Raw genomic sequence first — 57,671 nt, 5'->3', positions numbered from 1 at the left:
TCAGTTCGTTGATGCCCCCACCTACCGTAAACGGAATGTTGATATTGGCAGCAATACGCTTCACCAGTTCGGCAAATGTCTTGCGACCTTCAAAACTGGCTGTAATATCAAGGAACACCAATTCATCGGCCCCCTGCTCACTATATGCACGCGCCAATTCAACCGGATCACCTGCCTGGCGCAGGTTCACGAAGTTGGTTCCTTTCACTGTTTGCCCGTCTTTAATATCAAGACAGGGAATAATTCTTTTTGCTAACACTTATTTTAATTATGAATTATGAGTGACTCTATTTCCTTCATTGTGATGCGTCCTTCATACAATGCCTTACCGAAGATAACAGCAGGTACGCCCGCATCTTCCAGTGCATGGACATCAGCTATGCCGCTCCACCCGCCACTGGCTATGAGATAAAGACCGGGGTGTTGTTCCAGCATCTCCCGATACAGTTCAATGGACGGTCCTTGCAACATGCCGTCGCAACTGATATCGGTACAGATCACTTTTTGAACACCTTTCTCTACATATTCTTTCAGAAAGGGGAACAATTCGCAAGCACTTTCATCTTTCCATCCATTCACTGCTATTTTGCGGTCTTTCACATCCGCACCGAGAATGATTTTCTCACTGCCGTAAATATCCAACCAATGACAGAAAAGTTCGGGGTTCTTCACGGCAATGCTACCGCCTGTTACCATCTGCGCTCCGTTTTCGAAAGCTATCTTCAAGTCTTCATCACTTTTCACACCACCACCGAAATCAACTATCAGGGAAGTCTGTGAAGTGATTCTGTTCAAAACACCATAATTGACTACATGATGAGAAGCCGCTCCATCCAAGTCTACCACATGCAGGCGACGAATGCCGTGTGCTTCTATCTCCTTGGCCACTTCCACCGGATTTTCGTTATACACCTTCTTACTGTCATAGTCACCTTGCGAAAGGCGTACACATTTTCCGTCGATAATATCTATTGCAGGAATCAGTTCTATCATTGATTACAGTTCTAAAAAGTTACGCAAAATACGTTCACCCACGCTCCCGCTCTTCTCCGGGTGGAACTGGGTGGCATAATAATTATCCTTATGCAGCGCTGCACTGAAAGGATGAATATAATCCGTTACAGCCGCCGTACATTCGTTTACCGGCACATAGAAGCTATGTACGAAATAGACAAACTCATCTTTAGTGAAGCCTTTGAACAAGGCACTATTCGTCTCAGTAAGAGTATTCCAGCCCATGTGAGGCACTTTATCCTCATGCTTCTGCGAAACAAAACGTTTCACCTCCGTATCAAAAATACCCAGACAATCCGCATTGCCTTCTTCCGAATGACGGCACATCAACTGCATACCCAGACAAATACCCAACAGGGGTTGCCGTAGCTCTTTTATCAACGCATCCATGCCATTGGCACGCAAAAACTTCATAGTTGTTCCCGCCTCGCCGACACCTGGGAAGATAACTTTGTCTGCCGCACGTAATACATCCTTATCCGCCGTAATTATCGCTTCAACGCCCAAACGCTTCAACGCATAGTCCACCGAATAGATGTTGCCTGCATTATATTTGATTACTGCAATCTTCATGAATCTATATTAACTAAATATCACTGTCTTATTCTTATATGCCAAAACTTTACGTTCAATGTGCTTCTGCACGGCACGAGAGAGAACGATTTTCTCCAGATCCTTGCCTTTATTGACAAGATCCTCCACCGTGTCTTTATGCGTGATGCGAACCACATCCTGCTCTATGATAGGACCTGCATCCAACTCCGTAGTCACGTAGTGGCTGGTGGCACCGATAATCTTCACACCACGTTCAAATGCTGCATGATAGGGTTTGGCACCTACAAATGCAGGCAGGAACGAGTGGTGAATATTGATAATCCGATTAGGGTATGCATCAATCATCTGTTCTGAAATGACCTGCATATAACGTGCCAGCACGATGAAGTTCACCTTATGTTTTGCCAGCAGTTCCATTTCCTTCTGCTCTTGCTCCGCCTTTGTCTCTTTAGTGATGGGGAACAGATAGAAAGGTATGCCGAAACGCTCGGCCACATGTTGCAGGTCGGGATGGTTGCTTATAATAAGAGGTATTTCCACATTCCATTCACCTGCGGTATAGCGTGCCAGCAAATCAAACAAACAATGTGACATCTTTGAAACAAAGATAGCCATACGCGGTTTTGCATCCGAGAAATAAAGACGGAAAAACATCTCATACTTCTGTGCATACAACGTTGCAAAATAATCTTCAATTTTCTCTTGTGGTATCAGGAAGTTCTTCAATTCCCACTCAATACGCATGAAAAAGATATTCTCCACATGATCGACGTATTGATCCAGATAGATAATATTTCCTTTGTTTACCGTTATAAAGTCCGTTACTTCTGCCAGGATTCCCGGTTTGTCGGGACAGTGAAGTAACAGTTTGGCAGTTTTCATCATCCTAAATTATCGTTTTTTATCGTTTGCAAATTACAACTTTCTCGTTTTGAGTTTGCAAAAATAACGATTTATTGCAAAACAACGAAGTTTTCGAGCAGGAAGTTTAAAACAAGCGATAGATTCTTTCGTTTTCACCACAAAAGCCTCATAACACCTCGCAACAAACGGCTTTCAAATCTTCTATTTTTTTTCATATTACAACATGCTCAAAATGAGGATATAAAAGAAAAAGTGATAAAAGAGAGCAAAAAAAAATCATTGCAGCTATTGCAGATTTCAAAGAAATGCCTACCTTTGCAACCGCAATCGAGAGAGATAGCAAACAAAAATGAAATTCTGGTGCGTTAGTTCAGTTGGTTAGAATACATGCCTGTCACGCATGGGGTCACGGGTTCGAGTCCCGTACGCACCGCGAAAATCGAGATTAAAGCTCTGAAGTTTAACGACTTCGGAGCTTTTTTTTTAGTAGTGTACACCTCCACACCCATCAACGTCTGTCACTCCCTGATGATATTCTTGATGCTGTAGTGGTGAAAAGTACCTTCTTTATATCATCGGACGGATAGAATGACCGAAACTGTTGAGTCAGATTCAACTTTAACCGATAGGACCTTCCTCCAATCTGTGCAAATGAGACCACAAGTTCCATACCTTCATAAAAAAGCCTGTAACCATCCCACTTACGAATAAATGTACCTCTAAAGTTATGCATATCGGGTAGGTAGAAGGTAAAGTCGCCTTTGCCTTCGGACGTATATTTAAAATAGAGAAGTCCTTTTTTCAATTGCTCGTGCTCTTTGAGGTCAGTATTGATTTTCTCTTGAGCCTCCACAGAGCCAACAAAATTCATGGCATAGTCCCCTTCATCTAAACGATAGTATTCATAGCGTCCTTTGGCTTCATCGGGTTTTGAGTACAGGCTCAGGGCAAGCAATGTTTTCCGCGCATTCCTGCGTGTCCGTAAATTCCAAAACTTTTTTGTGAACAGTTCGTCTAAGCTATAATTAAAACTACCCTTATTTATTATTTCTCCTGCACTTTCCTGAAACATAATCTCTTTGCCAAAGGGCTTTTTATCCGTACCCAATTCTATTCTTTTTTTATATACCGGATCGTAATTATACTTGGTAGCACCACTATAGGGCATCAGACTCATTCCTGGTTTCCGAAGAGGTTCTTGCCCCAATGGATAAGGGCTATCCGGCAGACTTGTGTCGAAATGGAACTGATCTTTATAAATAATGGGTTGTTCGGGAAGCTGATTAAAATTAGTACCTATTGACTGAATGGCATTCTTATTCAATTCTATTTCTTCAGAACTTTCTAATATCTTCTTCAAATTTAAGGAATCTTGAGCTGTCCACTGGGCACAACAATCCATTGCATACCAAAGACATGCCATAAACAATATAGCTACTTTAATAATCTTCTTCATACTTAATACCTACATAATTCGAAACAAAGATAGATAAGTGCACGCCTGTACACAATTAGTATCGACCAGCAGTTTCTATTAGTAGATAAAACAGTATGATTTAAGGCTCATAAGAGTTGTCTCGATTTCATCTCCAGATATTTATTAATCACATCAATCGAGAGGTTTTCAGGGGTAGTTAGCAAGGAATAAATGCCATGTTGTTTCAACGTGGATACTATCAATCGCTTCTCAAAGACAAATTTCTCAGCAATGACATGACGGTAATACCCTTCCGTATCCTTCGCAGGAGTGGTAATATAGTTTTTCAGGTCTGCATCTTCGAAAAAGACTACAAGCAGACGATGTTGACGATTTAATTGTTGCAAATATGCCAACTGGCGGTTCATGCTGCCCAGACTGGAGAAATTAGTATACAGTACCAGAAGACTACGTTTAGTAACATGCTTATTCAAATGTACACAAAGGGAAGAAAAGTCCGTTTCACCAAAAGTGGTCTGCTGGGCATAGAGATTTTCAAGTAACATCTGCATATGACCCGAACGCTTGGAAGCCGGGACGAATGTGTCGAAGTGTGCTTCGAAAGTCACAACGCCTGCCTTGTCTTCCCGGCGCATGGCAACGTACGAAAGAACCAGCGAAGCGTTTATCGCATAATCAAGCAAAGTCATTCCACTAAATGCCTGCTGCATCACCCGGCCTTTATCTATCACATTGTAAATCTGTTGAGAACGTTCATCCTGATAGATATTTACCATGAGTTCGTGGCGACGGGCACTTGCCTTCCAATTTATTGTACGGTAATCATCGCCTTTCACATATTCTTTGATCTGTTCAAACTCAGTATGATGCCCCACCCGGCGAATACGTTTGATGCCCATCTCTGTAAGGTTATCACTGATAGCCAGCAATTCATACCGATGCAACATCAGGTAAGAGGGGTATACTTGAATGTCAAGAGGCTCTCCACAAGTGTACCGACGGGAAAGCAAGCCGATTCTATGGGTGACGAACACACGAATCCGCCCAAAGCCGTATACTCCACGGCTGGTAGGACGCAGATTATAACTGATTGACTTTCCTTCATTTGCTTGAAGTTCGGTCCGGAAGTTAATATTCCGTTGCTGAAATACAAAAGGGATTTCATCGACAACTTCTACAGAAACGGGATGCGGATAACTGTTCTCTACGCGGATGCTCACCGCATTTTCATCTCCATTGGAGAAACGGGCAGCACACTGGCGGAATGCCCTGATACCGCGGACACGATAGAGCATATATCCATCTGACAACACCATCAGGACAAAGATAAAAAGTGCCCATTGCCCAATCACAAACAACGGGGCAAATACAGTTCCGCTACCCAGCAACAGGATAATCAGAATGAGGATAATATAGAAGCGACGAGTCAGAATCATTTCGGAACTTCCACCTTATCAATCAGGCGTTGCGTTACTTTCACCGGAGAATATCCTTCCATTTCAGCTTCCGCAGTCAGGATAAGACGATGTTGAAGGACACTTGGAGCAACAAACTTAATGTCTTCCGGTGTCACAAAATCACGGCCCTGCAATAATGCATAGGCTTTAGAAGCCTGCAACATGGCCACGGATGCACGCGGAGAAGCTCCCAAATACACCGCCTTACTTGTACGCGTCTGCTGCACAATCAAGGCAATATATTGAAGCAAAGTTCGGTCTACAAACACTTGGCTCATTACATTACGGAGAGATAAAAGTTCCGCTTTCGTAATGGCAGGAGTGACGTCTTCCAGCTTCACCAATGAGGCATTGGTATGATGGCGTTCCAAAATATTCACTTCCTCATCCAATGAAGGATAATCCATTGTTATTTTCATCAGGAAACGGTCGAGCTGCGCTTCAGGCAATTTATAAGTTCCCTCATGCTCCACCGGATTCTGGGTAGCCAGAATTGTGTAAAGCTCTCCCATCGGATACGTCGTCCCGTCAATGCTGACCTGACGCTCTTCCATCACTTCGAACAAGGCTGCCTGCGTTTTGGCTGGGGCACGATTGATTTCATCCACCAGTATGACATCGGCAAATACCGGCCCCTGATGGAAGTCAAAATCATTGGTTTTCATGTTGAAGACCGTAGTACCCAGCACATCACTCGGCATCAAGTCCGGCGTGAACTGTATGCGACTGAAATCAGCATCAACCAACCGGGCTACCAGCCGGGCCAGTAAAGTCTTTGCTACTCCCGGCACTCCCTCTATCAGCACATGACCATTCGCCAGAATAGCTGTCAGCACCAAGTCTACGGTTTGCTCCTGACCTACAATGACAGAAGCAATCCGATCTTTCAACTCTTGTATCTTCCCGGAAAAGAGGGTTAAATCCACCCGTTGTTCTGTATTCTCTTCCATAAGTTTCTTTTTATATATGACTAATTATTTCATTCATTTTATCAATATAACGCTTCATCTGCTCCACAGAGATGTCACATCCACCATAAATCACCGGTCTGACTGTACGGATGAATTCTCCTATCTCTTCCTCATTCATACCTGTTTTCCGGGCAATCCTGCTGAAAGAGTGTTCATCATCCGCCACTTCTTCTATATCCACCTGAATCTCCCTTCTCAGCTCTTCTGCAAAGTACATGTATTTTTTACAAACCAAATCGGCATGGTCTTTCTTCTGGAAATAAAGAGTACCTATCAGTTCCGTAAACTCCAGCGACTTGTTTTCCGGTTTACGGATAACCGGTATCGCACGCTGTCTTCTCCGCGCTGTAAACACCATGAAGAGTAATATTGCAAACATCGTCAGATACAAAGCCCAGCGAAGCGGCCTCTGCGAAAGGAAATAGCGGAAAGGGGACATCTGTACCTGTGCCGTTTGTTCCATATATGCTTCGGTGCGGACTATAGGGAGTTCTCCCATTTGCGATAGCAGGCGGAAAAGATAAGTGGCATTCTTTCCGTCCAGTACACCGTAATTGGTAAAGAGCAAAGGTGTGGAAGCCAGAATAACCTCCCCTTTTCCCCACTGATACGACATGGCAACCGGAACATGAATAACAGTATCTGAAAAAGCGGAATCCACATCAGCTTCATATCTGAATTCATTTACTGAAATATTCTTTACTGCCAACACCTTCGCCGGAAGCGAATCTGTGAGAAAATAAGATGAACACAGTTGAGGATAGAAATAGAAATTCTGTCGGGGATAAACCGCAGAATCCCCTATCCAACACAGACTATCCTTCATCAACAGTGAAGTAGCATACTTTTTCAAAGCTACCGGACTAAAATAAGAATAGCTACTCCTGAACTTCAATGTGTCTTCCAACTTATTACTGAACCAAGTACTTACCAACATTATCTTATTTCCGCGTTCCGCCATTTTCAGCAAGGCGTCCACATCCACATCCGATGGCAGCCGGTTGTTGGCAATAGCCAATATTCCCCGGCAAGACACGGTATCTTTCTGTTCCATCTGGTAAAAGGTTTCTCTGGACAATGAATACCCCATCGGTAACGAAGCGGACAACAAGCTGTCAAAAACAGCACACCCGAAAGGCTGCTTATCGTAATGGCTGAAAGTAGGATTCCACACGAATTTCTTCGGCAAGCGACATTCTATTGCAAACATCAACAGCAGAAAGATGACAATTCCGACGATGAACCAATGACTTCCTTTCATGCAGCCCCTCCTTTCTTCACATCTTCCTGCAAAGAATGCATGGTGTGAAACAACGCTTCGGTCGCTTCAAAATTTCCATAACGTACCCGCAGGAAATGATGGGTCAACTGCCGGAAAGCGGGCAACCGCACTTCATTAATGTACTGTGTAGGTGTTTTGTAAAGTTGCCAGTCGATGCGTCCCTCGTCACTGAGTTGCTTTAGCGTCTGCAAATATAATAACCGGACTGCTTCCCTGTAGTCATGACGTGAAAGTGCATCGGCAATCCCTTTCGTAAAATCCACCCCATAAATAGTATCTTCTTCCACCGTATAAAGCAAGGCATTCTTACGGGAATACGCGAATAATTCCGGATGCTTCCTGTAAACGAACCAGCCTATCAGAATAAGGATAAGAATAGCGATGCCTATCAGAATAAGTTCCGAATATTCTTCCGCAAAATTGCTGCCGAATATTTTCTGCATAACTTCTCCGAACCATCTGTTGAACCACTCGAATAAATTAATTTCGGGAGCGATCAACTCACGATTGTAGTCATACACCGCATCAGACTGCCATACGGCAACCTGCACGGTGTCACAAACCAATGTATCAACCGGAGAAGTTATCATTTACATTTTAGAGTTTATCGAAATTATCAATATCATTTTCTACCATGATACTGTCCACCTTTTCCGAGGCATGGCCATACTGATAAGCCAATCCCACAAATGAGAAAATCATGGCAAGGTAAGCACCAAACACCTGTACAATAGCCAACAGATAAAGCAAGAAGCTATATCCTACAGATACGGTTGCTTCGGTTCCCCCACCGCTTGTAATAAAGATGTACTTCACCACTGTTCCTATGTACCAAGGTATCATCGTCACTCCCTGCAAGATACCGGCAATGATTCCCATGACAAGAGATATCATAAAGATACCTCCCCAAGTGGTAAATCCCAAACGAAAAGTCTTTTTCAGAGAATCTACAATGCTAATGTCTTCAAGTAGATAGATAGGCGCCCAGAGACTAAACGGCACGGCTACGGCTATCATAAACGGGATTAACAGAATTATAACAATTGCGAACAAAGTCTCTGGGAATAAAGCAGCTATAACATTGATAACCAGACCGAGAAACATCGACAGGAGCAATCCGAAGAACACCAGTATAAACATCCTCTTCACATTATGGAGCAACATAGACCGCAGCATCCCCAACGTGACGCCTTGCAAACGCTCCTCCCGCTCATTATAAGTCCGGATCATTGCATAAACCAATGAAGTCAGCAAAACAATGCCTATTATCAACAGAAACATATACAGACCGTAGTAAGAAAAGAATGATAATATAGCAGAGTCAGGAAATCCACTCTCCAGAAAACCGAACAGGCCTAACGTATAAGTCATCAGCCCATTCAGACTTAATGCCTGGACAAGACAAAGTGGTAAAAGCAAATAGGTTGCATACTTCAGCATCAATTTCCAATTCTCTTTTATAAAATCGAAAGATGCATTAAATTTCTCACCAAAAGAACGTTTTACGTACAACGCAATTTTAGGTTTCTCTGTTTCCATGTCGTTTTCTATTAGGTAAATAAATATAGTAGAATAAAATAAATGCCAGGGAAGTAAGAATCAGACCAAGCCTCAATGAATCCGGCAATTCGGTGTGGCGGGTGATAAAGCCTTCAATGAATCCCGCCATAATAAATACGGGGATGGTGCCTATCACAATCTTCACCCCTCGTTTGGCCCCCCTCCGGAAAGACTCCAACCTTGAATAAGTTCCGGGGAACAACCAACCGTTTCCCAAAGCCAGTCCGGCAGCACCGGCCACAATGATAGCCCAGATTTCGAGAGTTCCGTGCAGCCATATGGCAAGCATGGATTCTCCAAGCAGACCATGCTGAAAAAAGAAAGTCTGGAAAGAGCCCAACATGATTCCATTGGCAAAGAGCATATATCCTGTACCAAAGCTGGTTAAGATTCCCATAGCAAAGCAATTGAAGGAAACCATGATATTGTTCAAAGTGATTCCCAGGAACATAGGGACTTCTGAAGAGCCGTTATACACTGCCATAGGTTCTCCGTTGGCTATGTTGTTCAATGTCATATCCACATAGTTATTTCCCAGAATCAGACGGACAAAATCGGGGTCACCCACAGTAGAAATCACCCCGACCGCTACACTGACAATGAAGATAAGGAATGAAACAAGCAGTTCACGACGTGCATCGTGCATGGTCTGCGGTATTTCCTGCGTCCAAAAAGTAATGACTCTCGACCACTTCTCACGCTTATTCCGATAGATTTTGTTATGCAACGCCGAGGCAAGATTATTCAGATAAATAGTGATACGGGAGGTTGGAAAATGCGTTTGTGCAAACGCCAAATCGGCAGTAAGGTCCGTATATGCGTCGGCAAGCCTGTCGGGAGACAAGCTTGTAGCTTGTTCCACCACCTTCTCGGCTTCTTTCCATCTTTCGATATTCCGACGAATGAACGTTACTTCTTTCATACTTTTCCTGAGGACTTCGGATGAGTTTTGTCTGAAATCGGTAACAAAAATAAGAGAATAATGATATATTTGCAACGAAATACTAAAAATGTTCAATCGGAAATGGCAGAATCTACTATTATCACCGGGCAATTTGTCCGTATCAGCCAAACACCCGCCAGCATTGGCGAACGATTTCTGGCATTAGTCATCGACTATATCCTGATAGGACTTTATGTATATTCCACCGCAACCCTGCTCTCCAAACTTCAGGTATCTTCGAATTTTACAATGATTGTTTTTTTTGCCATAATCTATCTGCCTGTATTATTCTATGCTTTTTTATGTGAAATGTTCAACCACGGGCAGAGCCTCGGAAAGAGACTCATGAATATCCGGGTGGTGAAAGCTGATGGTTCCACTCCGAGCATAGGTTCTTATTTGCTCCGCTGGCTGCTCTTCCCGATTGATGTTCCCGCCACCGGAGGACTCGGAGTATTAGTTATTTTACTGACCAAAAACAGTCAGCGGATGGGCGACCTTGCCGCAGGCACAATGGTTATCAAAGATAAGAATTACCGCAAGATACACGTCAGTCTTGACGAGTTCGATTATCTGACGAAAGATTACCATCCCATATTTCCGCAAGCCGCCGACTTATCACTGGAACAGGTAAATGTAATCACCCGGACTTTACAATCCGGGAAAAAAGACCGTGCACGGCGCATCGTGCAACTTGCCCAAAAAGTGCAGGAGATTCTTTCAATTACACCCCGGGATGGCGGACAGGAACAATTCCTGCAAACCATACTCCGGGATTACCAATACTACGCATTAGAAGAAATCTGACGAACTCAACTAATCTTCATAGCATAATAAATTCTTCATTTGCATGATGATATAGGACTTCCATTCCATAAGTATTCCTGTAAAATCTTCTTTCTCCCCCTCATTTGAGGACAGGGCAAGAAATAGCTTCCTTGCCAGAAAAGGAAAGGTCAACGCTCCATAAAGCGTAAAAAAGATAAAGTGCATAGGAACTTTCTTCAGTTTACCGGAATCCATCTCTTCCTGAAGGCTTGTAGCAATTTTGTGAAAATAGCGTTCCAGTTGCAATTCACGGGCCGTACTAATCAAATGTTCCACATCGCGTTCTATCTCCCTTACCATAAACATTGGAAGATAGGGATGCCGGAGGAAAACATTAAAATAAGCATCCACCAGTCTACCCACCCGTTCGGGAAGAGGTTTATCCTGCAACATGATATCTTGAATTTCAGGAGCTAGAGAAAGTATGATGTTCCCGAAAACCGCTTGAAACATTTTGTCTTTCGTCCTGAAATAATAATGCAGAACTGGTCTGTTTATCCCTACAGCCGTCGCGATATCACTCATGTTCGTTTCAACAAAACCATTTTTCATAAACAACTGCTGTGCAGCCTCTATTATTTTTCTTTCTAAATCATTGTCATTTGTCGCCATATCTCTCATTCTTTCAAGTTGTCAATAAAAAGTAACATCCGGTTCACTATGTTTACGTCGCTAACCCCACTATCAAAATCTAAAGATAATAGATTTATATCCGGAAAAAGAATTTTGATGCGTTTTTCTATTCCTTTCGCTACAATATGGTTTGCAATGCAGCCGAAAGGTTGTAAACTGATAACATTATTCACTCCCTGACGGGCATATGAAACGACTTCCGCAGGAAGCAACCAGCCCTCTCCGAACTGTGCACTGAGTGAAATAATATTCTTAGCTCCAGCAGCTTCTTCGAAAATATCATTGAAGGGAGCGAAGTAACGGAAGCGACCTGCAATCGCATTTATCTTATCCACTTGTTTCTTCACGAGCTTATATCCCCAATCAAAAGCATAATCAGAAGGCTGCTTGTCTTTAAGATAGGACTTCACATCCACTTTCCGGTTCACGAAACTTTGCATGAAAAAGTCAGTCAGAATCGGAGGAACCACCTCTATACCTCTTTCTATAAGCCAATCAATAGCATTTTTCTGTGCAAAAGGGTTGAACTTAAGAAATATTTCTCCGACAATCCCCACTTTCGGAGTATCACAATCCATACAAACACCATTAAAGTCATCGGCAGCAGCTTGCAATAAAACGGTCAACCGTCTTGTACTTCTTCGCAAGATGGCTTCAGAAGCGAGTCCCAGATATTTATCACGCAATTTAGCCGAAGCGCCCGTTTCTTTCTCACGGACTACGGAGGCATAATAGAATTTGGCAATGCAGTCGCTATACAGAACCGAGTAAAGGGCAATAGGAAGCACCTTCAGCCAATTCACCTTGAAAGCCGGCTGGTTATTCTCTATCATGCTGCCGAAAGAAACGGATATCACCGGTACATCCGTATATCCGGCATCTATCAGCGCCTTTTTTATCAAAGAGATATAGTTGCTGGCACGGCATTGCCCGCCTGTCTGGGTAATGGCAACAGTGGTTTTCGCAGGGTCATATCGCTTTGTCTTGAATGCTTTTATGATATCGCCCACTATCAACGTAGCTGGATAGCACACTTCATTATTGGCATATTTCAATCCCCATTCGCTTGATTCACCGTCGCTCAAAGACAGATTCTCCGCATCAAATCCGGCAACCCGTAGAAGAGCGGGAAGCAACGGGGAGATGAAAGGCGTAAAGAACGGAAGTAATATCTTACGGTCACGATATGCCTTATCATACACCGGGACTGTCACAAATTCTTTCGTATCCTGCTTTTTAGTTTCTTGTGTATTTGCCAATTTCAGGCTTTCTACCAAAGACCTTACTCTCAATTTCATCGAACCGATATTGCTTATATCGTCCAGTTTCAATAAAGTGAGAGATTTATTATGACGCATCAGTAAATCGCGCACTTCATCTACCAGAAAAGCATCCGGCCCACAACCGAATGAAGTCATCTCCACAAACTGCACATCTTTCTCTTGTTCGGCACACCATTTTGCCGCTTTCAGAATACGGTTCGTATAGGCCCACTGGGAAACGAAATGACTATCATCAAGGTTGATATTTTTGTCCCTGACCCAATCATCGGATATGACATTCACTCCCATATCAGCAATCATATCGGAAATTTTATGTTGTATCAACGGGTCGCTATGGTAGGGACGACCGGCAAGTATTACAGTGAGGGCACCCTCTTTGCGTGCACTCTGCAAAATTTCCTCGTTACAGGAAACCAGCATATTTTCAAAAGAATTCTGCTTACTCTCTGCTTTGTCAAAAGCAAACTGAACCATCGTTTCATCAACACCCAGTCCGCAGAGCAATTCCCTGCATTGTTTATACAGCAGTTTCCGGTCTTTAAAAGATATGACCGGAGAATCGATAGGTATGCCACAGGACTGCACACTTTTGACAACCTCCGAATATCCCGTCACAATAGGACAGTTATAACTGTTCTGCTCTTTCTCTTTTTTCTCAAAAATAACGAAAGGCATAAATATCCGGTCCACCTTTTTATGTATCAGGTTGGAGATATGGCTATGTACCAGTTTGGCAGGAAAGCAAATATTATCCGACATAACCATACGTGCATTATTCTCATAACTCAGAAAGTTGGAGACATCGGACAGGCGGACCTGTATGCCGCAGACTGTGAAGAGAGTGTGCCAGAAAGGGTATTCCTCATACACATTCAGACACCGAGGAATTCCCACAGTCAGCCAGGGATTGGTGCTCTCCACCTTACGATCGAACAATAGTTCATTCTTCCGGTGATAGATATTCTTCCCCTTATATTCACTACCCTCTCCATTTGTGAAGACTTTTTCGCACCTGTTGCCCGAATAATAACTTTTCCCGTTTTCAAAGTCATAGCGCATCAGCAAACATTGATTATCACATCCCTTACAATGAAGAAAACGCGATTTGTATTGTGCCTTTCCTATCATTTCTTCCAGACGGATAGTTGTGCCCTGATGCTTCTTTGCATAGAGAGCACAACCGAACGCTCCCATCAATTCCGGAGTGGTACATCTGGACACTTGGGTATCCGTGAGGAGCTCTATTGCACGTACGATGGCATCATTGCGCATCGTGCCACCCTGCACCACGATATTCTTACCCAAGACAGATACATCTTTTAGTTTCAACACTTTATAAAGGCAGTTCTTAACGACTGAATAGGCCAGTCCGGCAGCAATGTCGTCTACCGTAGCTCCATCACGCAGCACTTGCTTAACTTTTGAATTCATGAAAACCGTGCATCGTGTCCCCAAATCACATGGAGCTTTAGCACGACAAGCTGCTAAAGAGAAGTCATGCACCGTATATCCCAATGATTTAGCAAAGGTTTCCATAAACGAGCCGCATCCCGATGAACACGCTTCATTTATCTCAATCCGGTCTATTTCATCTTTATTTACGAATATGGCTTTCATATCCTGACCGCCAATATCCAGAATGAAAGACACGTCCTTGTCCAGATATTGCGCTGCCATATAGTGGGCTATGGTTTCGATAATGCCCGAATGAAGCTGGAAAGCGCACTTCATCAAATCTTCACCGTAACCGGTAGAGCAGCTTCCTTTTATATTAAGCACGACTCCACAGTCCGAACATTTGTCATACAGGTCTTTCAACCCTTCTTCAACGGTCTTAATGGCATTTCCACCGTTCGTATTATAATAGGAATACAGTAGTCTCGATTCCGCATCAATCACCACAATCTTGGTAGTCGTAGAGCCGGAATCGATACCCATGAAAACATCTTGTTCACCGGCAATCAGCCTGGACCTGACAATCCTGTTTCCGGCAATTCTTTCCTTCCAATTTTCGTATTCCGCCTCATTCTCAAAGATAGCTTGCAGACCTACAAACTTACCCGAAGAGGCATCTAACTTTTTATCAATAGCATCAATCAAGCCCGAAAGTCGGAAACTATGGTCTTTCTCCGTACAGGACAAGGCAGAGCCTAATGCCGGAAGCAGAGTTCCGTCAGTCGGTAAAATCACTTCTTTTTCGTCAAGGGACAGATAATCTATAAAGGCCTTGCGCAGTGCCGGAATAAAGGCTAAAGGACCGCCACAAAACAGCACTGGAACCTGCATATCATAGCCGCGCGCCAGAGTAGTCACAGTCTGCACCGCCACCGCACGAAAGATGGAAGCTGCAATATTTTCCCGGCTGACATTCTTAACTATAAGATTCTGAATATCCGTTTTGCAGAAAACACCGCAACGTGAAGCTATCGGATATACCCGGTCTGCATTCATGGCAAGGGCATTCAACTCGGAGACATTCACACCCAATATAATTGCCATTTGGTCAATGAAAGCTCCGGTACCTCCCGCACAGTTACCATTCATACGCAAATCCGTAGCTTCGCCATTCCTGAAGAAAACAACCTTTGCATCTTCACCGCCAATATCTACCATAGTGCCTACCTGAGGATGTCCTTTCTGTATTGCTTTCGCTGCGGCAACCACTTCCTGCACAAATAGCAGAGCACATTTCTCAGAGATTCCCATCCCAATGGAACCGGTGATTCTGACAATCACTTTTTCATCCCCTATCCGGGAAAGCAGTTCTTTCAGAAAAGCAACGACCACTTCCCTGACACGCGTATTATGTCTTTCATATTTTGAAAATACAACGCTCTCATTTTCATCAAGTACAACCAGCTTTGCTGTTGTAGAACCAACATCAAGACCTATCTTCAACATACCGCTTTTATAATATATCTTTTAATCAGACTTAAAAGTTTGACACATGTGTCAAACACAAACATAAGAAGAATTAATGATATACTACTACTCTATCATTCAAATTATTAACTTACTTTCAGGAGAGCGGGAAAGATTTGAGGTTCTTTAAGTTTTATCCCCCGTATTCTGCCGTTCTGAAGCATATTGGCTTGGGGAAACTTTATATTCGGCTACAAAACATTTCGAGAAATAAGACGGATTTGAATATCCCACCATATACATAACTTCTGAAACAGAAAACCTATTTTGCAACAATAACGCGGCTGCTTTCTTCATTCGTATCCGACGAATAAGCTCTACAGGAGTGACTCCTGCCAACTGCTTTACCTTCCGGTACAATTGTTTATTATCCATCTCCACTAATTGGCAAAGCATAGAAACATTGAATTCTGTATTTTCCATGTTTTCTTCCATGATGGAAACAAGCTTGATTATAAATGCTTCCCCTGTATCCATTTCTTTCTCCTGTATCTGTATAGGTTCCCCAATTGTTTCAATATTCAGTCGTTTCTCTAACCTGCGCCGGGTTTTAAACAACTGTTCCAACCGTAGCTTCAATTTATCAATATCAAACGGTTTAGATATAAACGCATCTACTTCTGCTTTCATGCTTTTGAGTTCAGTATCTTTATCATCTTTCGCTGTCAACATCACAATAGGTACTAAAGCTATTTGCAATTTTTTTCGTATCACCTTACAAAATTCGATTCCATCCATTTCCGGCATTATCTGATCTACAAGAATTATGTCCGGATGGTGTTCTGAGGCAATAGTTATCCCATCTTTTCCATTTAAAGCATACAAGCAACAGTATTCTTTAGAAAAAGCTTCCACTAGATAAGTTACCATTTCAACGTTATCATCAACAATCAATAATATGGGTTTTCCTGATAGCAAACTCAATTGCTGATCCGCCTGAGAACAATTCTGTATGGAAGATATACAATTTGCACCGGATAAAGGTAAGGTTATGGTAACTAAAGTTCCACAATTGTCACCAACACTGCTAATGCTGACATGACCATCATGTAGTTCTATAAACTTCTTAACTATATACAGACCAATACCACTTCCATCTTTACGTCTATCTTTATTTTTACTCTGAAAGTAGCGAATAAAGATATAAGGAAGGTCTTCACGCTTTATGCCACTGCCAGTATCCGAAATTTGTATAGTAACCATTTCTGCTGCCTGAATAATGGTAACTTCAATTTCCCCCCCTTCAGCAGGAATGAATTTAATAGCATTAGTGATTATATTCGATAGTACAGATTCCATTTTTATCATATCCAGATTCATCCATATTTGCTCTTTATCGGATATGAAGACTGTCCTGATATTTTTCGACACAAAAGTCGCAGAAAAAGTATCCAAAATATTCTTTGTAAAAGAACATAATTCGATATTAGAGCGAATCAAAGTATTCTCACTAGTATAATCAGCCTGCTTGAAATCAAGCACTTCATGAATTAATGAATTTAATTTTAACGCATGTCCATATACAGACTCCAACCGCTTTTTATGTTCCGGCTTCTTAATTTCTGTAATCAGAGTACTCAAAGGAGCTATGATTAGGCTTAAAGGAGTCTTGAGTTCATGAGAAATATGGATGAAGAAGTCTAATTTCAGATTTGATAATTCTAATGTTTTCTCTTTCTCTATACGCTCATATTTCAATTTGATATTCCTTCGGATGTATTTTATGATAATAAAAGCGATACTTGCCAATATAAGTGTATATATAATATACGCTATCACCGAAGCATACCATGGCGGAAGAATGGTAAAAACAAACTCTGTAACCGGGGATAGTTGAGGATTATCGGAGTTCCCATTCCGCATGAACAACTTATACGTGCCGGCATGTAAATTGGCAAAAGAAATATGATTCTGTCCCGGTTCTAATTTACTCCATTGTTTACTGTTTCCCAAACGATAATAAAATTCTGATTCTGAAGAATAAGCTAATGTGGAAAACTCAAATGTCAGATTCTTTTCCGCATGTGGCAATTCTATCTTATTCTGATATCGGATACTACTCCCTGCATAATCCACCATAGGCAATAGTTGCCTATCATTGCTCCGGACAGCTGTTACAATAACCGGGGCAGCTCCCTTTTCACTTTTTATGACATGAGTGGATACATAAGATATTCCATCATATCCTCCCCATAAGATGACATCATGTTGCCTGTCATAGAATCCGGCTTGGTAATATCTTCCTGAAAATGCCATATCGGTTCTCTGCGATGAGACAATATCCCATGCCATGACTCCTTCCGTACACGAAACCCAAATATTGGTATTTTCCAACACAAATGAGTGTACCTGGCTTCCCTTGGCTAATTCACCTATTTTCTCACTGGTATAAGTCAGGACATTAAGTTTATAAATCTCGTTGTTTGATGAATACCAGATAGATTGAATTCCATCATAAATCATCCGATTCGGATAAACGTCTAATATATGTATTTTACGGGCTTTGCAGTCTATCCGGGCTAAGCCTTTTTGAGTATTAACCCAGATGAAACCATATTTATCAGTCTCTATCTGATAAGCAATTTCACTTACTTTGGTTGAAATCAATGAATCAGACAAGTTCCATTCCGCCCGAAACAAAACCCGATCATCGTGTGCAAGCAATTCCCGCTTGTTAACGATAAATATTCCGCCCAGATAAGTCGCAATCCATAGGCTGCCATATTCATCCTCATAAACATCATACGCCCAATTTGCTTTCTTCCGATTCGACCTGTCCACTATGTTATAATGTACAAACTTCTCCCTCTCCCTATCATATCTTGCCACTCCGGCATCCGTAGCAATCCATACAATATGATCACGATCTTCATATATACATCTGATTTTGTTATGCCGAAGCAAGTTCTTCGGATTCTCAGTATTAAAGCATTTCACTTTACCATTCTTGTCAAACAGTAAAAGTCCGTTTGTTCCTCCTAACCAATACCCTCCTTTGCTATCCTTATATATATGGGTAAAATCATTGCCATTCCTCTCATCCGTCAATTCAGAAATATGAATAAACTGAAAAGCAGAATCATCAACAATCAATGATATACCATAGTCAGTCCCTAACCAAACATTATTATTTCTGTCAATATAGCTACAAGAAATTACATTATTACACAAAGACTGCTCGTTTCGCAAATCATGAAGTATATGATTCACTTTTCCCAAACCCCGGCTATAAATATACAGGCCATTATCCGTACCCATCACAATGTTATTCTTGTTATCAAATGCCAATGTTTTAAAAGTATTTGATGGTAATGCAAGAGGCGTTTCTACACGAGAGTCATTAAGGCAATAGCTGAGCAGATATCCTTCTGTCCCAATCCATAGACAATTCCGTTGTTCATCCCACAGCAATGAATTCACCATTAACTTCCGGAACTTTTCAGGCAATATGACTGTCTCTCTTACTTGTTTTACCGGGTCATAGCAACTTAATCCATCATAAGAACCTATATAAAGCTTACCATCGGCCGATTCAAACGAATAAACGATTGATTTACTTTTTTCGGAATCTAATGGCAAATGTAATATGGATTCATCCTGAAAATCATAGTACAGTAATCCTTCATCATTAGTTCCAATCCAAAGTTTATTATCCCAAACAGCCAAAGAGCGGACAGATTTGACCACTTGAGTGACCGGATACAGATTCTCAAACTGTTCAGTAAACAGATTAAGATATCGCAGCCCCTTGTTAGTCCCGATACAAAGATATTCTTTACTTACTTGTACAATCGCAGTGATATTGGCATACTCTATATCGGTTTCTCTTGCCAATTTATAAATCTGATATCCATTATAAGAGAATAGACCGCTTTGGGTACCGACCCACACCAATCCTGTATCATCTTGAAAGATTACATTTACAACATTAGACTCTATTGGGAAATATATATTCTTAAAACTTTTATACCGATAATTATACGGAAAAGCAGAAGACAGATTATCAGAGCTATACGCCTGCATGCCCCAAACTAAAATATAAACCAAAAGAAGTGTTTGCTTGCTAAGAATAATATTCTTTATAATCAGAAATCCTTTCATATATAGGGCCTATTCAGGCATTGATTAAAGCGAAGGTAATAATTTAATTCAATAAAGAGATATGCTGAGACCATTAAAACAAAAAAATGGAGCAAACTATTCAGTCATAGGCTGTCCGTTTGCTCCATCCCCATCAATTAGATTATTTTTTGGGACCGGAATAATTATTATACCAGTCTGTATATTTAGTACCCTTTGACTCTGCCCATTTCGAGAAATCAAGATATTCACTGTCAATACGGTGAGATTCTGTCACCGGCTTGAAGCCCAATACAGGAATATCAATGGCAAACGGATATTCCCCTTCACGATCAATGTAATAAGCATCTTGATTAGTGCCGATAAGGGACTGATTCGCTAAGGATGTGGCTTTATACTTAGGCAAATGCACCTCTGTCCTATCCTTTTGTCCCTCAGCATATTTTACAATGATATATGGATTATAAGCCTTCAAATCATCTTTCGTAAATGAAGCATTAAATTCCCTGGTTATTGTATAAGTCTTACCGATACTTTCCTTAGCATTAGGTGTCACTATAATGGACGACGTTTCACTTTCTACTTTTACACCCGTTGAGGTCACTTTACCAAATTGTCCGGGATCTATCTGATAAGCGAACGCATTTGAGAATGTAGCGCCATCGTGTACCGGAGTAAATATATCGGTTATCTTCGTTACCATATTCTTGGTATTAAAGGCAACTTCACGCCTGTATTCTACTATTACATCATTCATGTCATAATCACCGCCCGAAGGCCAGATATCTTCAAAGGCCAATGTACCTTTCAGAGGTTCCACCGGATCCGGTTCCGGATCGTCTTTACCGTCATCAGGTTTAATAATAGGTCTATCGGGATCATCAATACTTCCTTCCGGAGTGGCGTCTACATAGAATAAGAGGTCACAGTAGCTTTGGTTCGCTCCATCTTCAACTCCTATAATCGTTTTTCCGCTCTTCTCATCTTTCACAGAAACGAATCCATTCCAATTCTGAACAGCCTCATTAGAAGTACGGAGAGTGGTTGTTTTAATTTCATCTGTTCCAACATTATAATCATGTTTGTAGCCATTATATCCATCAGCATAGAGAAACCAGCCTACCATATATCCTTCCGGAAATTCTTCTGTGGCATTACCGGCATCATCATAATAGAGTAAACGTACTGTATTTCCACACTTTAGTATAGGTAATTGACCTCCAAACGCTGAGAAGGAAACATTTGGAAATACAATATATTTCTTCACACTGTTCACATTTACTCTATCTGATTTCTTATAAAAATAGTACCCAAACGTATTATCAAAAGAAGCATCCCGATCAAGGAATACCACATCCAATTTTGTTTTCTCTTTTATCTTTATATTAGTAACCTCGGGTGCTACAAACAATCCTGAGTTATCCCCTTTTGCATTATAAGAACTGAAGAATTTCTTCAGACGGTTTGTTACATCTGAAATATTCTCATCACCAATCTGATTCACAGACTTAATATAACCCTTATTAATGTAATCTTTATTTAAAGTACTGTTATTATAAATATAAGTAAGATTTCCTCCCTCTCCCCATTTACACAGTGAATAAAGATTCTTAGACTTATCAATAGTATACGGAGGCTTTGCTTCACTAAAGGAATAAGATCGCGTAGAAGGTCTTAACTGATTCACACTCATATCAAGGCTAACAGCATTGTCTTTAATTTCCATTTCCACACATCTTGGCAACCCCCAGGTTTCTGTACATAAATAAATTTTCTCCACCGAGGTCGGTATATTCATTTTCCCCTCATACTTTCCGTTGTTATCCGTATAAGTTTTGAATATAGCCTCCACTCCTTCTTTTTTCACCGACGTACCTTCTACTATCTCCATAGGATTCTCGTCATATACTTCTACAAGAGCAGTAAAACCCGGAACATCATAGTTCACCAGAAGTTTTACATCACCACGTGTTTCAAAACCGAAATATTCATCCGCATCAGGCAAAGGTTGTTTTCCTGCATCCGGATTATACACGTCTTTTTCCATGCATCCTGTCACCAAGCTGCCGAATACGATTGTGACAGCCACAATCATAATACCTTTTAAGTACTTTTGTCTCATAAATACATTCTTAAGATTACATAGTTAGTAATAAACTATGTGCAAAATTAGGCTATATCAACCGAGACAATAGCCACAAAATGGACAAAGAGTAACACAAAAAAGACAAGTTTAGTATTAAGAAGATAAAGCCATCTGATTATTAGTCAACTACAAAATTTTCCGACTTAAAGTTACTATAAAATCTACCGGAAATTACCGTAAATTTCAGGACACAATAGTCGGGATCGGTCACACCTTCCGGATAATACATGGTATCGCCGTCCTGCCATATCATTTCCTTACTGGCGCCGTCGGTCAGTACTTCCATTGTGCCTCGCAACATCACTCCCCGGAAGAATCTTGTATCACAAAAGTAAATACTTGCATGATTATTCTTCCGGTATTGTGCAACACGCATCGACGAAGTGTTCGTGGTCAGGTAGATAACTTTTATCCCTTCCCTTTTTCGGGGCTGCAACATAGCTTTGATATTCGGAAAACCTTCCGCATCTATCGAACCAATGAAAGCGGTTTTCAACTTATCAATCATGCCTCCTACTGTTTTCTCTGCATCTCTCATCATCTCATTTTTTTATAAGTTATTGTTGCGGCAAAGATAAACACGGCACAGAGAATCAATGTAATAAAAACAAAGGGAGAAATAGCACTTTTCACGGTTTATATAGTTTCCGGTAAGCTAATGGCGTCTCTCCCGTACACTGCCGGAAACAGCGGACGAAATAAGCTACAGTGGAGAAATGAAGTTCAAACGCCATGTCTGATATGGAATTATCGGTGTAGATAAGCTGCTTTTTGGCCTCATCCATAATCTTATTCAGGATGTATTGTTTGGCACTGATGTTCATTGCCGAATTTACAATCTCATTCAGATAGTTAGGAGTAATACAGAGCTTATCTGCATAAAAACGGACGGAATGTTGTTCTTTCAGGTTCGCTCCGACCAGTTCTACAAATCTGCTGACGTGAATGCTGCCGGCTTCCTTATCCTTCTCTACCTGAGATAGTATATTCAGATAGCCCCGGTTCAGCAGCATAAGGGCTTCGTAAAGCAATGCCCTCAGCACATGCACATCATTCTGTCTGTACAAGCCGATTTCTGCCTTTATATCATGCAGAAGCTGCATCATGCGCTTATAAAGTTCATCAGACAAATGGAGTTTAGAAGCTGTCTTTTCCAGATTGAAGAACGGGAGATGTTGCACAAACAAAGAGTCCTTGAAGAAGGAAGACAAGAACTCATCTTCAAAAATCAGCGCATAACCATCTGCAATATGGGCCGTATCCCAATTCCGTATTTCGCCAGGTTTGGAGAAGAACACATCGCCGGGAATTGCTTCACATATCTGATTATCAATAGAGAATCTCCCCTCCCCTTCCGTAATGAAAGTAATATCATAATAAGTCAACGTATGCACAGCCCCTTTAGCCAGAAACCGCTTCACGTATTTCAGTTCCACGACATCCACTAAAAGTTCACTCCCATACTTATGTTTATAAAACGTATACCGGGGGATTGATTTCTTCATTTAATAATCTCTTATTTATGAATAAACTCTTACCATGAAATTACAACCCGCAAATATATTCATTCCTGTCATAATTCCACTTACACACCTGATTTAAAATTATGTTTTTCGCATCTGCCGGTGATATTTAGAATGAATATTTATTTCCTTGTCATTTCTTTTACTAACTTTGACAATCAATACATATAAAAATTACTCTAATGAAGAAACAGTTTGCCTTATTACTAATGGGAATACTTGTTCCTGTTTGCATCTATTCCCAGGATATTTCAGGTACGTGGAACGGAAAATTATCACTCCCTACCGGTTCACTCACCATTTGCTTCAATCTGCAAAAGACGGAACAAGGTTATACATCCACCTGCGACAGTCCGGATCAGGGAGTTAAGGGTATTCCTACAGAATCAACCCTTTTCAAAGATTCGGTACTAACGATTCAGATTCCCAATATACATGCCTCTTATAAGGGAAAACTCGGAGCGGACAACAAGATATATGGAAACTTCACACAAGGCATCCCATTGAAATTAGATTTGGAAAAAGGAGAATCCGCCAAGATGAACCGTCCGCAAGAGCCTCAACCCCCTTTCCCTTACAAAGTGGAAGACATAACCATTGAAAATCCGCAAGTCGGCATCACACTTGCCGGAACATTGACTTTGCCTGAACAAGGGAGTAAATTTCCGGCAGTAGTATTAGTGACTGGTAGTGGCCCGCAAAACAGGGATGAAGAAATCATGGGACACAAACCTTTTTTAGTGATTGCCGATTACTTAACCCGCAACGGAATAGCCGTTTTGCGCTGCGATGACAGAGGTGTAGGCAAGTCGAAAGGAGTATATGCATCTGCCACGAATGAAGATTTTGCCAGCGATGCGGAAGCTGCTTTCCAGTATCTGAAAAGCAGGAAAGAAATAAATTCCAAACAAATAGGAATCATCGGGCACAGTGCCGGAGGAACCATAGCTTTTATGCTGGCTGCCCGGAATAAAGAAGTGGCTTTCATCGTTTCGTTGGCAGGCGCCACCATTCAGGGAGACAGCCTGATACTAAAACAAAGTGAGATGATTTCCAAATCCAGCGGTATGCCGGATGCTGCATGGGAATTGACTAAACCCGTGCTACGCACCCGCTACGCTTTATTAACCCAGGATAAGAGTACAGAAGAAATCCGGAAGGAATTGTATGCCAATGTTGCGCAAACACTTTCTCCCGGACAACTGCAAGACCCCAATGTCATGAAACAGGCAGAGGCTCAAATGAACTCAATGCTCTCCCCCTGGTATTTGCATTTCATGAGATATGACCCTACTTCCGACTTAAAGAAGACCAAATGCCCCGTCCTGGCTCTCAATGGAGAGAAAGACCTGCAAGTAGACGCCGACATGAACCTCGGAGCAGTGGAGCAGTGGGTGAAATCCAACGGAAACAAACAAGTCACCACTAAAGAATATCCCGGTCTGAACCATCTGTTTCAAGCGTGCAAGACTTGTACTATCAACGAATACGGACAACTGGAAGAAACTATAAGCCCAGAAGTGCTGAAAGATATGTCAGAATGGATTCTCAATTTGAAGAAGAAATAAATATCCGGAGATTACCCCCGATGCTTATTTACCTACAAACTTGAATTCACGCTCATTGTATCTGTCGCCGACATTGGGGTACTTCTTCAACAGATGTTCTATGTCCGCAATATCTTCGGCAGACAAATCCACATCAGCAGCTTTTGCATTCTCTTCCAGATACCGGGAGCGTTTGGTTCCCGGTATAGGAATGAGATTCTCACTTTGTGCCAACACCCAGGCCAAGGCAAACTGTGCAGGAGTAATCCCCTTCCCCGCTGCGATTTCCGCAAATCCGGCAGATAACCTTTGATTGTTTTCCCAATGTTCACCGTTGTAGCGGGGCAGATGCTTTCGGTAATCATCCGTTCCCAGAGCTTCTACATGAATTGTATTAGTCACCAGTCCCCTGCCTAAAGGTGAAAAAGACACCAGGGTAATCTCCAGTTCTTTCGTCAATGGCACTATTTCCTTTTCCACATCACGAGTCAGCAAAGAATACTCACTCTCAACGGCGGCAATGGGATGCACGGCATTAGCTTTTCTCAAAGTTTCGGGAGAACACTCGCTCAGTCCCAGATAACGGACCTTGCCCTCTTTTACCAGTTCAGCCATCGCCCCTACCGTTTCCTCAACAGGAACAGACGAATCTATCCGGTGGGCATAGTACAAATCTATCGTCTCAATCTTCAACCGTCTGAGGCTTTTCTCCACCGCCTGCCTGACATATGCGGGAGAGCCATCCACATAGCTCTCGCCTCCACCAAACACGCTGCCTTTCTCATTACGCAACCTGAAACCGAACTTCGTCGCAATAAAAATTTGATTTCTCTTTTCGCACAGCACTTTAGAGAGCAGTTCTTCATTGGCTCCGTTGCCATAGACATCCGCCGTATCCCAAAAGTTCACGCCAAGTTCCAGGGCACGATACAACGTTGCCATACTCTCTTTCTCATCCGCCGTTCCATACGCAGCACTCATCCCCATGCAACCCAACCCTATTGCGGACAGTTGCACATCCGTTTTACCTAACTTTCTATACTTCATAATTCTAATATTTAAGTCGATGCAAAATTAGGCGATAGCACACGGATGGATTAGCACTATTCAAAGCATCATTTGTACAAATCAAATAGTTGCCTGTTCCCGCACTTTGGTCGGTGACTGATCGGTATGTTTACGATAGAATTTACTGAAATAGGAAATAGATTCAAAGCCCAGGCTGAATGCAATTTCAGATATGGAGCGATTGGTATGCTACAAATATTGGGTAGCTTCTTTGACGACTCTTCCGGCAATCAGTTCGGATGTCGTTTTTCCGGTAGTCTCTTTAATAGCCTTATTCAGATGGTTGACGTGTACGGACAACCGGTCGGCATAATCGGCAGGAGTATGCAAAATCAGTGCGGCACGGGGGTAATCTACTGGAAACTGTCTTTCTAATAATTCAAGAAACAATTCGGCAATGCGTTGCGAAGCATTCGGATGCGATTCATACTGATTGATATCCTGCATCTTCACAGCCGTATGTATCAATAAATGCAGATAACACCGCAATACATCGGACTTGCCTGCATAGTCAGATTGTAGTTCCTCCTGCATCCGGGCATATATGTTTTGCACATTCGCCAATTGCACTTCATCCAAAAAGAAAACCTTATCACCCGTCAGCCTGAACAAAGGTGTATTTGCTAAAGAGCCGTTCTTCTCTTCCGTTCGTACAAACTGTTCATTAAATATGCAAAACATTCCTTTCTGTTCTTCACTGACTGACTCCCACGCATAAGGCACCAAAGGATTAGAGAATAACAAGGCAGGACGGTCCACCAATATCCATTTATCGGCATAATACAATTTTCCCGTCCCCACTATCAGAGTCACTTTATAGAAATCCCGATAACTGAATTGCACCGTCCCGAAGTTACATTGCCGGAAGAAGAGATTGAAATATTCTTTCTCTTTGGAATAAACGGCATCCGGCTTCGGGCCGTAGCATTGTATTCTCTTATAGAATTGAGGAATTGTTTCAGGCATAATGCATATGGGTTTTGCTACAAATTTACTGATTCTTCTTTAATTCTACCGCAGCAGAATAAAGTAATTCACAATAAATCATTCTGAATCAACCAATAAATGCTCCTTATTGAAGTATTTTTGCAATTTCCTCCATATGCCTGTTATCCGTTCCGCAACAACCGCCAAATATCCTAAAATTATATTCTGATTTCAGTTTCATCATACTTTCCGCCAAGTCAAGAGGTGAAGAGCACTTCAAGTCGCAGGAACCGTCCAACTCACTGTAAGACAAGGCAGAGGTGTTGGCTTGAATGCCAATGAAACGAGTACGTACTGTTTCAGTTTGATTGAATTCATGTAAAAGGGCTTCGCACACAATACAGGGATGCACACAATTCGTCATATAGCATACAGGCTTGTGAGGCACGTTGTCATCAATAAAACGTATAGCATAGTCAATGGTATGTCCGCCAATGAGTTTTCCGTCTCTCTGTATTGTAAAGCTAATGATATATGGAATATCAGTATCGGACATCGCTTTCGCCATACCTGCCGCTTCGGCCAGCACAGGCATAATACCTGCGTAAAGGAAATCCACTTTTCCCTTTTTGAATAACTGCGCTTGCCAATAATGAAAATCGTGAGCTTCTTCCGTTCCCAAAGCACCGGCACCGGTATAAGCATCTCCTTTGCATCCCATCAAACCGCCCATGTACATTTCGAGGTCTGACGTATCTTTAATTCTCCGAAGAAAATCCACATTATCCAGGATAATAGTCTCATCATATCCCGACTTCACAACCCGTTCCTTATTCGCCCTCCGTGTAGGAGTAGTAGCCATGAATGGCAAACTATATTTGTGTGCAATACTGATATATTCACGCCACAAGCTTTTCAGTGCCATCCGTCCTTTTTCGTTATAAATCAGGTCAGCCATAGCAACATTGCCATTGATATCCAATCCATATTCACGCTTGAGGCGTTCTCCCAGTGCTCCTTCCATTAGTATCGGAGAATTAGAAGTTATACAGGTTCTGAAATTCATAAGAGTTTCTTTATTTGTTTTATCAAGTCTTCCATCTTTCGCTTATTCTTTTCAATCATTCTCGGCCGCAAAAAGAACCAGTTAAAACCGATCCATAAAAGTACAACAGAATATGCTGCCACACCGAATATGAAAGATCTTTTTAAAGTATATTCATACATATAGAGTCCAATTCCTGCGGACAACAAAATGAAATAGAGATTCATCAGTTTGGTCTGCATGATATGCTCCCTGCTTCTGACCTTAAGCAAAGCATTCAGGTAATCCATATTCGACTGTTTTTCGTCTATTTTCCTATATAATGAAGTCAAACCATTATTAAAAACAAGAACCGCTCCCATTGGAAGGACCGATAGTATTATTCCTATTTTGGTACTCATCAATTCCGGTTTAAAGTACACCCAGATAAAGATGATAAAGAGAATAGTAAGCAATAAAACCACATTGAGGATGACCGTTCTCCTAATTCTCTTTTTTCTGAAACTTTCTATTTTTCCAAGTATGCCGGACTGGTCAACAGCCGGCACCACCTGCCTGTTCCACAATTCCCGTATATCTATATCATTTTCCATATTCTTTCATTTTCTTTGTTAACAACGCTTTTATACGATGGAGTTTCACTCGGATATTGCTCTCGGACAATCCTACGATTTGTGCAATATCCGATTGCCTGACATCTTCCAGTTCCAGCGAAATAATGATACGGTCTATCTCTGGAAGTTCGGCTATAGACTTATACAATATGCGGATCTGAGGTTCGATATCTACAACTTCCTCCTCGGGTAAATCAACAGGTAATTCGGTTGAAACGATTCGTTGCTGCCGCTCCAATTGGCGAAGGCAATTGTTGGTTGCAATACGGAATATCCAGGTACTGATATTGGCTTCATTCCTGAAAGCAGGCAGATGTTGCCATACTTTGACAAATGTGTCCTGAGCCATATCCTGCGCTAAATTATAGTCGTTTACGTATCCCATACACAAACGGAATATTTTGCCCCAGTATTCCTTATATATTACTTCAAATTCCACTTTTTATTCTTTAATGAATTCACTTATCTGATTCATAAACCACTCTTTATCATCAAACATCACGAAATGCAACCCCTTATTAGCATATGCAAACTGCACTGTAGACAGTTTTTTATATTGTTCTTTTATAACCGCTTCTATATTCTTGAAATGAGGTTCCAGCAAAATCAAAGAAGGAACTGTTATGCTCTTTATCCGTTCCCTCAAATCGGTGTTCGAGAAATCACAATACATCTTAGCGAATGTTTCGCGGTCGGACTTCAATCCCCAATTTACAATCTCATCGAATTTCGATGAATCGGTAGTAAGACTTGCAGCACTCATTCTTTGCATCCGGGCGAATTCTTCTTCATTCATCGCGCTGATCCGGTTAATCATCTCCGAACAATCCTTATCAGGAAACGACTTAAATTCCGGATTGGTCAGAGCCATTAAACAAGGCAAGGCATCCACTACTACAATTTTCCCGGCAAGATAAGGAAAATCGGATGCAATTGCAAGTGCCAACCCACCTCCCATACTATGGCCAATAAGAATCGGCTTTTCTATATTCTTCTCTTTTATAAACCGGGCTATCTGCATTTTCCAGCTCTCAAATGAAGGGTTCTTTTCCGGTGAAACTCCTGCAAAGCCTGCCATCGTCAAAACATAGCAAGTATAATCCTTCTTCAACGCTTCAACAGTTTCCTTCCAGACATCTCCCGAACAAGCAAACCCTGGAATAAATACAATAGCTTGCTTTCCCGTCCCTGATTTAATTGCTGAAAAGGAGTAATCTTGTGCATGAACTAAAGAGGAAGCAAGAACGACCACTATGACAAAAAACACTTTTTTCATTATCATTCGTTTTTAGATTTATCTTTTAGATACAAGAGGCTTCAGAATGTTACAGAAACGGCTAATTTATTTTTCAGACCATCTCAACTCCACCAGTAAATTAAGAGATGAATGATAAATAGTTGTTAATTCCATTTTGAGATAGCGAACTATTTTTTCAAAAATAATGTTGTTGTAAATAAACAGCAGACTTAACTATAAATCAAAGAAAACTGAATTATGAAAAAGAGATCCTGTCAGTTCTATTTATTTTAAGCCAAGCGCCTGTTTTTCGACAATTTAAACCAAAACTATTAACTCCTGAAAGGAGATAAACCAGTCAGGATATATAAAATTTAATTATTTTAATTATGAAAAAATCAATTATTCTATCAGTTTTTGTAGCAGCAGCATTCACAGCGAATGCCCAGACTACTGTACAAGGAAGCAAATTCACAGACAACTGGTCTGTAGAGCTAAAAACCGGCATGATAACTCCTGTAACCCACAGTGCATTCTTCAAAAATGCTCGTCCGGCTTTGGGAATTGAGTTTACTAAGCAACTGACTCCTGTTTTCGGACTGGGTGTTCAAGGTATGGGATATATAAACACCTCGAATAGCAAAACAGCCTTCGATGCTTCCGACCTTAGCTTATTGGGTAAAGTCAACCTGATGAACCTGTTCGCAGGCTATACGGGCATTCCCCGCATATTCGAAGTCGAAGCCGTAGCCGGTGCGGGATGGCTGCACTACTACATGAACGGCCCTGGAGATGTGAATTCCTGGTCCAGTCGTTTCGGACTGAACCTCAACTTCAACCTCGGCGAAAGCAAGGCGTGGACTATCGGAGTGAAACCGGCACTGGTATATGATATGCAAGGCGACCACAACCGGAGCCGCTTCAATGCAAACAATGCGGCATTTGAACTGACAGCAGGCGTAGCCTATCACTTCGGTGGCAGCAACGGAAGCCATCACTTCACTTTGGCAAAACTATATGACCCAGCCGAAATCAATGAACTGAACGGTACGATCAATAACTTGCGCCAACAGGTAAATGAAAGAAACAACGTGATAAATGATGCTACCCAGACAATCGGCGGGCTGAAACAAGAACTCGACAAGTGCCGCAATGAAGCAGCAAAAGTTGTTGTAGTGAAGAAGACAAACCTGATTCCGGAATCTATCATCACGTTCAGACAAGGCAGGTCTACAGTCGATGCTTCACAATTACCGAACGTTGAACGCGTAGCTTCTTATATGAAAAAATATACGAATACAGTGGTTACCATTAAAGGATACGCTTCTCCGGAAGGCAGTGCCGAAGTGAATGCAAGAATTGCCAATGCACGTGCTGAAGCAGTGAAGTCCATCCTAGTGAAGAAGTACAAAATCAGTCCCGACCGTATTACAGCCGAAGGTCAGGGAGTGGGCGATATGTTCACGGAACCGGATTGGAACCGCGTTAGTATCTGTACCATTGAAGATACAAATAAATAAGCTAAAAAATAGAGTGGATAAATATCCCACTTCACAAAAAAATGAGGAGCAAAATCAACAATAGTTGTCTTTGCTCCTCATTTCTTTTATTCATTCCATCATTTAAAGTAGCCCACAGGATGATTCAGCATAGGAATCTGGGCATCTTTCAGTTTCAAAACCTTCTTTAGCTGAGTGGCATCCATCGAACCACGCGGCACTGTAGCCAACTTGGCAGCAGAGCAGAACAAAGAGATATTCTGTGAAACAATACCAACATCCATAGCTCCCACTACTTGATTCTGTGTTTTTTGAGCATCACCAAAACGGGAAACATCACTAACTAATACCAGGGATAACGGAGCCGCTTTCACAAAGTCCTGTCCGCCGGCAACCGCATCACGATAATCTCCTTCGGCAACCAAAGTTAACTGATGATTTTTTGCGTCATACAAATAGCTCCCTTCGGGCAGTATCACATACACATCTACATCCTGCTTATTCAAAGCCGACGGAGCTGTCCGCTTTCCGGACTCCGGACGATTGATTCCGTTAGCAGCCCATAACAAATCCGACAAGTCAGCAAGATTCAATGCCTTCGAAGCATATTCGCGTGTAGACTGACGTTCGGATAATGCTTTCATCACCGCACCGGCACGATTCAAATTGGGCTTTGGTAACTTAACGACTTTATCAGCAGCAGAAGCAGCCACTGAAAGCACTAAACAAACTAATAATAGTTGTACTTTTCTCATAACTGTGGTATTTTTAAAGTTATGAGGCAAATATAATCAAAAAAGGGAATCTATTTTTATTTTTTGAGTATTCTCTTTAAATAGTTGACATCCAACAACAAATTCACTGTTTCAAACTTTCCTTTATAGAATGCGCCCCAGTTATTGAAGACACAAGGCAATTCCTTTGCTTTTTGCAGCGTATCCACTTGAATGAAGGAAACCGGAACATCATTCACTTCACAATGCTGCTTTACGTTCTCAATGCTTTGACAGATATAGGGGCATTGCATATCATAATAAATGGTTAGCTCTTTGTTTTCAATCTCCAGTTTCTTAGCATTGGGAGCAAACGCAGGTGTTGTTCCATCAAAAGAAAGTGCAAGCAGTTCATACCCATTATCGGTAGTATCAACAACCTCAAAGCCAAACTTCCTTGCAAATGACTGGTCAGAAAGCCAGGATTTTTGTTTCTTCGCTCCAAGCATACAAACACCGGATTTACCTTTTTCTTTGGCATCAGCCAAGCAATACTCCATCAGTGCGCGCCCATACCCATTCCCTTTCGGGCCACCCGTAACCCACAGGCAATACACATAATAATAGTTGTTGCCAATGATAGGCACCCAAGCCATTTCAAGAGGAGCATATTCTATGAAAACGCAGCCTTTTATGTTCAACTTTCTGAAGACATGTCCTTCCTTCAAGCGTTCTGCAAGCCATTGCCGCTTTGCTTCAACACCCGGATGAGGCTTTTTACTACGGATAATACAGCACAAATGCTCACTGGCAAGGTTTTCTGTTGTCAGGTTTATAAAATCAGTATTCATAGGTATTCTCACTTCAAATTTATCTTTGTTGAATGTATCGCAAATATATGTATTTATAATCAGATACACATCAGTTTTTTGATGAAATTTAATTGGCAAAACTTTGCCACTGCGATGGCAAAAACAGAAAAAAACGCTATACTTGCAATCTAAAAATATACTAATAGCTGACTAAGATTATCATGTTATTAAACCTAACAGAAGAACAAATCATACAATTAGCCCCGGATGCAGCTTCCGTGAAAGCGGGAAAAGGCTTAGCGACAAAAGCCAAATGGGTGTTGCTGGAACACAGCGACCGCGCCATCTGGGGACACTGCCAAGGAAGTGGAAAGACTCCATACCAGACCGTAGTCGATACAAAAAATGTTGCATTCAAATGTTCGTGCCCAAGCCGGAAGTTTCCATGCAAACATGGGTTGGGACTTCTATTTTTGTATGCCGCGCAAACTGATTTATTCAAAGAAACGGACGAACCGGACTGGGTGACTGCCTGGCTTTCCAAACGGGAAGAGAAAGCGGAAAAGAAAGAGCAGAAAGCCAAAAGCGATGCTCCCGTAGACGAAGCAGCGCAAGCCAAACGGCAAGCCATGCGCCATACCAAAGTGCTGAACGGTATAGACGAATTGGAAATCTGGATAAAGGACTTGTTGCGCAACGGGTTCATCAACATACCGGAACGGGCTTATACTCTTTTTGACGGTATTGCCCGCCGCATGATCGATGCACAGGCTTCCGGACTTGCCAACCGGTTGAGAACCATTCAGGAAATCAACTTTTACGATGAAACCTGGAAGTACAAACTGACCGACCAACTCGGAAAGCTCTATCTGCTGATGAAAGCCTATAAAACCCTGGAACAGCAACCGGAAGACTGGCAGAATGAAATCCGCACCCAGATAGGCTACCCGCAGTCCAAAGAAGAGGGGCGGGCGGGAGAAGCCGTTGAAGACCAATGGATAGTACTCCACAAAAAGAGCCAAAAGGTGAATGAACTGAACAATGATATCTACTGGCTGCATGGCCAGCAAAGCAACCGTTTCGCCGTTTACCTCAGCTTCACGACTCCCGGCTCATTGCCCGAATACAACCTTGTGCCCGGAAGCATCTATCACGCCAAACTCTGTTTCTACAAAGGAGTAGGCAACCTGCGCGCACTGTTCAAGGAGTGCGAATTATCCGGTGAGACATACATTCCGCATTTTTGCAGCAACCTGCAGGAAGCCGCAAGCCGATACAGGGAAACGCTGCAAGTCAATCCGTTTGCCGAAAACGTACCTATATTGGTAGAGAACATCAGGCTGTCCACACAAGGAAAGCAACTGTACATACAGGACGTGAACAACGAACGCATGCCCGTGCAGATGCAGGAAACAACGAAAACAGACATCCTTGCCGTCACAGGCGGAAAGCCTTTTGCCGCTTTCCTGCTGGCGGATGCCAATTGCTGGGAACTGAACACGATGTGGTATCAATCTAACTGTTATATTTGGAGAGATGAACATAACTGAGCCAATCATAAATGCAGCATTACTGGGAACTGCAACCAAAGAATTCACCCCGTCCGGCTTCCCGGAAGCATTGGAAGAGAACTTCCGCCTCCTTCAAGAAAAAGCCGAAGATGCGGAAGCCGCTTTCTATCAGATAGCAGCGTTAACCTTCGCCTATCAGCGTGCCGGAACAGAACCGCAGTCCGCCGAAGAAACCACTGCCATCAGTGAGGCTCCGGAAGACAGCCTGCCTTATTTTGACCGCACCGTCGGCGAAATGCTTGTCCAGATGGTAAACGAGCGTAACCGATACCTCTTATTATATGCTTACCGGAAAGCGGTGCAGTGCAACAAGCTGATTCCGCCTTTCTATCTGCGCCCGCTAATCTCCCGAGCCTACGACCGCAACAACCCCGACAAGCACGAAGAACAGTCATTGCTCTCTTTACTGACGGGAAACCGTGGCCGCTGGCTACTCTCGCACATGGAACTTCCCGACTGGGGAGACACCGGAAACGAGACTTGGGAAACCGCCTCGCACGAAGAACGGAAGCGAATGTTGCAACGCCTGAGAAAAGAAGTCCCGGAACAGGGACTTGCCTTGTTGCAAACCGAATTGAAAAACGAGTCCGCCGCCCACCGTGACGAACTGATACAGTGCCTTCGTATCAACCTGAGCAAGAAGGATGAACTTTTCCTACAAGAAATTATCACCACCGACCGAAGCAGTAATGTAAAAGAAACCGCCCGCCGGCTGTTGTGCAGTCTGCCCGACTCCGAGCTGGTAAAGACATACTGCGACTTGCTGCGTGGAAAACTCCGTCACAAGATGCTGCTGGGCTGGTCGTATGAGAAAATCGCTTTTACTCCGGAACTAAAGAAATTAGGACTGGAAGAAGTCAGCCCCAATAAAATGGAGAAGGACGACGAATTTCTTCTGCGTCAGCTTGCGGAACGTGTACCCCTCAGTTTCTGGGCGGAATTATACGATTGTTCTCCGGAAAAGGCAGCCGCCAAACTGGCAAAAAAGCCTCCGTTCAGTCAATACTTCAACCTGCGCCGGCCGATAGTGAATTTCAATGATAACTTATGGGCTTACCAAACGTTGAAAGAAGATGCGAGTGAACATTATTTTGCTTCGTTGATAGGATTGCTGACACCGGAACAACGGGAAGAAATCGACTTCCAGACCACAAACAAGAACCTCAGTGTGCTTGACTCCTGGTATAATGAAGACAGAAAACAGTGGGGACCCAAGTTCTCCGCACGGGTGTTGCAGCGATTGTTTCAAAGCGATTATTATTATACTCCCAAAGAAACCGCAGAACGCCTGGCGCTCTACTTACCCCGGGAAATATATCCTCAACTGGAGAAATATACCCTGACACATGAATCGGACCACTTTGCAGCTAAATTCAGTCGGTTGATAGCTGAATACATGAGAATGAAAGAGAAAATAAATACCATATTCAATGACAATAAATAATATAAAAACGATATGAGTACCTTACTTAGACAACATGCCGAACAGCAATTCGCAGAAGAGCTGCACGAACTGAAAAAGAATGAAACAAACTCTGTTCCCGAAAATTGGGAAATGTCTCCGCAATCGGTAGTCACCTACCTGATGGGTGGCAAACTGAAGAACGGATTTGAAGTTTCACCTAAATATATAGGTAACCGCCGCCTGATGGAGATTGCAGTAGCTACTCTGGTAACAGACCGCGCATTGCTGCTATACGGACTTCCCGGTACGGCGAAAAGCTGGGTGAGCGAGCATATTGCCGCTGCCATTTCCGGCAACTCCACACTGATAGTGCAAGGTACTGCCGGAACTGGAGAAGAAGCCATCCGCTACGGTTGGAACTATGCCCGACTACTGGCAGAAGGACCCAGTGAAGGTGCACTGGTGCAAACCCCAATTATGAAGGCTATGCAGGAAGGTAAGATAGGACGTATCGAAGAGTTGACACGTATCGGTTCTGACGTGCAGGATACTCTGATCACTATTCTTTCGGAGAAAACACTTCCGGTTCCGGAGTTGAATAAAGAAGTACAAGCGATACGCGGTTTCAATATCATTGCAACAGCAAACAACCGCGACAAAGGAGTCAATGATCTGTCGAGCGCCTTGAAACGGCGTTTCAATACCGTTATTCTTCCTTTACCGGATACGATTGACGAAGAGATAGACATTGTACGCCGCCGCGTGGAAAGCTTTGAAAAGGTGATGCAGCTTCCGGCAGAGAAACCGGCACTTGAAGAAATCCGTCGGGTGGTTACCATCTTCCGCGAACTTCGCCAAGGGGCTAGCAATGACGGAAAGACGAAACTGAAAAGTCCAAGCGGAACGCTGAGTACGGCTGAGGCTATCTCCGTGGTGAACAATGGCCTGGCTATGGCGGGATATTTCGGAGACGGACAGATACATGCCGAAGACCTTGTTTCGGGTATTCTGGGTGCAGTGGTGAAAGACCCCGTACAGGATAAAGTGGTATGGCAGGAGTATATGGAGACGGTTGTGAAGAACCGCGATGGATGGAAAGATATTTACCGGGCTTCAAGAGATATGATTTGATAAGAGTATCTCAATTAAGTTACTACATAAATCATCTGCTAATCAAATAAAATCTTAATGAACTAAAAGACTCAAAAAATGTCCATTCATTTATTAGGAATAAGACACCACGGTCCCGGTTCGTGCCGGAATGTACTGGAATACTTGCAGGAGCTAAAGCCTGACCTTATCCTTCTGGAAGGTCCGGCAGAAGCTGAGGCATTGCTTCCATGTGCATTGAACGAGCAAATGGAACCGCCTGTTGCCCTGCTTGCCTATCAACCCGACCAGCCGCAGAATGCCGTGTTCTATCCGTTCGCTGAGTTCTCTCCGGAGTGGCAGACGATATGCTATACAATGCGCAATGAAGTGCCATTGCGTTTCTTCGATCTGCCCCTAGCACACTCTATGGCGCTGAGTCAAAAGCCTGCCAAAGAAGAAAAAGAAGAAACGCCGCAGGACGAACCGGAAGGACAAGAGACGACACAGGAAGTTATTGCTGAAACGGAAACAGGCATTCAAGAAGCGGAAATAAGTGCAAAGAAACAGGAAACTGCCTCCGAAACCGAAGAAGAAACCGGCGATATATACAGAGACCCTTTCGACTATCTGGCGGAAGCCGCCGGATACACGGATGGCGAATGCTGGTGGGAAACGACCATCGAGCATCGCAAAGACAGTGCCGGCGTATTCCTGGCAGTGCAAGAAGCAGTGACCGCACTACGTGAAGAACTTCCCAAACAGACCTCTCCCCGCGACCTGCTCCGTGAAGCCTGGATGCGCAAAATGATACGTGCTGCACAAAAAGAGAACTTCGAACGTATCGCCGTGGTTTGTGGTGCCTGGCATGTGCCTGCACTTGAGAACATGCCCAAAGTGAAAGAAGACAATGAACTGCTGAAAGGACTTGCCAAAGTAAAAGTGGAATGTACCTGGATACCCTGGACCTACGACCGCCTCTCCTTCCGCAGCGGGTATGGAGCGGGAATAGAGTCTCCCGGCTGGTATCATTATCTCTGGCATCATCCTGAAGATGATGGTACTCTCTGGATCAGCCAGGCCGCCTCGCTTTTCCGCAAAAAGAATATGGATATTTCAGTAGCCCACGTCATCGAAACGGTTCGTCTGGCACAGGTGACGGCTGCTTTGCGCAACCTCCCCGCCCCTTCGCTGGCAGAGTTCAACGAAGCCATCACCACCGTCATGGGCTTTGGTGACGACATCCTCCTGCAAATCATCAAAGAGGAACTTATCATCAGCGACCGTTTGGGGCGCGTTCCGGACAATGTTCCCAAAGTTCCCCTTCTGGTAGATGTGGAAAAGGCACAAAAGCGGCTACGCATTCCGTTTACCGCTGAAATCAAAGAACTGACGCTCGACCTTCGTAAACCGAATGATTTGGAAAGAAGTATCTTCTTCCACCGCCTGTACCTTTTAGAAATAGATTGGGCCATCCCGGGCAGCTCCGACGGTAAAGGTACGTTCAAGGAAAAATGGACGCTTTACCACAAACCGGAACAGATCATCAGCATCATCGAAAAAGCCATCTGGGGAAATACACTGGAAGAAGCCACCCAAAAGTATCTGCTCAAACAGACCGCAGAGATAAGGCATATTCCGGAACTCACCCGGCTGCTTGACCGGGTAATCCCTGCCAATCTACCGGACTTAGTGGAAGCCATGACCATGCAACTCGACTGTCTTTCGGCTGCCTCTACCGATATTATCGAAATGATGGAAGCTGTTCCCGATCTGGTCAGCATTGTCCGTTATGGCAATGTGCGCAATCTGGATTTCTCCAAAGTAGGTAATATGCTTCATGCCATGATTGCCCGTATCCTTGCAGGAGGCGTGCTGGTCTGCATCAATGTCGATGAAGAGGCGGCGGCGGATATTCTCAACAAACTGGTGTCTACGGACTATGCGGTATCCACCCTTAACGATCCGGAACTAAACACCATGTGGCTTGAATTTATCCGCCAGGTGCGCACTTCCGTCAATGTGCATCCGTTGCTGTCCGGTTACGCTACACGCTTGCTGAACGACAAAGGGGACATCTCACCGGAGGAGGCACAGAACACCCTCAGTTACTATTCTTCTGTCGGCAACGCTCCGGCAGACATGGCATATTGGTTCGAAGGATTTCTCCGTTCTTCCGGAGCTATCCTGTTGTTGGATGACAATCTTTGGAATCTTGTAAACAACTGGGTATGCGGGCAGGATAAGGAGACTTTCATGGAACTGCTCCCCATATTGAAACGCACATTCAGCGAGTTCGCCCCACCGGAACGCCGCAAACTGGGCGAAAAAGCCAAAGCAAGCAATGCAGGCGGCATACAGACGCAGACGGTCACAGTCTCCGCCCACAATGAAGCGGAAGCAGCCAAAGTAATCCCGCTGATCCGCCAATTATTAGGAATTGAAACGAAGTAAAGAGTAAACTATGGAAGAAGAATATCTGAAAAGATGGCGCCTGATATTGGGTGGAAACGAGGCCGACGGTACAGGCATCACGCTGACGCAGGAAGAGCAACGCATCGACCAGTCTCTGGAAGCCATATACGACAGTGACCGGCGCGGCGGACTCGGCTCGTCCGCCCCAAAAGTAAGCCGTTGGCTGGGAGACATCCGCGAGTTTTTCCCGCAGACGGTGGTACAAGTTATACAACGCGATGCCATCAAACGGCTGAACATCACCTCACTGCTGACGGAAAAGGAAATGCTGGAAACCGTAGTGCCGGATGTGCATCTGGTAGCTACACTAATGTCGCTCAGCCGTGTAATCCCGGAAAAGAACAAGGAAATGGCACGGCAGGTAGTCCGCAAAGTAGTGGATGAACTGTTGCGCAAACTCTCCGCCCCTACCCAACAGGCTGTGACGGGAGCACTCAACCGTTCCGCCCGCCGGAGAAATCCACGCTATAACGAAATAGACTGGAAAACCACCATCACCAAGAACCTGAAAAATTATCAGCCGGAATATAAGACGATTATCCCGGAAGTGCGCATCGGTTACGGCAGGAAGCGGAAAGCGATGAAAGACATCATTCTCTGTCTGGACCAGAGCGGTTCAATGGGAACATCGGTGATTTATTCCGGAATATTCGGATCGGTGCTGGCTTCCATTCCGGCAGTAAGCACGCGGATGGTAGTATTTGATACGGCAGTTGTAGACCTGACCGATGATTTGCAAGACCCGGTAGATCTGCTTTTTGGCGTGCAGTTGGGTGGAGGTACGGACATCGCCCGTGCCCTGACCTATTGCCAGGGAGTGATTACCCGTCCGCAGGATACGGTACTGGTGCTGGTTACCGACTTGTATGAAGGTGGCGATGCCCGGGAAATGCGCAAGAAGTTCGTATCTTTAGTGAACAGTGGTGTGCAACTCATCGTTTTGCCTGCACTGAATGACGACGGCGCCCCCTCTTACGACAAGAGCCATGCGGAGTTTCTGGCAAATATCGGTGTACCGACTTTCGCCTGTACACCCGATAAATTTCCCGACCTCATGGCGGCAGCGCTTAGCAAACAAGATATAGGGATGTGGATATCGCAGAACATCAAAAGTACTTAGTTCTGTGAAAGCCTGTATTCATTAGGGGCTACCCCTACCAGTTTCCGGAACAGGTTGCTGAAATATTGCACGCTTGAAAAGCCCAATATTTCGGCAACCGAACTAACGGTATTCCCATTAGCGGACAACATTCTCTTGGCTATCTCTATCCTTTTCAACTGGAAATATTCATCCAGGTTCTTCCCCGTTTCAAACTTCAACAGGTCCATGAAATAGCATGGCGACAAGTGAAGTAGATTTGCACAATACTTCACTGTCGGCAATATCTTGGTCTTCAACTGCCCGGAGCGGATATATTCATCCAGCAGCGTATCCATTTTGCACAATATTGTCTTATTCGCCTCATTCCGCGTAATGAACTGGCGTTCGTAGAAGCGGGAGCAATAATCCAGCAACAATTCTATATATCTTGAAATCAACACCTTGCTATGGCAGTCTATCGCATGCTTTAGTTCCTGCTCTATATTGCAGAAACACTCCACAGCTTTCGTTTTCTCACGCAACGACAGATGCAACGCTTCATTGGGACTGTAAGAGAAGAACGGACAATGCCTGACGTGCAGCTCCAGAGAGGTATTACACAGAAAGTCCGGATGGAATGCCAGCAGCCAACCTTTTTGGGGAAGAACCTTCCCGTCATTCATATCGATAGATGCTCCCGGAGCCAGAAACAACATGGTGGCATTGGAATAGTCGTAGTATTTACGTCCATAGATATAGTCGCAACATTCACTTTCCAGCAATAACAGGGTGTAAAAGTCGAACTTGATGGTACGTTGCATCACGTTGGCTTTGGATAAGTCAATAGCACTCACCAGCGGATGCAGTGTCTTGTTGCCCAGGCAACAATTACACTGATGTACGGTCTCTATGTTCAATATATCCTTTTTCAAAGCTATGAATTTTGCAGTCGGTATTCGTTCGGGGTGCAGCCTACGCGCTTCTTAAACAGGCGGTTCAGGTGCTGCGGATACTGAAATCCCAGCCTGTAAGCAATCTCGCTGATGGTTTCTTCCGCTCCGAGGATGTGCTCTTTAGCCAGTTCGATTACCTTTGTCTGTATATGTTCCTGGGGCGTTTTCCCGGTTTCCTTCTTAATCATATCACCAAAGTAATTGGGAGAAAGATAAATCCTGTCTGCGAAATATTTCACTGACGGCAACCCCTCCTGCATCGGAAGACCACTCTGGAAATATTCATCCAACAGTTGTTCGAACTTCGTCAAGGCATCTTTGTTTGCATTGCTGCGGGTGATGAACTGGCGCTCATAGAAACGCATGCAATAGTTGAGCAAGAGTTCTATGTTCATTGCAATCAATGACTTGCTGTGCTTGTCTATAGGATGCTCCAATTCGATGCTGATTTTCTTCAGGCAGTCCATCACGGTTTCTTTCTCCTGGTCGGACAGGTGCAAAGCCTCATGCACTGCATAAGAGAAGAAGGTATAGTTCTTTATCGTTTTCCCAAGTGCAGTCCCGTGAATCAAATCGGGATGAAAGACGAGACCGTAAACGGGCTGGCTGATTTGGTCACCAACCGTACTCACACTAATCGTCTGTCCGGGTGCAAAACAGACAATAGTACCTTCCTGATAGTCATAAGACTGACGGCCGTACTTAATATCACAAGTCTTTGCCAGCTTCAAAAAAAGTGCGTAAACACCATAATGCATTTGTATTTGATTGACCGCTTTCGTCGCTTTCGTAAGGTCGACAACACTTACCAAAGGGTGCAATGTTTCAAGTCCGTACAAATGATTGTACTGGTCCACATTATCCAGATTTATAACCTTTTCCATAATCCTAAGTATTTGAACAGCAGCAAAGATATGAATTATTTTTTCAGAATAATAAGGTGTCTGTAATAAGGGTTATACTATCTGTAATTGGGGTATAACTTTCATTCATTACTGAGCGGTTATGAATCAGTTGACGAGGTAACAAGTTGACAAGGGGACAAGTTGACAAGGGAACAAGGTTCCATGCGGTATAGAAGCATTGTGCAGCCCCTTGTCCCCTTGTCAACTCGTTCCCTTGTCAACTGAATTTCCTTCATTTCTATACCAGATTTGAATGAAATGATTTGCGGACTATCTGTCATTCTGAGCTTGTCGAAGAATCTCTTCCTCTGCTGTATAGCGCAGCCTTATGCTAAGAGAGTAGATCCTTCGACAAGCTCAGGATGACAGATAGCACAACTGAATCGCTTTTGCTCATTTCTGAGCGAGAATACGCAGAAACTGTAAAAAGGGTTATTCAATCTGTAATCCGGGTATCCTGCAATAACATGAAGACAGCTAATTTTGCAGCATCCGATAGTTCCCTATGGAGAACCATTAAAACGATTACAAATTAAATAACTGAAAGACGTATGAATACAAGAATGAATTTTTCTTTTTACAACCCTACCCGCATCCTATTCGGCGCAGGCGAACTGAACAATCTGCACAAGCAGACAATGCCCGGCAAGAAAGCCCTACTTTTGATTTCAAATGGTAAGTCGACCAAGGTCAACGGTTCGCTCGACCGCACGATTGAACAATTGGAAAAGGCCGGCATAGAGTATGCCATCTTCGACAAGATTATGGAAAACCCGTACAAAAGCGTCGTCATGGAAGGAGCCGCTTTTGCCAAAGAAAATACCTGCGATTTTATTCTGGCTCTCGGAGGAGGTGCCGTACTCGATGCATCAGTCGCAATAGCGGCAATGGCAACGAATCCGGGCGACTTATGGGATTATGTTTTTGGCGGCACCGGCAAAGCAATGCCACTGAAAAATCCGGGATTGCCCATAGTTACCATTGCCACAACTTCAGGAACAGGCTCCGAAATCAATTGCTGGGGCGTTATCTCCAATCCCGACACGAATGAGAAAATCGGTTTCGGCGCACCGGAACTGACTCCCGTTCTTGCCATCGTAGACCCGGAACTGATGCGAACCGTTCCCGCCAAATACACGGCATACCAGGGATTTGATGCTTTGTTCCACAACACAGAGGTAATGATAAGCAACGGTGTAAATATTCTGAGCGAAGCGATTGCATTGTCCGCCATCGAGAATATCACGAAATACCTGCCACGTGCAGTCAGAGACGGAAATGATATGGAAGCAAGAGAACGCGTCGCTTATGGCAGCACAATGGCAGGCATCACCATGCAACTGACAAGCACCACGGCCGAACATTCCATGGAACACTCCATGAGCGCCTATCATCACAATCTTCCTCACGGTGCAGGGCTGATTATGATTTCCAAGGCTTTCTATGAGTTCTTCATCGAGCGTCATGCCTGCGACGAGCAGTTCATCAAAATGGCAAAAGCAATGGGCATTGAAAATGCCGACAAGCCGGAAGATTTCATCACGGCACTTGTCAAATTGCAGGAGGATTGCGGTGTGGCCGATTTGAAGATGAGCGATTACGGGTTCCGGAAAGAAGAATCCATGACGCTTGCCCGAGGCGCCCGCTCCATGCAGGGAGGATTATTCCTTGCCAATCCTTGCGAAATGACAGATGAAGATTGCGCGGGAATTTTCGACAAATCCTATCGTTGATGGATGGATGGGCGAACCTTATAAGTCATGCCAGTGTTTTTAATATAAATATACGCTTCAAAGTCTGACGAATATAATTAATATCAAGAAGAAAAAAGATGAAAGTATTACTGATAAATGGAAGTCCCCGGAAAAACGGAAATACACATTTGGCTTTATCGGAGGTAGCAAAGGCGCTGAATGAAAACGGAGTAGAAACAGAAATCATTTCTATCGGAACAAAAGCCGTACAAGGTTGCATAGCCTGCAATCGCTGCACTGAATTGGGACGGTGTATCTTTAAAGACGAATTGTACAACAACATCCGCCAGAAACTGGAAGAAGGTATTGACGGACTGGTAGTAGGCTCACCGACCTATTACGCCGGTCCCAATGGTTCGCTGTGCGCCCTGTTAGACCGTCTTTTCTATTCAAGCTCGGAGTTGATGGAGTACAAACCGGCTACAGCAATAGCTGTTTGCCGGAGAGGTGGAGCCAGTGCTACTCTTGACAGATTGAATAAGTATTTCACAATAAACCATATGCCTGTTGTTTCTTCCCAATATTGGAATATTATTCATGGAATGATGCCGGGCGATGTCCTGCAAGATGCGGAAGGATTACAGACTATGCGAATGTTAGGCAGAAATATGGCCTGGTTATTGAAAAATACGGCTGACGGGCAGCAACACCCTGAAGCAGAACCTTTGGTACGGACAAACTTTATCCGTTAATTGAAATCATAATAGAACCATTGAGTTCTCACAGAGAAGCGTAAACAGACTGAAACGATGTGTTTCCATAGTCTGTTTGCGCTTTTATTTTCAGAATAAAGGTGTAATAGGTCATATCAAAGCTTATGGCAAACATACTTCTTCGGTTTGAGGTTTAATCCGGATTTCGCTGACGGCTTATTCCTGTTATCCGCCAATCTGGGTACGACGGTGGGTGCGGCAGTCTGCGGAGCATTTCAATGATGGAAATGATGTAAAAAAACGATGACGGAAAAGAAAATGTCTTCCGGTCGCATTGCTTTTCAAAGTAAAAGCAATACCTTTGCTTTGTTCTAAAAAAAGGAGGATGATTATGGAAAGTAAATTGGAAGACAGATACATACGATTTGATTGGGCCATCAAGCGCCTTTTGCGTCAAAAAGCAAACTTTGGCGTGCTTGAAGGCTTCCTGACTGTATTCCTGAAGGAAAAAGTCACTATCCTTGAGATACTCGAAAGTGAAAGTAACCAGCAGACCGCCGATGATAAATTTAATCGTGTAGATATTAAGGCACGCAACAGTAAGGATGAAATCATCATCATCGAAATACAAAACACACGCGAACTCTATTATCTGGAACGCATCCTTTACGGAGTGGCGAAAGCCATCACCGAGCACATTTCGCTGGGAGAGGCGTATTATCATGTGAAGAAGATATACTCCATCAGCATCCTGTATTTCGACATCGGCATCGGCAGCGACTATCTGTATTACGGACAAAATAATTTTATTGGCGTACATACAGGGGATAAACTGCAAGTCAACGTCAAGGAAAAGAATGCCATCGTAACGCGCATGCCCGCTGATATTTTTCCGGAATACGTCCTTATCCGTGTTAATGAGTTCAACCAGGTGGCCGTTACACCTTTGGAGGAATGGATGAGCTATCTGAAGAGCGGAATAATACGTCCGGACACTACGGCTCCCGGTCTGGAAGAGGCGCGTGAGAAATTGAAATATTACTCCATGACGCCACAAGAACGTCTGGCGTATGACAGGCATCTGGATTCAGTAATGATTCAAAATGATGTAATAGACTCGGCCAAATTGGAAGGAAGGCTCGAAGGAAGAGAAGAAGGTAGAGAAGAAGGTAGAGAAGAAGGCATAAAAGAAGGCGTTGAGCAAGAGCGCCTCTCCAATGCCCGGAAGATGAAAGATAGAGGATTGGATTACGCGACGATTGCCGATATTACCGGTTTAACTGCCGAAGAGATTGCCAATCTATAAAGAGAGAAAACAAATTGTTATCAAAAAGAGAGGCGTGCGCCGCTACCACCAACCGCCGGACGCCTCTCTTTTGATTTTACAAGGCCGTCGGCCTCTATCCCAACGGATTTTCTTCAAGACCTCCTTTATAGATGGGTTGAGCCCATCTGGGAATATCCTCTACATATTTCTTCACCAATTTTCCATCTCTTAATCTGAATAGTAAGCAGGCATCTGCATTATCAACAGAATTATCATAAACGTAAGTTCTGTCCGCTAATTCGGAAACAATGCAACCATTGGCTATGGACTTATCGTAACGCGAAATAATCTTGGTGATAGGAACATCATGCCCCCCTTCCATCACTCTGCGTGCAATACGTGCAGCATTAATAGTAGGATGTGCCGTACAGACGAAGAAAAAACGAACGAAGAAACCGGCCTCTTTCGCCCGCATCACATAATCAATTTTATCTTCTACAGAGAGAACCGTTTCAAATATAATACTTCTGCGTTCTACAAGACATTCCTCCCGCAGCTTTTCACAGTATTGCACAGACTGTATGATAGCTTCCCGTGAATTCCAGTCGCCGAATTTATCTTGCGCTACAATATCCGGATTAATATAAACAGCATCTTCCATCCACTCGTGATGAAGAATTTTAGAGGTCACAGAAGTCTTCCCCGAACCGTTCGGTCCGGCTATAACAATCAGCACCGGCTTATGAAGAGTAGTTTCCATCATTTCTTCCTTTCACTACGTTTCTTCGCCCACTCCCGCTTACGCAAGGTTACAGTTTCATCCAATTGCTTGAAAAACTTTTCCGTAGCCTCCATCGCTTTATGTTTAGCGTCTTTTGCCACCTCACTCATTAGCTGGGCAAGCATGGCATCTGTAGGTTCTTCCATCCCGGTCAAACGATAAGCATTCATTTCTTTCTCTGACATAAACTTTTCTTTTTATTCAATGCCCCAAAGATACAAAAACTCCGGCAATGCTACTGCATGCCGGAGCTTTTTTCATATATCCGTCGTCCGCCATTACACTTCTTTTATCCGCGTCAATTCCCAACCACGAAACCGCATCACAATGCAATGAAGCCGGATGCCTTATATCAATTGACGCACTCCCCACTCATTTCTTCATAATCTGTAATTCGGGTTATCATGTCCGTAATCTGTCTACAAACAGTATGCTTACTCCATCGTACATTTGCATTGTAGAAAACAGAGAATCAATTTAATCACCAAAAACAAAGCGTATATGAAACGAATACTATCAGTAGCAGCGTCATTTTTAGTGACACTCGGCACAAGCCTATCCTTTGCACAAACAGATGCGGACAACTTTTATAAAAGTACTCTTGTCAACATGGAGAAAGCATCCTTCTCCAACCAGTACAAAATGAAAGTGACCGGAAACCTTTTCCTGCCGAAAGAAATGAAAGCAAGAGAAAAGTATCCCGCAATCATCGTCGGGCACCCTATGGGGGCAGTCAAAGAACAAAGTGCAAATCTCTATGCCACCAAGATGGCCGAACGCGGTTTCGTAACCCTCGCCATCGACCTGTCCTTTTGGGGAGAAAGTGAAGGAGAACCACGCAACACCGTTTCTCCGGAGATTTATGCGGAAGACTTCAGCGCAGCAGTCGATTTCCTCGGCACACGCCCGTTCGTCGACCGCAATCGTATCGGCGTAATCGGTATCTGCGGCAGTGGAAGTTTCGCCATCAGTGCGGCAAAAATCGACCCACGCCTGAAAGCCATTGTAACCATCAGCATGTATAATATGGGTACAGCAAGCCGCAACGGACTGAAACACACGCTGACCCTGGAACAAAGGAAACAAATCATTGCCGAAGCCGCCGAACAACGCTATGCGGAATTTCTGGGTGGAGAAACGAAATACACCGGCGGCACCGTACACGAACTGACGCCTAACTCCTCTCCTATCGAACGCGAGTTTTATGAATTCTACCGTACCGGACGCGGAGAATTCACCCCCGAAGGTGCAACGCCCCTGACCACCACGCACCCCACCCTGGCAAGCAACACGAAGTTCATGAACTTCTATCCGTTTGCCGATATCGAGACCATCTCACCGCGCCCCATGCTCTTCATCACCGGAGAGAATGCACACTCACGCGAATTCAGCGAAGATGCCTACAGCAAGGCTGCCGAACCCAAGGAATTATACATCGTGCCCAGTGCAGGCCATGTGGACCTTTACGACCGGGTCAGCCTCATCCCGTTCGACAAGCTGGATTCTTTCTTTAAGGAATACCTGAAATAATACCGTGAAGATTATGAAATATTACTTAGTACTCATTTTTATGACGTTGACATTGTCCGTTTGGGGCACCTCATGCAGCGACGATGCTCCTATACCCGAAACAGGGCAGCAGATACCTCCGGGAAGTACGGACGATGACAATCCCCCGGTTAATCCCGGTAATGACGATGATGACGACGACGATAATCCTATGAGCAACAATCTAAAAATAACAGTCGGCTCCGCCTCATTCACCGCCACACTGGAAAACAATGCGGCGGCAACAGCCTTCAAGGCATTACTGCCTATGACCATAAACATGTCCGAACTGAACGGCAACGAAAAGTACTTCTACCTATCGGGAAACCTGCCCACCGCATCTTCCAACCCGGGAACCATCCGCACGGGTGACCTGATGCTTTACGGCGGCTCCTGTCTGGTACTTTTTTATGAGACCTTTTCAACATCCTACAGCTACACCCGCCTGGGACGTGTAAACAATCCTTCGGGACTGGCACCCGCCCTTGGTTCGGGCAGTGTAACCGTAACGTTCGAACTACAGTAATGGAAAGAAGGAACTTCTTGAAGAATACGCTGATAACCACCGGAGGCGTGCTATTAGGCGGTGCAACCATTCATCGTTTCCTAAGCGATAAGGAGCCGGCAGAAGATCCGTTTCCTCCGCTCATAGAAAAGATACATCAAGGAAACAAGAAGAACGTGCTTGTCCTGATGAGTGCAGGAACAAGGTTCGGCAATACCGACCGTCTGACCGATGCTTACATCAAAGGATTGGTGGAAAAGGGCCATTCCGTTACGAAAGTGTATTTGGGAAGTATGTGCATTGAGGGGTGCCGGGGATGTGGATTGTGCCAACGTCATACCCATAAATGTGCAATCCGGGATGATATGCAGGACCTATATCCCTTATTAGCCGAATGTGATACTGTAGTGATGGCTTCGCCGCTCTATTTCTGGACCATAACATCCAGATTGAAAGCATTCATCGAAAGGCTTTACGCCATCTCCACCGATGACAAATATCCTTCGAAAGATACGGTCCTGTTAATGACAGCCGGCGATGACAATGATACGACTTTTGAGCAACCCACACGCTATTTCCGGCTGATAAGCCAAGTGTTAGGCGGCAATGAGAAAGGAGTGTATTGCGCCGGAGGCTGCACGGGATGCGAAGAATTGGCAAGACAGATTGACATGAAACATCTGGATAACGCCTATAAAATGGGATTGGAATTATAATAACGAATAATAAAAACAAAGAATTTATGGAAATTATCAAAGACAAAGAATTCGGAGGCGAACGCCCCCTGTTTGCAACTCACGACCTCCAACTGGAAAATGTACCCATCCATGCAGGTGAGTCTGCATTAAAAGAATGTAGCAACATCGTGGCAGTGAACTGCCGCTTCGAAGGGAAATACCCGTACTGGCACAACAATGGCTTCACTATAAAGAACTGTTTCTTTACAGAAGGCGCCCGTGCCGCACTTTGGTACTCGCAGAATGTACAAATGACGGATACCGTAGTGGAAGCACCGAAGATGTTCCGCGAAATGGATGGCATAAAGCTGGAAAACGTACAACTTCCCAATGCGTTGGAAACCCTTTGGTTCTGCCGCAATGTAGAACTCAGGAACGTACAGATTGACAAAGCCGATTACCTGTTCATACACGGTGAGAACATACGCATCGAAAATTACAGCCAGAACGGCAACTACTCATTCCAGTATTGCAAGAACGTAGAAATCCGCAATGCCATCATCAACTCCAAAGACGCTTTCTGGAATACGGAAAACGTAACGGTATACGATTCCGAACTGAATGGCGAATACCTGGGCTGGCATTCCAGAAACCTGCGTCTGGTGAACTGCAAGATTTCAGGCACGCAACCACTCTGTTATGCCCACGACCTGATTATGGAAAACTGCACAATGGCCGATGATGCCGACCTTGCATTTGAATACAGCAGTCTCCAGGCCACCATCAAAGGCCCGGTTCACAGCATAAAGAACCCACGTACGGGAAGCATCACGGCCGAAAGTTACGGAGCCGTCATCATAGACGAAAACATAAAGGCCCCCGGCAATTGCAAACTGAAACTTTGGGACGACCGGACCTGTTTTGACGAAACGCAAGAAGAGATGCAATATGCAGCACAACTTTGATGAAATCATTCCACGCCGGGGCACGAATTCCTATAAATGGGATTCTGCCACTACCCCGGGTGTTTTGCCGATGTGGGTAGCCGATATGGATTTCCGCACAGCACCCGCCGTGACGGAAGCGTTGAAGAAGCGAGTGGAGCATGGCATCTTCGGATACGTCCGCGTACCCGATGCTTACTTCGATGCAACAATCGGCTGGTTCAAAAGACGTCACGACTGGAGAATAGAAAAAGAGTGGATTATCTATACCTCTGGAGTAGTACCGGCGCTGTCGGCGATCATAAAAGCCCTGACCAGCCCCGGCGACAAAGTCCTGGTACAGACTCCGGTATATAATTGCTTCTTTTCGTCCATACGAAACAACGGATGTGAAATCGTTTCCAATCCGCTGATTTATGAGAATAAAACTTACCGGATTGATTTCGATGACTTGGAGAAGAAGGCTGCCGATGGCAAAGTCAAACTCTTACTATTGTGCAACCCTCACAATCCTGCCGGAAGAGTATGGAGCCGGGAAGAACTGATACGTATCGGCGAGATTTGCCTCCGGAATCATGTAACGGTAGTAGTGGATGAAATTCATTGTGAACTGGTTTTTCCGGGATATACCTATACGCCTTTCGCCTCCATATCGCAGGAGTTCCTGATGCATTCCGTCACTTGCATTTCTCCCAGCAAAGCATTCAACCTGGCAGGAGCCCAGATTGCAAACATTGTGTCCGCTGATGCCGAAGTACGCAAAAAGATAGACAAAGCCATCAATATAAACGAAGTCTGCGATGTAAATCCATTCGGAGTGGAAGCTTTGATAGCTGCCTATAATGAAGGGGAAGAATGGCTGGAAGAACTGAAAAGGTATCTGTTTGATAATTATAATTACCTGAGAAGTTTCTTCACCGAATATCTGCCGGGGCTTCCCGTAACGAAGCTGGAAGGTACTTACCTGGTGTGGGTGGATTGTTCTTCATTAAAGCGCACCTCTGAAGATATAGTGACCTCGCTATTGGAACAGGAAAAGCTCTGGTTGAACGAAGGCAGCATGTACGGAGATGCCGGAGAAGGCTTTGTACGTATCAATATAGCCTGTCCGCGTCAGGTATTGGCAGAAGGTTTAGAAAGGTTTAGGCGATGGAAGAACCGAAATTATTAGTAACTTCGCAAAACTTATTAAGACATAGAAAAATATCATGGAATACAGAACATTAGGAAACACCGGTTTGTCAGTCAGCACCATCGCATTAGGATGCGAAGGGTTCGTTGGCAAAACAGAAGAACAGACATGTGCAGAAATGGATTTCGCCATCAGTAAAGGAATTAACTTTATTGATATGTATGCCTCCAACCCCGATTTACGCAGCAACATCGGCAAAGCGTTGACAGGCCGCCGCGAGCAATTTATCATCCAAGGGCATCTGTGCACCACCTGGGAAAACGACCAGTACCTGCGTACACGCGACATCGACAAGGCAATCGCCTCCTTCGAAGACCAGTTGGCACGCCTCGATACCGACTATCTGGATATCGGCATGATACACTATGTAGACAGCGAAGAAGACTTTCATGAAGTATTCAATGGTCCCGTCATCCGGCTGGCCCTGCGCCTGAAGGAAGAAGGCAGAATCCGCCACATCGGACTGAGCAGCCACAACCCCACCGTTGCACGTATGGCTGTGGAAAGCGGACTGATTGAAGTGCTGATGTTCTCCATCAATCCTTGCTACGACCTGCAACCGCCCACTGAAAACGTAGATGACTTATGGGCCGATGAAAACTATGCCCACTCCCTGCAGAACATAGACCCGGAGCGGGAAAGGCTCTACGAACTGTGCGAAGAGAAAGGTGTAGGGCTCGATGTGATGAAAGTATATGGCGGCGGAGATTTGCTAAGTGAAACCAACTCACCCTTTGGCAAAGCTATGACTCCGGTGCAATGCATCGAATATGCACTGGCCCGTCCGGCTGTTGCCTCCATCATGGTGGGGTGCAGAAGTTGTGATGAGATGCAGGCAGCCATCGACTGGTGCACAGCCAGCAAAGAAGAAAGAGACTATACCGCCGTCATGGCAGGCATGGAGAAGTTCACCTGGAAGGGCCATTGCATGTATTGCGGACATTGCGCTCCTTGTTCCGTAGGCATCGACATAGCAAGCGTGAACAAGTACTACAACCTGACCATTGCCCAGAACGAGATACCCGAGACTGTGCGTGAACACTACAAAGCCCTCACACACCACGCCTCAGAGTGCATCCAGTGCGGACAATGCGAAACGAACTGTCCCTTCGGAGTCGCCATCATCGAACAGATGGAAAAGGCTGTGGAGAAATTCGGATATTAGCAGAGCGAACGTTGCTTTACTTTCCAGGCATAAAGCAACACCACGATAAACGAAAGCAACGGAACGATGAAAGAGAAAGACATATTGGTCTGATCAGCCACATACCCCATCATGAGCGGTCCTACCGCTCCTCCGATGGGGGACATCATCAGATAAGAAGACGCACGCTTCGTATAGTTACCCAATCCCCTCAATGAAAGAGCGAAAATCGTGGGGAACATAATAGCTTCGAACGCATATCCCAGAAACAGGGCTATCAACGACAAAATGCCCAGATCAAGAACCACCAAAGATGTACTGACCACCGTTCCTATCGCACAAACGAACAGCACTTTTTCTGCCCGGATATACCGCATAATCCAGCTACCGGCAAAACGTCCGCACATAAACAGTCCCAGACCACCGAACGAAAGTACTACAGATGCATCGCGGGCATTCATCCAGCCGTCATCCACCACATAATTAATAAAGAAGCTGTTGATTGATATTTCTGCAATCTCGTAGCAAAACAGGCTGATAATACCTAAGATAAACAGCTTGTGCGACCAAAGCCCGCGTGCACCGTTTTCTCCGACTTCTTCTTCATCAGCTTCATGCACAATCTCCGGCAGACGGATTTTATAAAACACCAGTGCCACCATCAACACTATAATTCCCATCAGCGTGTAGGGCAAGGATATATTGCTTTCACCTCCTTCCGAGAACAGTAACAACCCACCGATAAGCGGTCCGCATATACACCCCAAGCCATTGAATGACTGTGCCAGATTAAGGCGGCTGGCAGCCGTTTCACGTTCACCGAGTTCCGTCATGTAAGGATTAGCGGCTGTTTCCAGAAACACCAGTCCACAGGCTATGACAAACAGGGAGAAAAGAAAGAAATTGAAAGACATCCAGTATTCTCCGGGAATGAAAAGCAGAGAACCTATCCCGTAAAGCAGCAAACCGAAAACCACTCCTTTACGGTAGCCATATTTATTGATAAACAATCCCGCAGGGATAGCCATCACGAAGTATCCCAGATAGAACATCACTTGCACCCATGCCGAATGGGCACGTGTAATAACCAGCACATCTTGAAAGTGTTTGTTCAGCACATCCAGTATGGCATGTGCAAATCCCCATAGAAAGAACAGGGAAGTAACCAAAATAAAAGGAATCCGATATTCCTTCTTTACCAAATTTTGCATACAGAAATTTCTTATACCGGCCGCAAAGATAGCCAAGAAGTTTCATAATATGACAAATTGCAGTAACTTTGTATTCATCTATAAAGAAATAGTCTGAAAAAACGATATGAAAACATCTCCCAAACAATACATTGAAACCCCACGCCTGATTCTGCGCGACTGGAAAGAAGAAGACATCCCCGTTTTTGCCCGACTGAATAGTGATGACAGAGTAATGGAGTTCTTCCTCAACAAACTGTCCTATCAGGAAACCCTCGATTTCTATAATCGTATCCGGAAAGAATTCGCATCCAGAGGATACGGACTGTATGCAGTAGAAAAGAAAGAAGACCATGCATTTATCGGTTATGTAGGATTGCATGACGTTACGTTCGATGTAGATTTTGCCCCGGCTGTAGAGATAGGCTGGCGTCTGGTCCCCGAAGCGTGGAATCAGGGATATGCCACTGAAGCAGCTTCAGCCTGCCTGGAATATGCCAAGACGACATTGGGACTGAAAGAACTCTATTCCTTCACCTCACTCCCCAACAAGCGTTCGGAGCGTGTGATGCAAAAGATAGGTATGGTAAAAGACAAAGAATTCAATCATCCGCTGGTTAGTCCTGACCATCCCTTATACAGACATATATTATATAAGATTACTTTGGCAAACATATAGCTGCCGTAGACAGATACCTTTATCAGGTATGCTACTTTGTTTCCGTTGCATTACTACTTCTCTTTATCACAGTGCCTGCAAAGATTGTACGAGTTGTACAACTGGAGCAGTCTAAGTTGTACAACTGGAGCGGTACGAGTTGTACAACTCGTACAATCTTTGCAGGCATCCCAAAAGGTAAAGGCAGTAAGCTGACAAGTTGAATGCATAAAGCCCGCAGATAATGCTAATAAAAAACAATTATCGCTTTTTTATTAATAAATCATGAATTAAAAGTTGCCGTATCCAACTATTGTATTACCTTTGTCGCAGTTTGAGTTACGAATCGTTATCGTATAGTTCTTCTTTTTATCCTTTATTAAGCAGACCTCTCCTTTAATTATCCCCTCACTCTTACATTAGTATTTATTTAATTAAAATTTCAAATGAACATTTACATTTCAGGTTTAAGCTTTGGCACAAATGATGCCGACTTGAACGAATTATTCACAGCGTATGGAGAAACCTCTTCAGCTAAAGTTATTATGGACAGAGAAACAGGCAGATCCAGAGGATTCGGTTTTGTTGAAATGACCGACGATACAGAAGGACAAAAAGCAATTGACGAACTTAACGGAGCGGAATACGACCGGAAAACGATTTCAGTAAGCGTTGCACGCCCTCGCGAAGAAAGACCCCGCAACAACGGATATAATTCCAGACGTTATTAATGTCTACCCTACAAACAAGAACAGGAGATATCATCTTCTGTTCTTGTTTTTTATCAATCAAAAACAACAATACAAAGAAAAGAACATTGCTAAACGAATAGAATACCAGAAGTATATTTATCCGCTTACAGTCTTGTTACAATATCAGTTTTATGAAACCATTTTTTATTGGAAATATAGAGATAAAAACACCTATTATACAAGGTGGAATGGGAGTCGGAATTTCATTATCCGGCTTAGCATCAGCCGTTGCCAATGAAGGCGGCATAGGTGTTATTTCATGTGCAGGCTTAGGTCTGCTATACCCCAAAGGCAAAGGCGACTATACCGAAAAATGCATTTGCGGACTCAAAGAAGAAATTCACAAAGCCCGCCAAAAGACGAAAGGAATCATCGGAGTGAACATCATGGTGGCCCTTTCCAACTATGCAGAGATGGTCCGTACTGCCATAAGCGAAAAAATCGACGTAGTCTTTGCCGGCGCAGGACTTCCTCTTGATTTACCTTTATACCTCACGCCGGAAAGCAAAACGAAGCTGGTACCCATCGTATCTTCTTCCAGAGCCGCCAAAATTATATGTGACAAATGGGAGAAAAATTACAATTATCTGCCTGATGCCATCGTAGTGGAAGGCCCCAAAGCCGGAGGACATCTGGGATTCAAGAAGGAGCAGTTGCAAGATGCAAAATACGCTCTGGAAACCCTAATCCCCGAAGTAGTGGCGATTGCTACAAACTACAAGGAAAGAAAAGACATCCCCGTAATTGCCGCAGGTGGAATCTCCACAGGTGAAGACATTGCACGGTTCATGCAACTGGGAGCCTCGGCCGTACAGATGGGAAGTATTTTCGTAACTACCCAGGAATGTGATGCTTCGGAAACTTTCAAAGAAGTCTACATTCACTCCAAACCCGAAGATGTTCTCATCATCGAAAGTCCTGTAGGTATGCCCGGGCGAGCCATCGACGGAGAATTTATCCGCAATGTAGAGAAAGGACAGGAAAAGCCAAAGTGTTGTTCGTTCCATTGTATCAAGACGTGCGACTATCAGAAAAGTCCTTATTGCATCATCAAGGCATTGTATAATGCAGCCAAAGGCAATATGAAAAGAGGATATGCATTTGCAGGCAGCAACGCTTTCCTTTCTGACAAAATACGCAGTGTGAAAGAGGTGATAAGTACATTGAACACTGAATTTCTTCTGGCAACCTGCCAATTAGTTCCAGCAAAAATGAAAACTTAAAAACAATTCGATATGATGAAAAAGAGTATTATCCGACCGGAGACAGGGTCTTCCAATCAATTAACAGAAAATGCTATCAAAGAGCATAAGAAAAAAGTGGGAGAAGTAATTCTTGTAGCTATCACTCCACGGACCACGATTGAGCTTCCGGCTCATCTATCTCAGGCTGAAATAGCCGAACGTGTAGAGCTTTATAAGAAGTTGCACAGTTCGAAAATATAGTTTCAGTTTATTTTCATCAATTGACAATAACAGAAAATCCCTGAAGTTTAATACCTCAGGGATTTTTTTATAATCATACGACGAGAACTATTCTTTAAGCTTCTATCCCTGTCACTGTCTTCAATAAATAGCCTATCAGAAAACTTATTCCGGCCACTGAGAAACTCAATATTGCCATTTCCGAGAAGCGGCGCTTGAAGCTCTCATTCCGGGCTATGGCATAATAATAATTGAAGAAAGCAATAATAAGCAATGCCATCAGAAGCATAATGCATAACGCCATGACAGGACTCGACAAAAGAATAAATGGCCCCACCAAAGCTACCACGGTAATGATATAAGCAATACCTGTATAAATAGCTGCTTTAACCGGACGCTTGCTTCGTGTCTTTTCCGATTTTGTAGAAAGATACTCGGAAGAAGCCATAGAAAGTGCTGCTGCAATACCTGTAATACTTCCGGTCAAAGCTATCAGTTTCGTATCATTCAGTGCCAGCGTAAAACCTGCCAATGCTCCCGTAAATTCCACTAATGCGTCATTCAAGCCAAGCACCACCGACCCCATATATTCCAAGCGTTCCTCGCTAATCATTCCTATGAGTTTTTCTTCATGATGCTGTTCGTCTTGCGCCATCTCAGCAAAATGTTCCATATCGGGATACTGAGTAAAAACCGCAAAACGTTCTGCATCGCTTCTACAAATCAATTTGCAGGACTTTTG

Annotated in this window: 51 protein-coding genes, 1 tRNA gene and 1 pseudogene (1 of these 53 running past the window's edge); 22 read left to right on the top strand and 31 right to left on the bottom strand. The window is 43.7% G+C overall.

The window, feature by feature from the left end:
* The 4 genes in view from hisF to purU are tightly spaced (at most 9 nt apart) and all read right to left on the bottom strand, a layout consistent with a single transcriptional unit that may run on beyond the window.
* Positions 1 to 259, bottom strand: partial view of an imidazole glycerol phosphate synthase subunit HisF gene (gene hisF, locus QZ135_RS08255; RefSeq protein WP_294607751.1) — the start only. It extends 500 nt beyond the left edge of the window; only the first 259 of its 759 coding nucleotides appear in the window; its start codon is at positions 257 to 259; its stop codon lies beyond the left edge, outside the window.
* Between the two features lie 5 nt (positions 260 to 264).
* A complete protein-coding gene (gene hisA / locus QZ135_RS08250) occupies positions 265 to 993 on the bottom strand; it encodes a 1-(5-phosphoribosyl)-5-[(5-phosphoribosylamino)methylideneamino]imidazole-4-carboxamide isomerase (protein WP_294607749.1) in 729 nt (242 codons plus the stop codon).
* 3 nt (positions 994 to 996) lie between these two features.
* Positions 997 to 1,587, bottom strand: coding sequence for an imidazole glycerol phosphate synthase subunit HisH (gene hisH / locus QZ135_RS08245; RefSeq protein WP_294607747.1), 591 nt, complete (start codon positions 1,585 to 1,587; stop codon positions 997 to 999).
* A 9-nt stretch (positions 1,588 to 1,596) separates the two neighbouring features.
* The gene (purU, locus tag QZ135_RS08240) at positions 1,597 to 2,454 is read right to left on the bottom strand and encodes a formyltetrahydrofolate deformylase (protein WP_294607744.1); all 858 of its coding nucleotides are present in this window, start codon (positions 2,452 to 2,454) and stop codon (positions 1,597 to 1,599) included.
* 338 nt (positions 2,455 to 2,792) lie between these two features.
* Between purU and QZ135_RS08235 the strand changes: the two genes are divergently transcribed.
* Positions 2,793 to 2,866: transfer RNA gene (locus QZ135_RS08235), tRNA-Asp, on the top strand.
* A gap of 75 nt (positions 2,867 to 2,941) precedes the next feature.
* Here QZ135_RS08235 and QZ135_RS08230 read toward each other — a convergent pair.
* The 7 genes from QZ135_RS08230 to QZ135_RS08200 form a co-directional block, all read right to left on the bottom strand.
* Entirely contained in the window at positions 2,942 to 3,889 is a 948-nt protein-coding gene (locus QZ135_RS08230; protein WP_294607741.1) for a DUF4858 domain-containing protein, read from the bottom strand.
* 107 nt (positions 3,890 to 3,996) lie between these two features.
* The gene (locus tag QZ135_RS08225; protein WP_294607738.1) at positions 3,997 to 5,307 is read right to left on the bottom strand and encodes a DUF58 domain-containing protein; all 1,311 of its coding nucleotides are present in this window, start codon (positions 5,305 to 5,307) and stop codon (positions 3,997 to 3,999) included.
* Positions 5,304 to 6,278 carry a MoxR family ATPase gene (locus QZ135_RS08220; protein ID WP_294607736.1) on the bottom strand — a complete coding sequence of 325 codons (975 nt, stop codon included), beginning with the start codon at positions 6,276 to 6,278 and terminating at the stop codon, positions 5,304 to 5,306. The genes QZ135_RS08225 and QZ135_RS08220 overlap by 4 nt, the downstream gene beginning before the upstream one ends.
* A gap of 10 nt (positions 6,279 to 6,288) precedes the next feature.
* Entirely contained in the window at positions 6,289 to 7,560 is a 1,272-nt protein-coding gene (locus QZ135_RS08215) for a DUF4350 domain-containing protein (RefSeq protein WP_294607734.1), read from the bottom strand.
* Positions 7,557 to 8,171 carry a DUF4129 domain-containing protein gene (locus QZ135_RS08210; RefSeq protein WP_294607732.1) on the bottom strand — a complete coding sequence of 205 codons (615 nt, stop codon included), beginning with the start codon at positions 8,169 to 8,171 and terminating at the stop codon, positions 7,557 to 7,559. Before QZ135_RS08210 ends, QZ135_RS08215 begins: the two co-directional genes overlap by 4 nt.
* A 7-nt stretch (positions 8,172 to 8,178) precedes the next feature.
* On the bottom strand, positions 8,179 to 9,120 hold the full coding sequence (locus QZ135_RS08205) for a hypothetical protein (RefSeq protein ID WP_294607729.1): 942 nt from the start codon (positions 9,118 to 9,120) through the stop codon (positions 8,179 to 8,181).
* Positions 9,101 to 10,063, bottom strand: a complete 963-nt coding sequence (locus QZ135_RS08200; RefSeq protein WP_294607726.1) for a stage II sporulation protein M — start codon at positions 10,061 to 10,063, stop codon at positions 9,101 to 9,103. The genes QZ135_RS08205 and QZ135_RS08200 overlap by 20 nt, the downstream gene beginning before the upstream one ends.
* A 102-nt stretch (positions 10,064 to 10,165) precedes the next feature.
* Between QZ135_RS08200 and QZ135_RS08195 the strand changes: the two genes are divergently transcribed.
* A complete protein-coding gene (locus QZ135_RS08195) occupies positions 10,166 to 10,891 on the top strand; it encodes an RDD family protein (RefSeq protein ID WP_294607724.1) in 726 nt (241 codons plus the stop codon).
* Positions 10,892 to 10,900: 9 nt separating this feature from the next.
* Here QZ135_RS08195 and QZ135_RS08190 read toward each other — a convergent pair whose 3' ends face one another.
* The 6 genes from QZ135_RS08190 to QZ135_RS08165 form a co-directional block, all read right to left on the bottom strand.
* Complete coding sequence (locus QZ135_RS08190; RefSeq protein ID WP_294607722.1) at positions 10,901 to 11,524, bottom strand: TetR/AcrR family transcriptional regulator; 624 nt, start codon at positions 11,522 to 11,524, stop codon at positions 10,901 to 10,903.
* A gap of 5 nt (positions 11,525 to 11,529) precedes the next feature.
* The gene (locus tag QZ135_RS08185) at positions 11,530 to 15,729 is read right to left on the bottom strand and encodes an acyl-CoA dehydratase activase-related protein (protein WP_294607719.1); all 4,200 of its coding nucleotides are present in this window, start codon (positions 15,727 to 15,729) and stop codon (positions 11,530 to 11,532) included.
* Between the two features lie 147 nt (positions 15,730 to 15,876).
* Positions 15,877 to 19,851: a two-component regulator propeller domain-containing protein gene (locus QZ135_RS08180; RefSeq protein ID WP_294607717.1), complete on the bottom strand. Its 3,975-nt coding sequence runs from the start codon at positions 19,849 to 19,851 to the stop codon at positions 15,877 to 15,879.
* A 142-nt stretch (positions 19,852 to 19,993) separates the two neighbouring features.
* Positions 19,994 to 21,952 (bottom strand): LruC domain-containing protein, encoded by a 1,959-nt coding sequence (locus QZ135_RS08175; RefSeq protein ID WP_294607714.1) that lies wholly within the window; start codon positions 21,950 to 21,952, stop codon positions 19,994 to 19,996.
* A gap of 142 nt (positions 21,953 to 22,094) precedes the next feature.
* On the bottom strand, positions 22,095 to 22,517 hold the full coding sequence (locus QZ135_RS08170) for a pyridoxamine 5'-phosphate oxidase family protein (RefSeq protein WP_294607712.1): 423 nt from the start codon (positions 22,515 to 22,517) through the stop codon (positions 22,095 to 22,097).
* Positions 22,518 to 22,605: 88 nt separating this feature from the next.
* Positions 22,606 to 23,481 (bottom strand): AraC family transcriptional regulator, encoded by an 876-nt coding sequence (locus QZ135_RS08165; protein ID WP_294607710.1) that lies wholly within the window; start codon positions 23,479 to 23,481, stop codon positions 22,606 to 22,608.
* A 200-nt stretch (positions 23,482 to 23,681) separates the two neighbouring features.
* Between QZ135_RS08165 and QZ135_RS08160 the strand changes: the two genes are divergently transcribed.
* The gene (locus QZ135_RS08160) at positions 23,682 to 25,067 is read left to right on the top strand and encodes an alpha/beta hydrolase (RefSeq protein ID WP_294607707.1); all 1,386 of its coding nucleotides are present in this window, start codon (positions 23,682 to 23,684) and stop codon (positions 25,065 to 25,067) included.
* A 24-nt stretch (positions 25,068 to 25,091) separates the two neighbouring features.
* Here QZ135_RS08160 and QZ135_RS08155 read toward each other — a convergent pair whose 3' ends face one another.
* The 6 genes and pseudogenes from QZ135_RS08155 to QZ135_RS08130 form a co-directional block, all read right to left on the bottom strand.
* Positions 25,092 to 26,093 carry an aldo/keto reductase gene (locus QZ135_RS08155; RefSeq protein WP_294607704.1) on the bottom strand — a complete coding sequence of 334 codons (1,002 nt, stop codon included), beginning with the start codon at positions 26,091 to 26,093 and terminating at the stop codon, positions 25,092 to 25,094.
* Between the two features lie 81 nt (positions 26,094 to 26,174).
* Positions 26,175 to 27,080 (bottom strand): annotated as a pseudogene (locus QZ135_RS08150) (helix-turn-helix domain-containing protein).
* Between the two features lie 106 nt (positions 27,081 to 27,186).
* The gene (locus QZ135_RS08145) at positions 27,187 to 28,107 is read right to left on the bottom strand and encodes a homocysteine S-methyltransferase family protein (protein ID WP_294607701.1); all 921 of its coding nucleotides are present in this window, start codon (positions 28,105 to 28,107) and stop codon (positions 27,187 to 27,189) included.
* Positions 28,104 to 28,679, bottom strand: a complete 576-nt coding sequence (locus QZ135_RS08140) for a hypothetical protein (protein ID WP_294607699.1) — start codon at positions 28,677 to 28,679, stop codon at positions 28,104 to 28,106. Before QZ135_RS08140 ends, QZ135_RS08145 begins: the two co-directional genes overlap by 4 nt.
* A complete protein-coding gene (locus QZ135_RS08135; RefSeq protein WP_294607697.1) occupies positions 28,669 to 29,139 on the bottom strand; it encodes an RNA polymerase sigma factor in 471 nt (156 codons plus the stop codon). The genes QZ135_RS08140 and QZ135_RS08135 overlap by 11 nt, the downstream gene beginning before the upstream one ends.
* A 3-nt stretch (positions 29,140 to 29,142) precedes the next feature.
* The gene (locus QZ135_RS08130; protein WP_294607694.1) at positions 29,143 to 29,982 is read right to left on the bottom strand and encodes an alpha/beta hydrolase; all 840 of its coding nucleotides are present in this window, start codon (positions 29,980 to 29,982) and stop codon (positions 29,143 to 29,145) included.
* Positions 29,983 to 30,326: 344 nt separating this feature from the next.
* On the opposite strand from QZ135_RS08130, the gene QZ135_RS08125 reads away from it, so the two are divergent.
* Entirely contained in the window at positions 30,327 to 31,457 is a 1,131-nt protein-coding gene (locus QZ135_RS08125; RefSeq protein ID WP_294607692.1) for an OmpA family protein, read from the top strand.
* A 98-nt stretch (positions 31,458 to 31,555) separates the two neighbouring features.
* On the opposite strand, the gene QZ135_RS08120 is transcribed toward QZ135_RS08125, so the two are convergent.
* Positions 31,556 to 32,191, bottom strand: coding sequence for a SagB/ThcOx family dehydrogenase (locus QZ135_RS08120; RefSeq protein WP_294607689.1), 636 nt, complete (start codon positions 32,189 to 32,191; stop codon positions 31,556 to 31,558).
* Between the two features lie 56 nt (positions 32,192 to 32,247).
* Positions 32,248 to 33,000 (bottom strand): GNAT family N-acetyltransferase, encoded by a 753-nt coding sequence (locus QZ135_RS08115; protein WP_294607687.1) that lies wholly within the window; start codon positions 32,998 to 33,000, stop codon positions 32,248 to 32,250.
* Between the two features lie 182 nt (positions 33,001 to 33,182).
* On the opposite strand from QZ135_RS08115, the gene QZ135_RS08110 reads away from it, so the two are divergent.
* The 5 genes from QZ135_RS08110 (at position 33,183) to QZ135_RS08090 (ending at position 40,621) form a co-directional block, all read left to right on the top strand.
* Complete coding sequence (locus tag QZ135_RS08110) at positions 33,183 to 34,511, top strand: SWIM zinc finger family protein (RefSeq protein ID WP_294607685.1); 1,329 nt, start codon at positions 33,183 to 33,185, stop codon at positions 34,509 to 34,511.
* On the top strand, positions 34,498 to 35,976 hold the full coding sequence (locus QZ135_RS08105; protein ID WP_294607682.1) for a DUF5691 domain-containing protein: 1,479 nt from the start codon (positions 34,498 to 34,500) through the stop codon (positions 35,974 to 35,976). The genes QZ135_RS08110 and QZ135_RS08105 overlap by 14 nt, the downstream gene beginning before the upstream one ends.
* A 12-nt stretch (positions 35,977 to 35,988) precedes the next feature.
* Complete coding sequence (locus QZ135_RS08100) at positions 35,989 to 37,068, top strand: AAA family ATPase (protein WP_217715567.1); 1,080 nt, start codon at positions 35,989 to 35,991, stop codon at positions 37,066 to 37,068.
* A gap of 78 nt (positions 37,069 to 37,146) precedes the next feature.
* Positions 37,147 to 39,480, top strand: coding sequence for a DUF5682 family protein (locus QZ135_RS08095; RefSeq protein WP_294607679.1), 2,334 nt, complete (start codon positions 37,147 to 37,149; stop codon positions 39,478 to 39,480).
* 10 nt (positions 39,481 to 39,490) lie between these two features.
* On the top strand, positions 39,491 to 40,621 hold the full coding sequence (locus QZ135_RS08090) for a VWA domain-containing protein (protein ID WP_294607677.1): 1,131 nt from the start codon (positions 39,491 to 39,493) through the stop codon (positions 40,619 to 40,621).
* Here the strand turns inward: QZ135_RS08090 and QZ135_RS08085 are convergent.
* Both QZ135_RS08085 and QZ135_RS08080 read right to left on the bottom strand, forming a co-directional pair.
* Positions 40,618 to 41,514 (bottom strand): AraC family transcriptional regulator, encoded by an 897-nt coding sequence (locus tag QZ135_RS08085; protein ID WP_294607674.1) that lies wholly within the window; start codon positions 41,512 to 41,514, stop codon positions 40,618 to 40,620. The two genes, QZ135_RS08090 and QZ135_RS08085, sit on opposite strands and share 4 nt — an antisense overlap.
* A gap of 2 nt (positions 41,515 to 41,516) precedes the next feature.
* Positions 41,517 to 42,419 carry a helix-turn-helix domain-containing protein gene (locus QZ135_RS08080; protein WP_217715571.1) on the bottom strand — a complete coding sequence of 301 codons (903 nt, stop codon included), beginning with the start codon at positions 42,417 to 42,419 and terminating at the stop codon, positions 41,517 to 41,519.
* Between the two features lie 572 nt (positions 42,420 to 42,991).
* Between QZ135_RS08080 and QZ135_RS08075 the strand changes: the two genes are divergently transcribed.
* From QZ135_RS08075 to QZ135_RS08065, 3 genes are all read left to right on the top strand, one after another.
* Complete coding sequence (locus tag QZ135_RS08075; protein WP_294607672.1) at positions 42,992 to 44,173, top strand: iron-containing alcohol dehydrogenase; 1,182 nt, start codon at positions 42,992 to 42,994, stop codon at positions 44,171 to 44,173.
* A gap of 98 nt (positions 44,174 to 44,271) precedes the next feature.
* Positions 44,272 to 44,886: a flavodoxin family protein gene (locus QZ135_RS08070; RefSeq protein ID WP_294607668.1), complete on the top strand. Its 615-nt coding sequence runs from the start codon at positions 44,272 to 44,274 to the stop codon at positions 44,884 to 44,886.
* Between the two features lie 352 nt (positions 44,887 to 45,238).
* Entirely contained in the window at positions 45,239 to 46,153 is a 915-nt protein-coding gene (locus QZ135_RS08065) for an Rpn family recombination-promoting nuclease/putative transposase (RefSeq protein ID WP_294607666.1), read from the top strand.
* Positions 46,154 to 46,247: 94 nt separating this feature from the next.
* Here QZ135_RS08065 and QZ135_RS08060 read toward each other — a convergent pair whose 3' ends face one another.
* Positions 46,248 to 46,877, bottom strand: coding sequence for a zeta toxin family protein (locus tag QZ135_RS08060; RefSeq protein WP_294607664.1), 630 nt, complete (start codon positions 46,875 to 46,877; stop codon positions 46,248 to 46,250).
* Positions 46,874 to 47,080, bottom strand: a complete 207-nt coding sequence (locus QZ135_RS08055; protein ID WP_294607662.1) for a hypothetical protein — start codon at positions 47,078 to 47,080, stop codon at positions 46,874 to 46,876. The genes QZ135_RS08060 and QZ135_RS08055 overlap by 4 nt, the downstream gene beginning before the upstream one ends.
* Before the next feature lie 316 nt (positions 47,081 to 47,396).
* On the opposite strand from QZ135_RS08055, the gene QZ135_RS08050 reads away from it, so the two are divergent.
* Genes QZ135_RS08050 through QZ135_RS08025 form a run of 6 tightly spaced genes read left to right on the top strand, consistent with a single transcriptional unit; the run spans position 47,397 to position 52,926 of the window.
* The gene (locus QZ135_RS08050; RefSeq protein WP_294607660.1) at positions 47,397 to 48,425 is read left to right on the top strand and encodes an alpha/beta hydrolase; all 1,029 of its coding nucleotides are present in this window, start codon (positions 47,397 to 47,399) and stop codon (positions 48,423 to 48,425) included.
* Between the two features lie 13 nt (positions 48,426 to 48,438).
* Positions 48,439 to 48,969: a cyclophilin-like fold protein gene (locus tag QZ135_RS08045; protein WP_294607657.1), complete on the top strand. Its 531-nt coding sequence runs from the start codon at positions 48,439 to 48,441 to the stop codon at positions 48,967 to 48,969.
* Positions 48,969 to 49,664 carry a flavodoxin family protein gene (locus QZ135_RS08040; RefSeq protein WP_294607654.1) on the top strand — a complete coding sequence of 232 codons (696 nt, stop codon included), beginning with the start codon at positions 48,969 to 48,971 and terminating at the stop codon, positions 49,662 to 49,664. The genes QZ135_RS08045 and QZ135_RS08040 overlap by 1 nt, the downstream gene beginning before the upstream one ends.
* 26 nt (positions 49,665 to 49,690) lie before the next feature.
* Entirely contained in the window at positions 49,691 to 50,590 is a 900-nt protein-coding gene (locus QZ135_RS08035) for a DUF3737 family protein (protein WP_294607652.1), read from the top strand.
* Positions 50,574 to 51,740, top strand: coding sequence for a MalY/PatB family protein (locus tag QZ135_RS08030; RefSeq protein WP_294607648.1), 1,167 nt, complete (start codon positions 50,574 to 50,576; stop codon positions 51,738 to 51,740). Before QZ135_RS08035 ends, QZ135_RS08030 begins: the two co-directional genes overlap by 17 nt.
* Positions 51,741 to 51,777: 37 nt before the next feature.
* Positions 51,778 to 52,926 (top strand): aldo/keto reductase, encoded by a 1,149-nt coding sequence (locus tag QZ135_RS08025; RefSeq protein ID WP_294607645.1) that lies wholly within the window; start codon positions 51,778 to 51,780, stop codon positions 52,924 to 52,926.
* On the opposite strand, the gene QZ135_RS08020 is transcribed toward QZ135_RS08025, so the two are convergent.
* Positions 52,923 to 54,116: a sugar MFS transporter gene (locus tag QZ135_RS08020; RefSeq protein ID WP_294607643.1), complete on the bottom strand. Its 1,194-nt coding sequence runs from the start codon at positions 54,114 to 54,116 to the stop codon at positions 52,923 to 52,925. The genes QZ135_RS08025 and QZ135_RS08020 overlap by 4 nt on opposite strands.
* A 106-nt stretch (positions 54,117 to 54,222) precedes the next feature.
* On the opposite strand from QZ135_RS08020, the gene QZ135_RS08015 reads away from it, so the two are divergent.
* The 4 genes from QZ135_RS08015 (at position 54,223) to QZ135_RS08000 (ending at position 56,950) form a co-directional block, all read left to right on the top strand.
* Entirely contained in the window at positions 54,223 to 54,774 is a 552-nt protein-coding gene (locus tag QZ135_RS08015; protein WP_294607641.1) for a GNAT family N-acetyltransferase, read from the top strand.
* Positions 54,775 to 55,199: 425 nt separating this feature from the next.
* Positions 55,200 to 55,484, top strand: a complete 285-nt coding sequence (locus QZ135_RS08010) for an RNA-binding protein (protein WP_294607638.1) — start codon at positions 55,200 to 55,202, stop codon at positions 55,482 to 55,484.
* A gap of 152 nt (positions 55,485 to 55,636) precedes the next feature.
* Positions 55,637 to 56,728, top strand: a complete 1,092-nt coding sequence (locus QZ135_RS08005) for a nitronate monooxygenase (protein WP_291554862.1) — start codon at positions 55,637 to 55,639, stop codon at positions 56,726 to 56,728.
* Between the two features lie 12 nt (positions 56,729 to 56,740).
* On the top strand, positions 56,741 to 56,950 hold the full coding sequence (locus tag QZ135_RS08000) for a hypothetical protein (protein ID WP_009132347.1): 210 nt from the start codon (positions 56,741 to 56,743) through the stop codon (positions 56,948 to 56,950).
* A 94-nt stretch (positions 56,951 to 57,044) separates the two neighbouring features.
* Here the strand turns inward: QZ135_RS08000 and QZ135_RS07995 are convergent.
* The coding region (locus QZ135_RS07995; RefSeq protein ID WP_294607632.1) for a VIT1/CCC1 transporter family protein at positions 57,045 to 57,671 on the bottom strand (627 nt) is incomplete at its 5' end.

Source organism: uncultured Bacteroides sp., from assembly GCF_905207245.1.
Taxonomy (GTDB): Bacteria; Bacteroidota; Bacteroidia; order Bacteroidales; family Bacteroidaceae; genus Bacteroides.
The sequence above is the reverse complement of the archived record's forward strand: the minus strand, read 5'-3'. Positions and strand labels throughout refer to the sequence as shown.

Excerpts from the sequence above, each read along its gene's own strand:
- QZ135_RS08220 (WP_294607736.1), bottom strand. The coding sequence starts at position 6,278 with ATGGAAGAGAATACAGAACAACGGGTGGATTTAACCCTCTTTTCCGGG.
- QZ135_RS08145 (WP_294607701.1), bottom strand. The coding sequence starts at position 28,107 with ATGAATTTCAGAACCTGTATAACTTCTAATTCTCCGATACTAATGGAA.
- QZ135_RS08170 (WP_294607712.1), bottom strand. The coding sequence starts at position 22,517 with ATGATGAGAGATGCAGAGAAAACAGTAGGAGGCATGATTGATAAGTTG.
- QZ135_RS08140 (WP_294607699.1), bottom strand. The coding sequence starts at position 28,679 with ATGGAAAATGATATAGATATACGGGAATTGTGGAACAGGCAGGTGGTG.
- QZ135_RS08155 (WP_294607704.1), bottom strand. The coding sequence starts at position 26,093 with ATGAAGTATAGAAAGTTAGGTAAAACGGATGTGCAACTGTCCGCAATA.
- QZ135_RS08190 (WP_294607722.1), bottom strand. The coding sequence starts at position 11,524 with ATGGCGACAAATGACAATGATTTAGAAAGAAAAATAATAGAGGCTGCA.
- QZ135_RS08125 (WP_294607692.1), top strand. The coding sequence starts at position 30,327 with ATGAAAAAATCAATTATTCTATCAGTTTTTGTAGCAGCAGCATTCACA.
- hisA (WP_294607749.1), bottom strand. The coding sequence starts at position 993 with ATGATAGAACTGATTCCTGCAATAGATATTATCGACGGAAAATGTGTA.
- QZ135_RS08215 (WP_294607734.1), bottom strand. The coding sequence starts at position 7,560 with ATGAAAGGAAGTCATTGGTTCATCGTCGGAATTGTCATCTTTCTGCTG.
- QZ135_RS08045 (WP_294607657.1), top strand. The coding sequence starts at position 48,439 with ATGAAATATTACTTAGTACTCATTTTTATGACGTTGACATTGTCCGTT.
- QZ135_RS08100 (WP_217715567.1), top strand. The coding sequence starts at position 35,989 with ATGAGTACCTTACTTAGACAACATGCCGAACAGCAATTCGCAGAAGAG.
- QZ135_RS08105 (WP_294607682.1), top strand. The coding sequence starts at position 34,498 with ATGAACATAACTGAGCCAATCATAAATGCAGCATTACTGGGAACTGCA.
- QZ135_RS08115 (WP_294607687.1), bottom strand. The coding sequence starts at position 33,000 with ATGAATACTGATTTTATAAACCTGACAACAGAAAACCTTGCCAGTGAG.
- QZ135_RS08035 (WP_294607652.1), top strand. The coding sequence starts at position 49,691 with ATGGAAATTATCAAAGACAAAGAATTCGGAGGCGAACGCCCCCTGTTT.
- QZ135_RS08120 (WP_294607689.1), bottom strand. The coding sequence starts at position 32,191 with ATGAGAAAAGTACAACTATTATTAGTTTGTTTAGTGCTTTCAGTGGCT.
- QZ135_RS08110 (WP_294607685.1), top strand. The coding sequence starts at position 33,183 with ATGTTATTAAACCTAACAGAAGAACAAATCATACAATTAGCCCCGGAT.
- purU (WP_294607744.1), bottom strand. The coding sequence starts at position 2,454 with ATGATGAAAACTGCCAAACTGTTACTTCACTGTCCCGACAAACCGGGA.
- QZ135_RS08090 (WP_294607677.1), top strand. The coding sequence starts at position 39,491 with ATGGAAGAAGAATATCTGAAAAGATGGCGCCTGATATTGGGTGGAAAC.
- QZ135_RS08160 (WP_294607707.1), top strand. The coding sequence starts at position 23,682 with ATGAAGAAACAGTTTGCCTTATTACTAATGGGAATACTTGTTCCTGTT.
- QZ135_RS08030 (WP_294607648.1), top strand. The coding sequence starts at position 50,574 with ATGCAGCACAACTTTGATGAAATCATTCCACGCCGGGGCACGAATTCC.
- QZ135_RS08200 (WP_294607726.1), bottom strand. The coding sequence starts at position 10,063 with ATGAAAGAAGTAACGTTCATTCGTCGGAATATCGAAAGATGGAAAGAA.
- QZ135_RS08070 (WP_294607668.1), top strand. The coding sequence starts at position 44,272 with ATGAAAGTATTACTGATAAATGGAAGTCCCCGGAAAAACGGAAATACA.
- QZ135_RS08010 (WP_294607638.1), top strand. The coding sequence starts at position 55,200 with ATGAACATTTACATTTCAGGTTTAAGCTTTGGCACAAATGATGCCGAC.
- QZ135_RS08175 (WP_294607714.1), bottom strand. The coding sequence starts at position 21,952 with ATGAGACAAAAGTACTTAAAAGGTATTATGATTGTGGCTGTCACAATC.
- QZ135_RS08025 (WP_294607645.1), top strand. The coding sequence starts at position 51,778 with ATGGAATACAGAACATTAGGAAACACCGGTTTGTCAGTCAGCACCATC.
- QZ135_RS08015 (WP_294607641.1), top strand. The coding sequence starts at position 54,223 with ATGAAAACATCTCCCAAACAATACATTGAAACCCCACGCCTGATTCTG.
- QZ135_RS08185 (WP_294607719.1), bottom strand. The coding sequence starts at position 15,729 with ATGTTGAAGATAGGTCTTGATGTTGGTTCTACAACAGCAAAGCTGGTT.
- QZ135_RS08000 (WP_009132347.1), top strand. The coding sequence starts at position 56,741 with ATGATGAAAAAGAGTATTATCCGACCGGAGACAGGGTCTTCCAATCAA.
- QZ135_RS08195 (WP_294607724.1), top strand. The coding sequence starts at position 10,166 with ATGGCAGAATCTACTATTATCACCGGGCAATTTGTCCGTATCAGCCAA.
- QZ135_RS08165 (WP_294607710.1), bottom strand. The coding sequence starts at position 23,481 with ATGAAGAAATCAATCCCCCGGTATACGTTTTATAAACATAAGTATGGG.
- QZ135_RS08205 (WP_294607729.1), bottom strand. The coding sequence starts at position 9,120 with ATGGAAACAGAGAAACCTAAAATTGCGTTGTACGTAAAACGTTCTTTT.
- QZ135_RS08020 (WP_294607643.1), bottom strand. The coding sequence starts at position 54,116 with ATGCAAAATTTGGTAAAGAAGGAATATCGGATTCCTTTTATTTTGGTT.
- QZ135_RS08230 (WP_294607741.1), bottom strand. The coding sequence starts at position 3,889 with ATGAAGAAGATTATTAAAGTAGCTATATTGTTTATGGCATGTCTTTGG.
- QZ135_RS08180 (WP_294607717.1), bottom strand. The coding sequence starts at position 19,851 with ATGAAAGGATTTCTGATTATAAAGAATATTATTCTTAGCAAGCAAACA.
- QZ135_RS08040 (WP_294607654.1), top strand. The coding sequence starts at position 48,969 with ATGGAAAGAAGGAACTTCTTGAAGAATACGCTGATAACCACCGGAGGC.
- QZ135_RS08095 (WP_294607679.1), top strand. The coding sequence starts at position 37,147 with ATGTCCATTCATTTATTAGGAATAAGACACCACGGTCCCGGTTCGTGC.
- QZ135_RS08055 (WP_294607662.1), bottom strand. The coding sequence starts at position 47,080 with ATGTCAGAGAAAGAAATGAATGCTTATCGTTTGACCGGGATGGAAGAA.
- QZ135_RS08060 (WP_294607664.1), bottom strand. The coding sequence starts at position 46,877 with ATGATGGAAACTACTCTTCATAAGCCGGTGCTGATTGTTATAGCCGGA.
- QZ135_RS08050 (WP_294607660.1), top strand. The coding sequence starts at position 47,397 with ATGAAACGAATACTATCAGTAGCAGCGTCATTTTTAGTGACACTCGGC.
- QZ135_RS08130 (WP_294607694.1), bottom strand. The coding sequence starts at position 29,982 with ATGATAATGAAAAAAGTGTTTTTTGTCATAGTGGTCGTTCTTGCTTCC.
- hisH (WP_294607747.1), bottom strand. The coding sequence starts at position 1,587 with ATGAAGATTGCAGTAATCAAATATAATGCAGGCAACATCTATTCGGTG.
- QZ135_RS08210 (WP_294607732.1), bottom strand. The coding sequence starts at position 8,171 with ATGATAACTTCTCCGGTTGATACATTGGTTTGTGACACCGTGCAGGTT.
- QZ135_RS08080 (WP_217715571.1), bottom strand. The coding sequence starts at position 42,419 with ATGGAAAAGGTTATAAATCTGGATAATGTGGACCAGTACAATCATTTG.
- QZ135_RS08065 (WP_294607666.1), top strand. The coding sequence starts at position 45,239 with ATGGAAAGTAAATTGGAAGACAGATACATACGATTTGATTGGGCCATC.
- QZ135_RS08005 (WP_291554862.1), top strand. The coding sequence starts at position 55,637 with ATGAAACCATTTTTTATTGGAAATATAGAGATAAAAACACCTATTATA.
- QZ135_RS08225 (WP_294607738.1), bottom strand. The coding sequence starts at position 5,307 with ATGATTCTGACTCGTCGCTTCTATATTATCCTCATTCTGATTATCCTG.
- QZ135_RS08075 (WP_294607672.1), top strand. The coding sequence starts at position 42,992 with ATGAATACAAGAATGAATTTTTCTTTTTACAACCCTACCCGCATCCTA.